General features: G+C 68.1%; 47 protein-coding genes, 1 tRNA gene and 1 pseudogene. 35 read left to right on the plus strand and 14 right to left on the minus strand.

The annotated features are described in order from the left end of the window. From PK606_RS07080 to PK606_RS07090, 3 genes and pseudogenes are all read right to left on the minus strand, one after another. Positions 1–696, minus strand: a pseudogene (locus PK606_RS07080) (hypothetical protein); the annotation flags it as partial. A 4-nt stretch (positions 697–700) separates the two neighbouring features. Next, on the minus strand, positions 701–1321 hold the full coding sequence (locus PK606_RS07085) for a GNAT family N-acetyltransferase (protein ID WP_324562172.1): 621 nt from the start codon (positions 1319–1321) through the stop codon (positions 701–703). A 32-nt stretch (positions 1322–1353) separates the two neighbouring features. Beyond that, positions 1354–2196 (minus strand): AAA family ATPase, encoded by an 843-nt coding sequence (locus tag PK606_RS07090; protein ID WP_324562174.1) that lies wholly within the window; start codon positions 2194–2196, stop codon positions 1354–1356. A 107-nt stretch (positions 2197–2303) separates the two neighbouring features. Between PK606_RS07090 and PK606_RS07095 the strand changes: the two genes are divergently transcribed. Then, positions 2304–2969, plus strand: a complete 666-nt coding sequence (locus tag PK606_RS07095) for a c-type cytochrome (RefSeq protein WP_324562175.1) — start codon at positions 2304–2306, stop codon at positions 2967–2969. Positions 2970–3044: 75 nt separating this feature from the next. Here the strand turns inward: PK606_RS07095 and PK606_RS07100 are convergent, their stop codons facing one another. Beyond that, complete coding sequence (locus tag PK606_RS07100) at positions 3045–3479, minus strand: DUF1841 family protein (protein ID WP_324562177.1); 435 nt, start codon at positions 3477–3479, stop codon at positions 3045–3047. Positions 3480–3541: 62 nt separating this feature from the next. Here PK606_RS07100 and PK606_RS07105 point away from each other — a divergent pair, with 62 nt between their 5' ends. Continuing rightward, entirely contained in the window at positions 3542–4483 is a 942-nt protein-coding gene (locus tag PK606_RS07105; protein WP_324562179.1) for a 3-hydroxyacyl-CoA dehydrogenase NAD-binding domain-containing protein, read from the plus strand. 51 nt (positions 4484–4534) lie between these two features. Here PK606_RS07105 and PK606_RS07110 read toward each other — a convergent pair whose 3' ends face one another. Continuing rightward, positions 4535–5338 carry an IclR family transcriptional regulator gene (locus PK606_RS07110; protein ID WP_324562182.1) on the minus strand — a complete coding sequence of 268 codons (804 nt, stop codon included), beginning with the start codon at positions 5336–5338 and terminating at the stop codon, positions 4535–4537. Positions 5339–5516: 178 nt separating this feature from the next. Between PK606_RS07110 and PK606_RS07115 the strand changes: the two genes are divergently transcribed. From PK606_RS07115 to PK606_RS07135, 5 genes are all read left to right on the plus strand, one after another. Then, the gene (locus PK606_RS07115) at positions 5517–6233 is read left to right on the plus strand and encodes a 3-oxoacid CoA-transferase subunit A (RefSeq protein WP_324562184.1); all 717 of its coding nucleotides are present in this window, start codon (positions 5517–5519) and stop codon (positions 6231–6233) included. Positions 6234–6258: 25 nt separating this feature from the next. Continuing rightward, on the plus strand, positions 6259–6903 hold the full coding sequence (locus PK606_RS07120) for a 3-oxoacid CoA-transferase subunit B (RefSeq protein ID WP_324562186.1): 645 nt from the start codon (positions 6259–6261) through the stop codon (positions 6901–6903). A gap of 49 nt (positions 6904–6952) precedes the next feature. Beyond that, positions 6953–8155: a 3-oxoadipyl-CoA thiolase gene (pcaF, locus tag PK606_RS07125; protein WP_324562188.1), complete on the plus strand. Its 1203-nt coding sequence runs from the start codon at positions 6953–6955 to the stop codon at positions 8153–8155. Beyond that, positions 8155–8868 (plus strand): SDR family oxidoreductase, encoded by a 714-nt coding sequence (locus PK606_RS07130; protein WP_324562189.1) that lies wholly within the window; start codon positions 8155–8157, stop codon positions 8866–8868. The genes pcaF and PK606_RS07130 overlap by 1 nt, the downstream gene beginning before the upstream one ends. An 88-nt stretch (positions 8869–8956) precedes the next feature. Next, positions 8957–9955, plus strand: coding sequence for a Bug family tripartite tricarboxylate transporter substrate binding protein (locus tag PK606_RS07135; protein ID WP_324562191.1), 999 nt, complete (start codon positions 8957–8959; stop codon positions 9953–9955). Between the two features lie 21 nt (positions 9956–9976). On the opposite strand, the gene PK606_RS07140 is transcribed toward PK606_RS07135, so the two are convergent. Then, positions 9977–10618 carry a trimeric intracellular cation channel family protein gene (locus PK606_RS07140; protein ID WP_324562193.1) on the minus strand — a complete coding sequence of 214 codons (642 nt, stop codon included), beginning with the start codon at positions 10616–10618 and terminating at the stop codon, positions 9977–9979. Between the two features lie 80 nt (positions 10619–10698). On the opposite strand from PK606_RS07140, the gene PK606_RS07145 reads away from it, so the two are divergent. From PK606_RS07145 to PK606_RS07160, 4 genes are all read left to right on the plus strand, one after another. After that, on the plus strand, positions 10699–11283 hold the full coding sequence (locus PK606_RS07145) for a malonic semialdehyde reductase (RefSeq protein WP_324562195.1): 585 nt from the start codon (positions 10699–10701) through the stop codon (positions 11281–11283). Between the two features lie 244 nt (positions 11284–11527). Beyond that, positions 11528–12283 (plus strand): sulfite exporter TauE/SafE family protein, encoded by a 756-nt coding sequence (locus tag PK606_RS07150; protein ID WP_324562197.1) that lies wholly within the window; start codon positions 11528–11530, stop codon positions 12281–12283. Positions 12284–12350: 67 nt separating this feature from the next. Next, a complete protein-coding gene (locus PK606_RS07155; protein WP_324562199.1) occupies positions 12351–12968 on the plus strand; it encodes a nucleotide-binding protein in 618 nt (205 codons plus the stop codon). Between the two features lie 94 nt (positions 12969–13062). After that, positions 13063–13515 carry a MaoC family dehydratase gene (locus tag PK606_RS07160; RefSeq protein ID WP_324562202.1) on the plus strand — a complete coding sequence of 151 codons (453 nt, stop codon included), beginning with the start codon at positions 13063–13065 and terminating at the stop codon, positions 13513–13515. 42 nt (positions 13516–13557) lie between these two features. Here PK606_RS07160 and PK606_RS07165 read toward each other — a convergent pair whose 3' ends face one another. Together PK606_RS07165 and PK606_RS07170 are read right to left on the minus strand one after the other, a co-directional pair. Then, positions 13558–14025, minus strand: a complete 468-nt coding sequence (locus PK606_RS07165) for a tRNA (cytidine(34)-2'-O)-methyltransferase (protein ID WP_324562204.1) — start codon at positions 14023–14025, stop codon at positions 13558–13560. A 20-nt stretch (positions 14026–14045) separates the two neighbouring features. After that, positions 14046–14738: a phosphoribosyltransferase family protein gene (locus tag PK606_RS07170; RefSeq protein ID WP_324562207.1), complete on the minus strand. Its 693-nt coding sequence runs from the start codon at positions 14736–14738 to the stop codon at positions 14046–14048. 72 nt (positions 14739–14810) lie between these two features. Here PK606_RS07170 and PK606_RS07175 point away from each other — a divergent pair, with 72 nt between their 5' ends. From PK606_RS07175 to PK606_RS07210, 8 genes are all read left to right on the plus strand, one after another. Continuing rightward, a complete protein-coding gene (locus PK606_RS07175; protein ID WP_324562209.1) occupies positions 14811–15722 on the plus strand; it encodes a biotin synthase in 912 nt (303 codons plus the stop codon). Between the two features lie 42 nt (positions 15723–15764). Next, positions 15765–16334 carry a DUF2244 domain-containing protein gene (locus PK606_RS07180; protein WP_324562211.1) on the plus strand — a complete coding sequence of 190 codons (570 nt, stop codon included), beginning with the start codon at positions 15765–15767 and terminating at the stop codon, positions 16332–16334. A gap of 13 nt (positions 16335–16347) precedes the next feature. Next, positions 16348–17991: a cytochrome c oxidase subunit II gene (gene coxB / locus PK606_RS07185; protein ID WP_324562214.1), complete on the plus strand. Its 1644-nt coding sequence runs from the start codon at positions 16348–16350 to the stop codon at positions 17989–17991. Positions 17992–18044: 53 nt separating this feature from the next. Continuing rightward, the gene (ctaD, locus tag PK606_RS07190) at positions 18045–19670 is read left to right on the plus strand and encodes a cytochrome c oxidase subunit I (RefSeq protein WP_324562216.1); all 1626 of its coding nucleotides are present in this window, start codon (positions 18045–18047) and stop codon (positions 19668–19670) included. A 31-nt stretch (positions 19671–19701) separates the two neighbouring features. Then, positions 19702–19815, plus strand: a complete 114-nt coding sequence (locus PK606_RS07195; protein WP_324562330.1) for a cytochrome oxidase small assembly protein — start codon at positions 19702–19704, stop codon at positions 19813–19815. After that, positions 19784–20446 (plus strand): cytochrome c oxidase assembly protein, encoded by a 663-nt coding sequence (locus PK606_RS07200; protein WP_502920798.1) that lies wholly within the window; start codon positions 19784–19786, stop codon positions 20444–20446. The genes PK606_RS07195 and PK606_RS07200 overlap by 32 nt, the downstream gene beginning before the upstream one ends. After that, a complete protein-coding gene (locus PK606_RS07205; RefSeq protein WP_324562221.1) occupies positions 20443–20652 on the plus strand; it encodes a DUF2970 domain-containing protein in 210 nt (69 codons plus the stop codon). The genes PK606_RS07200 and PK606_RS07205 overlap by 4 nt, the downstream gene beginning before the upstream one ends. Before the next feature lie 106 nt (positions 20653–20758). Further along, positions 20759–21640, plus strand: a complete 882-nt coding sequence (locus PK606_RS07210) for a cytochrome c oxidase subunit 3 (RefSeq protein WP_324562223.1) — start codon at positions 20759–20761, stop codon at positions 21638–21640. Positions 21641–21742: 102 nt separating this feature from the next. Here PK606_RS07210 and PK606_RS07215 read toward each other — a convergent pair whose 3' ends face one another. Continuing rightward, positions 21743–21973, minus strand: coding sequence for a twin transmembrane helix small protein (locus tag PK606_RS07215; protein WP_502920799.1), 231 nt, complete (start codon positions 21971–21973; stop codon positions 21743–21745). A gap of 51 nt (positions 21974–22024) precedes the next feature. Between PK606_RS07215 and PK606_RS07220 the strand changes: the two genes are divergently transcribed. The 5 genes from PK606_RS07220 to PK606_RS07240 are packed head-to-tail and all read left to right on the plus strand — an operon-like array spanning position 22025 to position 26202. Next, the gene (locus PK606_RS07220; RefSeq protein WP_324562227.1) at positions 22025–22729 is read left to right on the plus strand and encodes an SURF1 family protein; all 705 of its coding nucleotides are present in this window, start codon (positions 22025–22027) and stop codon (positions 22727–22729) included. 46 nt (positions 22730–22775) lie between these two features. Next, positions 22776–23420 (plus strand): redox-active disulfide-containing membrane protein, encoded by a 645-nt coding sequence (locus tag PK606_RS07225; RefSeq protein ID WP_324562230.1) that lies wholly within the window; start codon positions 22776–22778, stop codon positions 23418–23420. A gap of 22 nt (positions 23421–23442) precedes the next feature. Next, a complete protein-coding gene (locus PK606_RS07230; protein ID WP_502920800.1) occupies positions 23443–24636 on the plus strand; it encodes a COX15/CtaA family protein in 1194 nt (397 codons plus the stop codon). A gap of 49 nt (positions 24637–24685) precedes the next feature. Beyond that, a complete protein-coding gene (cyoE, locus tag PK606_RS07235; protein ID WP_324562333.1) occupies positions 24686–25585 on the plus strand; it encodes a heme o synthase in 900 nt (299 codons plus the stop codon). 5 nt (positions 25586–25590) lie between these two features. Continuing rightward, positions 25591–26202, plus strand: a complete 612-nt coding sequence (locus tag PK606_RS07240; RefSeq protein ID WP_324562235.1) for an SCO family protein — start codon at positions 25591–25593, stop codon at positions 26200–26202. A 46-nt stretch (positions 26203–26248) separates the two neighbouring features. Here PK606_RS07240 and PK606_RS07245 read toward each other — a convergent pair whose 3' ends face one another. Beyond that, entirely contained in the window at positions 26249–27178 is a 930-nt protein-coding gene (locus tag PK606_RS07245) for a Bug family tripartite tricarboxylate transporter substrate binding protein (RefSeq protein WP_324562335.1), read from the minus strand. A 238-nt stretch (positions 27179–27416) separates the two neighbouring features. Continuing rightward, positions 27417–28322 carry an RNA polymerase sigma factor RpoH gene (gene rpoH / locus PK606_RS07250; RefSeq protein ID WP_502920801.1) on the minus strand — a complete coding sequence of 302 codons (906 nt, stop codon included), beginning with the start codon at positions 28320–28322 and terminating at the stop codon, positions 27417–27419. Positions 28323–28640: 318 nt separating this feature from the next. Here rpoH and phaR point away from each other — a divergent pair, with 318 nt between their 5' ends. Continuing rightward, positions 28641–29207, plus strand: a complete 567-nt coding sequence (gene phaR, locus PK606_RS07255) for a polyhydroxyalkanoate synthesis repressor PhaR (RefSeq protein WP_324562238.1) — start codon at positions 28641–28643, stop codon at positions 29205–29207. 176 nt (positions 29208–29383) lie between these two features. Here the strand turns inward: phaR and PK606_RS07260 are convergent. Beyond that, positions 29384–29468: transfer RNA gene (locus PK606_RS07260), tRNA-Leu, on the minus strand. Positions 29469–29507: 39 nt separating this feature from the next. On the opposite strand from PK606_RS07260, the gene rnr reads away from it, so the two are divergent. After that, on the plus strand, positions 29508–31799 hold the full coding sequence (gene rnr / locus PK606_RS07265; protein ID WP_324562338.1) for a ribonuclease R: 2292 nt from the start codon (positions 29508–29510) through the stop codon (positions 31797–31799). Between the two features lie 29 nt (positions 31800–31828). Further along, on the plus strand, positions 31829–32587 hold the full coding sequence (locus PK606_RS07270; RefSeq protein WP_324562240.1) for an SDR family oxidoreductase: 759 nt from the start codon (positions 31829–31831) through the stop codon (positions 32585–32587). A 59-nt stretch (positions 32588–32646) separates the two neighbouring features. Here the strand turns inward: PK606_RS07270 and PK606_RS07275 are convergent, their stop codons facing one another. Next, the gene (locus PK606_RS07275) at positions 32647–34170 is read right to left on the minus strand and encodes an NAD(P)H-hydrate dehydratase (protein ID WP_324562242.1); all 1524 of its coding nucleotides are present in this window, start codon (positions 34168–34170) and stop codon (positions 32647–32649) included. A gap of 48 nt (positions 34171–34218) precedes the next feature. Beyond that, the gene (locus PK606_RS07280; RefSeq protein ID WP_324562244.1) at positions 34219–35469 is read right to left on the minus strand and encodes a D-amino acid dehydrogenase; all 1251 of its coding nucleotides are present in this window, start codon (positions 35467–35469) and stop codon (positions 34219–34221) included. Between the two features lie 335 nt (positions 35470–35804). Here PK606_RS07280 and rpsB point away from each other — a divergent pair, with 335 nt between their 5' ends. From rpsB to rseP, 8 genes are all read left to right on the plus strand, one after another. Then, positions 35805–36560: a 30S ribosomal protein S2 gene (gene rpsB / locus PK606_RS07285; protein ID WP_324562246.1), complete on the plus strand. Its 756-nt coding sequence runs from the start codon at positions 35805–35807 to the stop codon at positions 36558–36560. Between the two features lie 124 nt (positions 36561–36684). Next, positions 36685–37572 (plus strand): translation elongation factor Ts, encoded by an 888-nt coding sequence (tsf, locus tag PK606_RS07290; RefSeq protein ID WP_324562247.1) that lies wholly within the window; start codon positions 36685–36687, stop codon positions 37570–37572. 189 nt (positions 37573–37761) lie between these two features. Next, positions 37762–38484 carry a UMP kinase gene (pyrH, locus tag PK606_RS07295; RefSeq protein WP_324562249.1) on the plus strand — a complete coding sequence of 241 codons (723 nt, stop codon included), beginning with the start codon at positions 37762–37764 and terminating at the stop codon, positions 38482–38484. Between the two features lie 140 nt (positions 38485–38624). Then, positions 38625–39185: a ribosome recycling factor gene (gene frr, locus PK606_RS07300; protein WP_324562251.1), complete on the plus strand. Its 561-nt coding sequence runs from the start codon at positions 38625–38627 to the stop codon at positions 39183–39185. A 157-nt stretch (positions 39186–39342) separates the two neighbouring features. Continuing rightward, positions 39343–40071, plus strand: coding sequence for a polyprenyl diphosphate synthase (gene uppS, locus PK606_RS07305; protein ID WP_324562254.1), 729 nt, complete (start codon positions 39343–39345; stop codon positions 40069–40071). A 5-nt stretch (positions 40072–40076) separates the two neighbouring features. After that, entirely contained in the window at positions 40077–40940 is an 864-nt protein-coding gene (locus PK606_RS07310; protein ID WP_324562256.1) for a phosphatidate cytidylyltransferase, read from the plus strand. After that, positions 40937–42133 (plus strand): 1-deoxy-D-xylulose-5-phosphate reductoisomerase, encoded by a 1197-nt coding sequence (gene ispC / locus PK606_RS07315; protein WP_324562258.1) that lies wholly within the window; start codon positions 40937–40939, stop codon positions 42131–42133. The genes PK606_RS07310 and ispC overlap by 4 nt, the downstream gene beginning before the upstream one ends. A 49-nt stretch (positions 42134–42182) precedes the next feature. Then, positions 42183–43559 (plus strand): RIP metalloprotease RseP, encoded by a 1377-nt coding sequence (gene rseP, locus PK606_RS07320; protein WP_324562261.1) that lies wholly within the window; start codon positions 42183–42185, stop codon positions 43557–43559. Positions 43560–43561 lie beyond the last annotated feature (2 nt).

Genomic DNA, 43561 nt, shown 5'->3' on the forward strand with positions numbered 1-43561 from the left:
GTGGCGCTCGGGCACCATCTTGATGTCGAGCCAGCCGGCGTTGGCGGCGGTGCTCCTGATGGTGTCGGGCAGATCCAGCTCCAGCTCGTTGCCGGTGCGGGCGAACTTGCGCAGGCGGCGCAGCGCCACCTTGATGTTGCGCGTGCCGAGTTCCTGTGAATCGTCGTAGTCGCGGTAGGCGCGCTGGTCCCACACCTTCACCGCGCTCTTGTTGCCGCCCTTGCCACCGATGCGGATGCCCTGCGGGTTGTAGCCGCCGTGGCCGAACGGCGAGGTGCCGCCGGTGCCGATCCACTTGCTGCCGCCTTCGTGGCGCTCCTTCTGCTCCTCCAGGCGCTTCTTCAGCGTTTCCATCAGCTCGTCCCAGCCCATCTTCTCGATGGTGGCCTTCTCCTCCGGGCTCAGGGTCTTCTCGAGCACCTTGCGCAGCCAGTCGGCGGGAATCTCCTTGCGGAAGTCGGCGATCTGCTCGACGCCCTTGAAGTAGGCGGCAAAGGCGCGGTCGAACTTGTCGAAGTGCTTCTCGTCCTTGACCAGTGCGGTGCGCGCCAGGTAGTAGAAGTCGTCGATCGAGCAGGCGTCTGGCTGCTTCGGGCCGACCACGTTGGCTTCCAGCGCTTCCAGCAGGGTCAGGAATTCCTTTACCGACACGGGGAGCTTGGCGGCGCGCAGGGTGTAGAAGAAGTCGATCAGCATGGCTTCACCCCCGTGGCCTCGACAGCTGGTAATCCAGATGAGCGCGCACGCTCGGCCATTCGGCGGCCACGATGCTGTAGACGCAGGTGTCGCGCAGCGTGCCGGCGGCATCCGGGTGCGTGTTGACCACATGGCTGCGCAGCACGCCGTCCAGCTTGGCGCCCAGGCGCTCGATGCCGCGCCGGCTGGCCTGGTTGAACCAGTGGGTGCGGAACTCGACCGCGATGCAGCCCAGCGTCTCGAAGGCACGCGCCAGCAGCAGCCGCTTGCACTCGGTGTTGAGCGCGCTGCGCTGCACTGCCCGGCGGTACCAGGTCGAGCCGATCTCCAGGCGCCGGTTGAGCGCGTCGATGTTCATGTAGGTGGTCATGCCCACGGCCTTGCCGGCCAGCTCGCCGCGCTGCGCGATCACCGCGAAGGGCAGCATGCTGCCCGTGGCATGCAGGTCGCGCCGGCGTTCGATTTCGGCCGCCACGCCTTCGGGTGTGGGCACCGAGGTGTACCAGAGCTTCCACAACTCACCATCGCGCACGGCTTCGGCCAGGTCACCCTGGTGGCGCGGTTCGAGCAACTCAAGCCGGACGTGTGTTCCGGCCAGCGTCACCGGTTCGTGCAGCGCGGTCATGGTGTGTCCGGGCAGGGCTGGCGAAGTGCGTTTCAGCGGTTCCTCTGGTTCATGAACACCAGCTTCTCGAACAGCGTCACGTCCTGCTCGTTCTTCAGCAGCGCGCCCACCAGCGGCGGCACGCTGACCTTGTTGTCGGCGCTCTGCAGCGCTTCGAGCGGAATGTCCTCGGCCACCAGCAGCTTGAGCCAGTCGAGCAGCTCGCTGGTGGAGGGCTTCTTCTTCAGCCCCGGCAGGCCGCGCACGTCGTAGAACACCTTCATGGCGGCCGACAGCAGATCCTTCTTCAGATTCGGGAAGTGCACGTCGACGATCCGCTTCATGGTGTCGGGATCGGGGAACTTGATGTAGTGGAAGAAGCAGCGGCGCAGGAAGGCGTCGGGCAGTTCCTTCTCGTTGTTGGAGGTGATGAACACCAGCGGCCGGTGCCTGGCCCGGATGGTCTCGCGCGTCTCGTAGCAGTGGAACTCCATGCGGTCGAGCTCGCGCAGCAGGTCGTTGGGGAATTCGATGTCGGCCTTGTCGATCTCGTCGATCAAGAGCGCCACCGGCTCCTCGGCGGTGAAGGCCTGCCACAGCACGCCGCGCACGATGTAGTTCTGGATGTCCTTGACCCGGTCGTCGCCGAGCTGGCTGTCGCGCAAGCGGCTCACCGCGTCGTACTCGTACAGGCCCTGCTGCGCCTTGGTGGTGCTCTTGATGTGCCACTGCAGCAGCGGCAGCTTGAGCGCCTCGGCCACCTCCTCGGCCAGCATGGTCTTGCCGGTGCCCGGCTCGCCCTTGACCAGCAGCGGCCGCTTGAGCGTGATCGAGGCGTTCACCGCCAGCATCAGATCCTGCGTGGCGACGTAGTTTTCGGAACCTTGGAATTTCATGTTGGATGGGTGGCGGGCAAGGGGTTAATCAGGGGAACGAATGCTGCGCAAGCTTGTTTACAATGAGTCCTGACCTGGATCAAACAACTTTGGATTGTGCGCGCAAAATGAAAATGACCTTGTCTCCGATGTTCGCCGCGTTGGCGATCACGTTGGCAGCTTCGCTGCCTGTGCAGGCCCAGGTCACTGGCGATGCCAAGGCCGGTGAGGGCAAGGTGGCCATGTGCATTGGCTGCCACGGCATCATAGGCTACCAGTCGAGCTTCCCCGAGGTCTACAAGGTGCCCAAGATCTCGGGCCAGAGCGCCAAGTACATCGAGGTGGCGCTCGACAGCTACCGCAAGGGCGACCGCAAGCATCCCAGCATGCGCGGGATCGCCACCACGCTGACCGACCAGGACATCGCCGACGTCGCGGCCTACTACGCGCAGCACGGCAAGGCCGAGGCTGCCGCCGAACTGCCGGCGCCGCGCGAGGCCGCCGCCCAGGTCGCGCAGCTGCTGCAGAAGGGCGCCTGCGTGTCCTGCCACGGCGACAACTTCTCCAAGGGCATCGACCCGAGCTATCCGAAGCTGGCGGGCCAGTACGCCGACTACCTGTACGTGGCACTGCGCTCCTACCGCGACAACACGAACCACACCTGGGGTCGTGGCAACCCGGTCATGGCCGGCATGGCCAAGCAATTCTCCAACGCCGAGCTGAAGGCGATGGCGCAGTACATCGCCTCGCTGCCGGGCGAGCTGAAGACGCTGCCGCAGTCCCGGTTCCGTTGAGCGCACGCGCAGGATGAAGGCCCGCCCATCGCGGGCCTTCGTCATTCTGGTGGCCGCGCTCGAGGCGGCGTCCGTTCAGTCGCGGGTGGCGCGCCGCTGCACGCACTGGATGTAGGCCTCGCTATCCGGCGACCGGCCGCTGGCCTGCGCATCGGCCAGCATCTGGCCCAGGCAATCCATCACCTCGTGGTGCGCTGTATGCAGGTCGCCACGGCGTGCAGTCAGCAACTCAACCGCCTGGCGGATGCCGCGCGGCTGGTCGATGCTGCACTGCTCGCTGATCGACAAGTGCATCGACAGGTGCAGGAACGGGTTGGCACCCACGGCGCCGTCGCCGTAGTTGCGCGCCACGGCGGCTTCGGCATCGGCGAAGTCGGCGTGCCATTCGGGATGCTCGGCGATCCAGCCGGCGGCCAGCTGCTCGATGGCATCCATTGGCTGGCCGGCCTGCTGCTTGGCCCAGGCGCTACAGAAAAAACGGCGGACTTGTTCCTGCGAGGGGGCGAACATGAGGCCAAGCGTATCATCCGGCGGCATCGCCGCGCGTGGCGCCGCAGTCCGCCGATGACGCCATGAACAGCATCCAGACCCCGACTTCCGCCCGCATCGCCATCGTCGGCGCCGGTGCCATGGGCAGCGGGCTGGCGGCGCTGTTCGCGCGCCGGGGCTTCGGCGTCGTGCTGATCGATCCGGTCGATGGTGCGCTGGCGCGTGCCGATGCCGCGATCGAGCGCCATCTGACTGCGGCCGGCGTCGCCGACGCGGCGCTGGCGCGGGCGCGCATCGCATCCGCGACCAGCCTGGACGCCGCGGCCGCCGTCGACCTGGTGATCGAGGCCGTGCCAGAGCGGCTCGAACTCAAGCAGCGCCTGTTCGCCGAACTGGACGCGTTGTGCCCGCCGCGCACGGTGCTGGCCAGCAACACCTCGGGACTGTCGATCAACGCCATTGCCTCGGCGCTGGCCCGACCGGAGCGTTTTGTCGGCACGCACTTCTTCACCCCGGCCGACGTCATCCCGCTGGTCGAAGTGGTGCGTGGCGATGCAACGACAGATGCCACCGTCGATTTCGTCCTGCGCGTGCTGCGCAGCGCCGGCAAGCGACCGGTGCTGGTGCGGCGCGACATTCCCGGCTTCATCGCCAACCGTATCCAGCACGCGCTGGCGCGCGAGGCGATCGCGCTGCTGGAGCAGGGCGTGGCCAGCGCCGCCGACATCGACGAAGTGGTGCGCTGGAGCCTGGGGCTGCGGCTGGCGTTGACCGGCCCGCTCGAGCAGCGCGACCTGAACGGCATCGACGTGCACCACGCGATTGCCAGCTACCTGTACGCCGAGCTGGAAAACCGCAGCACGCCAGCGCCGCTGCTGACGGCCATGGTCGGACGCGGCGAGCTTGGCGCCAAGTCGGGCAAGGGCTTCTACGACTGGCCGGCCGAGCGGCGCGAGCGCGTGCAGGCCGCCAAGGCGCGCGACCTGGCCGAACTGGCGGCCTGGCTGCAGGCGCGCGAGCGCTGAAGTCGGCCGTGCGCGGCTCGGATCGGCGAGTAGTGGATTCCGGCGCGACCGCTAGCGCCCCGACAGCAGCGCCGAGATCCGCCGAGCCGCCTGCAGCAGGGGCGGCAGCAACTCGCCCTGCATCACCCGGGCGCTGGTGCGGTTGGCCTGGCCCGACACGTTGAGCGCAGCGATCACGCGCCCCTGGCGGTCGACGATGGGCGCGGCAACCGAGATCAGGCCTTCTTCCAGTTCCTGGTCGACCAGCGCCCAGCCCTGCGTGCGCGCCTTGCGCACGCGCGCCATTAGCGTGTCCAGGTCGGTGACGGTGTGGCGCGTGTGGGCGGTGCGCGGGCTGGCCTCGAGCCGGGCGTGCGCCTCGGCCTCGGGCAGCTCCGCCAGCAGCACCCGGCCCATCGAGGTGCAGTAGGCCGGCAGGCGCGAGCCGGCGCCCAGGCTGATGCTCATGATCTTGTGCGTGGCCACCCGCAGCACGTAGACGATGTCGGTGCCGTCGAGCACGGCGGCGGAGCACGATTCCTGCACCTGCTCGGCCAGCTGCTCCATCACCGGTTCGGCCAAGTTCCAGATCGGCATCGAGGACAGGTAGGCGAAGCCCAGGTCCAGGATGCGCGGTGTCAGCCGGAACAGCTTGCCGTCGCTGTCCACGTAGCCGAGCGTCTGCAGCGTCAGCAGGATGCGCCGCGCGCCGGCGCGCGTGAGACCGGTGCGTGCTGCCACCTCGGACAGCGTCTGCTGCGGCGCCGCAGCGCTGAAGGAACGGATCACCTCCAGCCCGCGCGCGAAGGACTGCACGTAGCTGTCACCCGGGCGCGGCGCGCCATCGGTGGGCTTTTGGCTGCTGGATGCTGGCATGGCGGTTGATGGGTGGCTTCACAAACGGGCTGCGAGGCCCTATAATTTATTCATTATACGAACAAATGTTCTATATGAGAACTTCTTGGTAGCCGAGTCGCTGCTCTCACCTGTGTGATGACCCTGGTTTCAAGCCAGGGCTGGCTTGGCCGGTTGACGTGCTATTGGAGACACACCCATGATCGACAAGATCGCCGCTTCGGCGGCCGAGGCGCTGGCCGGCGTCAAGGACGGCGCCACCGTGCTGATCGGCGGCTTCGGCACCGCCGGCATCCCGAACGAACTGATCGACGGCCTGATCGCGCAGGGCGCGCGCGAGTTGACGGTGGTCAACAACAACGCCGGCAACGGCGACACCGGGCTGGCTGCGCTGCTGGCGACCGGCCGCGTGCGCAAGATCATCTGCAGCTTCCCGCGCCAGGCCGATAGCCACGTGTTCGATGCCCTCTACCGCAGCCGGAAGATCGAGCTCGAACTGGTGCCGCAGGGCAACCTGGCTGAGCGCCTGCGCGCTGCCGGCGCTGGCATCGGCGCCTTCTTCACGCCCACGGGCTTCGGCACCGAACTGGCGCGCCATGCCGACGGCAGCCCGAAGGAAACGCGCCGCATCGACGGCCGCGACTACGTGTTGGAGTACCCGATTCATGGCGACGTGGCGCTGATCAAGGCTGAGCGCGGCGACCGCTGGGGCAACCTGAGCTACCGCATGGCGGCGCGCAACTTCGGCCCGGTGATGGCGACCGCCGCCAGGCACACCGTGGCGACCGTGCACGAGATCGTGCCGCTGGGCGCGCTCGATCCGGAAGCCATCGTCACGCCCGGCATCTTCGTCAGCAAGCTGCTGCGCGTGGAGCGCGTGGCGACGCAGGCCGGCGGTTTCAAGGCCGTGGCCTGACCCCGCCGCCGCAAGGAGAGCGACTGTGAGCAGCTACCAAAGAAGAAGCAAGGACGAACTGGCCCGGCGCGTGGCGCAGGACATCCCGGACGGCTCGTACGTGAACCTCGGCATCGGCCAGCCGACGCTGGTGGCCAACCACATCCCCGAAGGGCGCGAAATCATCCTGCACAGCGAGAACGGCATCCTCGGCATGGGCCCGGCGCCGGCGGCGGGCAACGAGGACTACGACCTCATCAATGCCGGCAAGCAGCCGGTCACGCTGCTGCCGGGAGGAGCGTTCTTCCACCATGCAGACAGCTTCGCCATGATGCGCGGCGGCCATCTCGACGTCTGCGTGCTGGGCGCGTTCCAGATCTCCACCACCGGCGACCTGGCCAACTGGAGTACCGGCGAGCCTGGCGCCATCCCGGCCGTCGGCGGGGCCATGGACCTGGCGGTCGGCGCTCGGCAGACCTGGGTGATGATGGATTTGCTCACCAAGCAGGGCGTCAGCAAGATCGTCGCTGAATGCAGCTACCCGCTGACGGCGATCGGCTGCGTCAAGCGCATCTACACCGACCTGGCGACCTTCGAATGCACGCCACAGGGGCTGCGTCTGGTCGATCTGGTCGATGGGCTGGCATTTGACGAACTGCAACGCCTGGTAGGCCAGCCCATCGCACAATGAGCAGATCCCCAGGTTCGCCCGATTCCCACTTTCTTTCCAGGAGACCCGCATGAAACAAGCCTTCATCGTCGACGCCATTCGCACGCCCTTCGGCCGTTACGGCGGCGCGCTGAGCAGCGTGCGCACCGACGACCTGGGTGCCATTCCCTTGAAGGCGCTGATGGCGCGCAATCCGAAGGTGGACTGGGCCGCGGTCACCGACGTGCTCTACGGCTGCGCCAACCAGGCCGGTGAGGACAACCGCAACGTCGCCCACATGGCCAGCCTGCTGGCCGGCCTGCCGCCGGAGGTACCGGGTGCCACCATCAACCGTCTGTGCGGCTCGGGCCTGGATGCGGTCGGCAGCGCGGCGCGCGCCATCAAGGCCGAGGAAGCGACGCTGATGATCGCCGGCGGCGTCGAGAGCATGAGCCGCGCGCCCTTCGTCATGCCCAAGGCGGAAAGCGCCTTCAGCCGCGCCAACGCCGTGTACGACACCACCATCGGCTGGCGCTTCGTCAACAAGCTGATGAAGGCGCAGTACGGCGTCGATTCCATGCCGGAGACAGCCGAGAACGTGGCCGTCGATTACAAGATCGAGCGTGAGGCGCAGGACCGGATGGCGCTGGCCAGCCAGCTCAAGGCGGTCGCGGCGCAGAAGGCCGGCCACCTGGCGCGCGAGATCACGCCGGTGACGATTCCGCAGCGCAAGGGCGACCCGGTCGTGGTCGATACCGACGAGCATCCGCGCGAAACCAGCCTGGAAAAGCTCGGCCAGCTCAAGGGCGTGGTCAAGCCCGACGGTAGCGTCACCGCCGGCAACGCCAGCGGCGTGAACGACGGCTCGTGCGCGCTGCTGCTGGCGGACGAAGCGACCGCCGGCAAGTACGGCCTGACGCCGAAGGCGCGCGTGGTCGGCATGGCGGTGGCTGGCGTGCCGCCGCGCGTGATGGGCATCGGCCCGGCGCCGGCAAGCGAGAAGGTGCTTCAGCTCACCGGCCTGAAGCTCGACCAGATCGACGTCATCGAGCTCAACGAGGCCTTCGCCGCGCAGGGCCTTGCCGTGCTGCGCCTGCTCGGCTTGAAGGACGACGACGAGCGCGTCAACGCCTGGGGCGGCGCCATCGCGCTGGGCCACCCGCTGGGCGCCAGCGGCGCGCGCCTGGCGACCACGGCGGTGAACCGCCTGCATGCCACCGGTGGCAGGTACGCGCTGTGCACCATGTGCATCGGCGTCGGCCAGGGCATCGCCCTGATCCTGGAAAGGGTCTGATGCCGGCTGAGCGCGTCTTGATCACCGGTGGTGCCAGCGGCATTGGTGCCGCCACCGCCGAACGCTGCCACGCCGAGGGCTGGGAACCCGTGGTGATCGACCGCGTGCAGACGGCCCGTGGCGGCGGTATCGTCGCCGACCTGTCCAGCGTCGATCAAACCGCGGGTGCGCTGCAGCAGGCGCTGGCCGGCGGCCCGATCACACGCCTTGTCAACAACGTCGGCGTGGTGGTCCCCAATGACGCCGAGCACCAGAGCTTGCCTGAGTTCGAGCTGGCCCTGTCGCTCAACCTGCGCTGTGCCTTCCAGTGCATGCAGGCGCTGCTGCCGGGCATGAAGGCGGCGGGCTTCGGGCGCATCGTCAACATGTCCTCGCGCGCCGCACTGGGCAAGCAATTGCGCACTGCCTACAGCGCCACCAAGGCGGGGCTGATCGGCATGACGCGTGTGTGGGCACTGGAGTTGGGCGCGCACGGTATCACCGCCAACGCGATCGGCCCCGGCCCGATCCGCACCGAGCTGTTCGACCGGGCCAACCCGCCCGGTGCGCCGCGCACGCAGGCCATCATCGATGCGGTGCCGGTCAAGCGCGTGGGCACGCCGGACGACGTGGCCCACGCGGTGGCCTTCCTGCTCGACGCGCGCAGCGGCTTTGTCACCGGGCAGGTGCTGTACGTGTGTGGCGGCATGACCGTCGGCGTGGCCGGCGTCTGATATTTCCTACGTTCGCCGGCCGTGCAGCGAACCGGCGTTTTTCCATTACGCCGCAGCAGCGGCGTGACACTTTCTTATTGAGACCGACATGAATCAGTTTTCCGCTTCCTTCCCGCGCCGCCGCCTGATCGCAGGCGCCGGTGCGCTGGCCCTGGCCGCAGTACTGCCCGGCGCCGCACTGGCGCAGGCCTACCCCTCCAAGCCCATCACCATGGTCGTACCGTTCTCGGCTGGCGGCACCACTGACATCCTGGCGCGCATCGTCGGCAAGGCGCTCGAGGGTGAACTGGGCCAGCCGGTGGTGATCGACAACAAGGCCGGTGCCGGCGGCAACATCGGTGCGCAGCACGCTGCCCGCGCCAAGGCCGATGGCTACACGCTGTTCATGGGCACGGTGGGCACGCATGCCATCAACGAGGCGCTGTACAAGAAGCTGCCCTACAAGCCGCTGGATGATTTCCAGCCGATCACGCGCGTGGCCATGGTGCCCAACCTGTTGGTGGCGCATCCGTCGCGGCCGTACAAGACGGTGAAAGAACTGATCGAGTTCGCGCAGAAGAATCCGGGCAAGATCAACTTCGCCTCGTCGGGCAGTGGTTCCTCGATCCACCTGTCGGGTGAGCTGTTTAAGGCCCTGGCCAAGGTGGACATGGTGCACGTGCCCTACAAGGGTAGCGCGCCGGCCGTTGCCGACCTGCTGGGTGGCCAGACCGACATCATGTTCGACAACATGCCCTCGGCCTTCCAGCACGTCAAGGCCGGCAAGCTGCGCGCGCTCGCGGTCACTACCGACAAGCGCTATCCCGAGCTGCCGGATGTGCCGACCATCGCCGAAGCCGGTGTGCCCGGCTACAACGCCACCTCGTGGTTCGGCCTGTTCACCAACCGGGGCGTGCCCGCCGACGTGCTGACCAAGCTGAGCGCGGCCGTGGTGAAGATTCTGGCCAAGCCGGAGGTCGTCAAGCAGAAGGCCGAGCAGGGCGCCGTGGCCCATCCCGAGAAGCCGGCCGAGTTCGAGGACTTCATCAAGGCCGAGGCTGCCAAGTGGGGCCCGGTGGTCAAGCAGTCGGGCGCCACGGTCGACTGATCCGACGCGGTGCCACCCGGCTCAGCCGTTGCGCCAGTCCGGCAGGCGCCAGTCGAACTTGAGCGCCAGCAGGCGTGAGCCGGTGGTGCTGGCGATGCTGAACAGCGCCACCAACCAGCCGGCCCAACCGAGCCAGTCGCCCAGGATGTAGGCCCAGCCGCCCAGGATGCCGCAGACGGCGTAGGGGCGGTGGTCGGCGAAGGCGGTGGGCATCTCGTTGCAGGCAATGTCGCGCATCACGCCGCCGAACACGCCAGTGACCACGCCCATCATCACCGCCACCACCACCGGCAGCTGCGCCACCAGCGCGGCCTGCACGCCGCTGGCGACGAACAGGCCCAGACCGAGCGCGTCGGCCCACTGGATCGCCTTGTCGCCCACGTGCAGCCGGCCCAGCCGCAGCAGCACCAGCGCCAGCACGCACAGACCGATCACCAGCCACAGCATTTCGACCTCAGCAACCCAGAAGAACGGGCGCCGGTCCAGCAGCACGTCGCGCAGGGTGCCGCCGCCGAACGCGGCCAGAAAGCCGAGCACCGAGATGCCGAAGATGTCCATGTGATTGCGCGCGCCGGCCAGGATGCCCGACAGCGCGAAGGCCAGCGTGCCGATCACCTCCACCACGTAGCGCAGTGTCGGCCCCCAGGTCGAGAAGTCGTACATGCGGCGGATTATCGAGCCCGAGTCCGTTGCGCCCAGCCAGCTAAAGTGCCGACTTTCGAAATTTCACCCAGCCACCCACCATGACCCTCGGCAGCCAGGCCATCGACCAGGTCTTCCGCGACGCCCGCACCGCCAACGGCTTCACCGACCAGCCCGTCTCCGATGAACTGCTGTGGCAGGTGTACGAACTGGCCGCCTTCGGCCCGACCTCGATGAACAGCCAGCCGGCGCGCTACGTGTTCGTGCGCTCGCCCGAGGGCAGGGCGCGCCTGCGCGAATGCCTGTTGCCCGGCAACGTCGACAAGACCCAGACCGCCCCGGTGACCGCCATCGTCGCCGTGGACACGCAGTTCCACGAGCACATGCCGCAGGTCTGGCACGGCGAGGGCGCGCGCGAGATGTTCGCCGGCAACGCCGCGCTGGCGCAGGCCACCGCGCAGCGCAACGGCACGCTCGGCGGCGCCTGGCTGATCATTGCGGCGCGCGCGCTGGGCCTCGACTGCGGGCCGATGAGCGGCTTCGACATGGCCAGGCTGAACGCCGCCTTCTTCCCCGACGGGCGCTGGCAGGCCAACTTCCTGCTCAACCTGGGCCACGGCGACGATGCCAAGCTGTTCCCGCGCAACCCGCGCCTAGCGTTCGAGCAGGCCTGCACGCTGGCATGAGCCTAGAAGCGGCAGTTGACCGCTTGCCATCTTCGGCTAACCCGCATGGGCACTGACTTTCACTGCTTCGATCACGCTCACCGGTTAGGTGAGCGCGCTATGCACCCGATCGCACCGCGCTGGCCACGCCATGCGGCGTTGCTTGTCCTCGCAGGCACGAGCCTGCGTCGTCTGCGCGCCTTGCCTGACGCGCCCATCACGGCACGCTCGGGCGCATCCAACTACCGTTTCTAGGCTGAATCCCTTGACCCTGCCGTTCATCACCGACTGGGCTTTCTACGCCGTCGCCGTGCCGGCGGTGCTGCTGCTTGGCATCAGCAAGAGCGGTTTCGGCGCCGGCTTCGGCTCGCTGGCGGTACCGATGATGGCGATGGCGGTGACGGTGCCGCAGGCGGCGGCGATCCTGATGCCGGTGCTGCTGGTGATGGATCTGCTCGGCATCGCGGCGTTCCGCAGGGACTTCGATCGCGCGCTGCTGCGCTTCATGCTGCCCTGGGGGCTGCTGGGCATCGTCATCGGCACGCTGTCGTTCCGGCTGCTGGAGGCGCGCTGGGTCGCCGGCATCGTCGGCGTGTTCACGCTGCTGTTCCTGGCGCAGCGGCTGCTGTTTCCGCCGCGTGTCGATGGTGCTTCGGCGCCCCGCTGGGTCGGTGCGCTGCTGACCGCCACCTCGGGCTTCACCAGCTTCGTCGCCCATGCGGGCGGGCCGCCGATCAATGCCTACGTGATCCCGCTCCGGCTCACGCCGGTCGTGTTCACCGGCACCATGGCGTTCTTCTTCTTCGTCATCAACCTGGCCAAGTGGCTGCCCTATGCCTGGCTGGGCCTGCTCGACTGGCGCAACCTGGCGACTTCGCTGGTGCTGTTGCCGCTGGCGCCGCTGGGCGTGTGGATCGGCGTGCGCATCGCGCGGCGCATCGACCAGCAGCTGTTCTATCGCTTCGTCTACCTGGGCATGCTGCTGACCGGTGTCAAGCTGCTGTGGGATGCCGTGGCCTGACAGCGAGGCCGGTCATGCGCAGCCGCTAACATAGTCTGCTCCAACAGCACGCGAAGAGGACGACGTCATGCCGGTGGTGGTGATCGCGAATCCCAAGGGCGGGGTCGGCAAGTCGACGCTGGCCACCAACGTGGCCGGCTACTGGGCCAGCCAGGGGCGGGCGGTCATGCTGGGCGACGTCGACCGGCAGCAGTCCTCGCGCCTGTGGCTCAGCCTGCGGCCACCGGCCGTGTCACCGATCGCCAGCTGGGACGTGCAGCGCGACGCCATCGTGCGGCCACCCAAGGGCACCACCCACGTGGTGCTGGACACGCCGGCCGGCCTGCATGGCGGGCGCTTCAAGAACGTGATCCGGCTGGCCGACAAGGTGCTGGTGCCGGTGCAGCCGAGCATCTTCGACATCTACGCCACGCGCGAATTCATCGACCAGTTGGTCGAGACCAAGGGCGCCGGCAAGCGCGATATCGGCATTGTCGGCATGCGGGTCGACGAGCGCACCATTGCCGCCGACCAGCTGCAGCAGTTCGTGGGCGGTCTCGGCCTGCCGGTGCTGGGCATGCTGCGGCCGACGCAGAACTACGTGCACCTGGCGGCGCGCGGACTGACCGTGTTCGACGTCGCGCCCGGCCGCGTGGCGCGCGACCTCGAGCAGTGGCAGGGCATCTGCCGCTGGCTCGGCCATTGAAGAGGTTCAGCGTTCGGCGCCCGGCGTCGAGCGTGAAATTCCCAACCCCGATGTTCCCAACCCGCTCAACGCTCAACCTCTTAGCAACGCTTCCATGAGAACCTTCGACACCCTCGCCGATCTGGCGGCCTGCGCCGGCCAGGAAATCACCGTCACCGACTGGCACCAGGTGACGCAGCAGCACATCGACCAGTTCGCCGAGGCCACCGGCGACCACCAGTGGATCCACGTCGATGCCGAGCGCGCCAAGGCGGGCCCGTTCGGCAGCACCATCGCGCACGGCTACCTCACGCTGTCCCTGCTGGCGGGCTTCTTCAGCCGCTCGATCAAGGTCAAGGAGGTGCGCATGGGCGTCAACTATGGCTCCAACAAGGTGCGCTTCATGTCGCCGGTGCCGGAGGGCAGCCGTCTGCGCGTGCGCGTCGAACTGCTGGACACGACGCCGATCGAGGGTGGCATGCAGGTGGCCTGGCGCGCCACCATCGAGCGCGAGGGTTCGGACAAGCCGGTCTGCGTGGCCGAGCCGCTGTCGCGCTATTACGTCTGAACCCGGCGCCGGCTCCAGGCTGCACAGGGCTCGGGTTCAGGCTCAGGCGCCGGCGAAGCCGATCTGCCGCCAGGCCTCGAACACCGTCACGGCCACCGCGTTCGACAGGTTCAGGCTGCGCTGACCGGCACGCATCGGCAGGCGCAGTTGCTGCGCCGCCGGGATGCGCGCGCGCAATTCGGCGGACAGGCCGCGCGTCTCGGCGCCGAACACCAGCCAGTCGCCGGGCTGGAACCGCAACTCGTGAACCAGGCGCGTGGCGCGCGTGGTGAGCGCGAACAGGCGCTCAGCGTCGGGCGCGCAGCAGCGTAGGAAGTCATCCCAGCCAGCATGGCGCCGCACCTCGGCGTACTCGTGGTAGTCCAGTCCGGCACGGCGCATGTGCTTGTCGTCCATCGAGAAGCCGAGCGGCTCGATCAGGTGCAGCGCGCAGCCGCTGTTGGCGGCCAGCCGAATCACGTTGCCGGTATTGGGTGGAATCTCGGGTTCGACCAGGACGATGTGGAACATGGCGGCGATTGGGCGAGTGGTCAGGCGGGATCGGTGCGCGCGAAGGCCACGGCGGTGATGTGCGCGGCGCCGGCAGCGCGCAGGGCTCGCGCGGCTTCGCCCAGGCTGGCGCCGGTGGTCATCACGTCGTCGACCAGCAGCACGCGGCGCTCCTGCAGCGCCGACGCGCGGGCGGCATCGACCGCGAAGGCGCCGCGCACGTTGCGCAGCCGTTCGACACGCGGAAGATCGCGTTGCGGCGCACTGTGGCGCACGCGCCGCAGCAGATCGTGGCGGATGCGGTCCGGGGCCAGCCGCTCGGCCAGCAGCTGCGCCGGGTTGTAGCCGCGCTCGTGCAGGCGCTGGGCCGACAGGGGCAGGGGCAACACCAGGTCCGCCTGCGCCAGCGCGTCAGCCACGCCGGGCGCGGCGGCCAGCAGTTCAGCCAGCGCTGCCGCCAGGCCCGGATCCTGCTGGAACTTGAACTGCGCCAGGCAGCGCGTCCACGGCCACGCGTAGGCCACCGCCACCAGGCAATGATCGAAAGCGGGCGGTTCACGCAGGCAGGCGCCGCAGCGCGTCACGCCGGCGGGCACCGGCAGCGCGCAACTCTCGCAGCGCGGGCGCGCCTGCACGAACCGTCCCACGCAGCGCGGGCACAGGCTGCGTGCCGGCCACGCATGGCAGATCAGGCACTGGCTCGGCCAGGCACGGAGCGGCTGCAGTCGCAACATCGGGGCAGGTCGGCAATCCCGCAACACGCGTGCGGACGATGTGTCTCAATATACTGCCGGTGCCTCAAGCCCATGTCGACACCACCCTGCTCCACCATCGATCCCATCGCCGCACACCGCTGGGCGGAACGTGCGCCGGCGGCCACACCCTGGCTGCACGAGGAGGTGGCGCGCCGTATGGCTGAACGCCTGGCGGTGATCCGGCTGCCGGTCAACCGCTGGGCCCACTGGGAGCCGCCGCGCAGCGGCTGGCAGGGTCATGCGCTGGTGGTGGAGCGTTATCCGCAGGCCGAGGCGCTGCAGGTCATGCGGCACCCGGTGCCGGAGCGCGATGCGGCGCCGGCGCGGGCCGGCTGGTGGCAGCGCGTCGGTCGCAAGCGCGCCGCATCGGCCCAGGTGGTCAGCGCGCCGCCGGACGGCACGATGCAGCTGGTGTGGGCCAACATGCTGGCGCACCAGGGCGCCGATCCGGAACAGCTGCTGGCCCGCTGGCACCGCGCGCTGGCGGTCGATGGCTTCCTGATGTTTTCCTGCCTTGGGCCGGACACGCTGCAGGAGTTGCGCGCGCTCTACGCACGGCTTGGCTGGCCGCCGCCGGCGCAGGAGTTCACCGACATGCACGACTGGGGCGACCAGCTGCTGGAGGCCGGCTTTGCCGACCCGGTGATGGACATGGAGCACATCACGCTCAGCTTCGAAACGCCGGCACGCCTGCTGGCGGAGCTGCGCGAGCTCGGACGCAACCAGCATGTGGCGCGCTTCGGTGCCCTGCGCACGCCGGCCTGGCGCCGGCAACTCGAAAGGGCGCTCGATGAGCACCTGCGCCCGGCCAGCAACGAGCCGCTGTCGCTGAGCTTCGAGATCGTCTACGGGCATGCCGTCAAGCCCGAGCCGCGCCACACCGTGGCCGCGCGAACCGAGATTTCGCTCGAGCATATGAAGGCATCCTTGCGCCAGCGCAATAGGAATTTGCCCGCCCTTTGAGAAAGGTCAAACCCTTTCTTGAGTGGAGTACACTCGTGCGACATGCAGGCAGCAGCTGCCTGCATGGTGTATTTCGGAGGTGTTGTCGCCTTGCTCGAGTCGTCGACCTATCGCTTTGCACGCATGGATAATCAGGCGCTGGCCTGGCATCTGCGGCGCAACTGCAGTGTCACGCCGCGGCAGTTGGGCGCCCTGTATGCATCGCTGTGCCTCGTGACCGTGGTGATCAGCTTGTGGTTCTGGGCGATCGGCGCGAAGATGGTGTTGGGATTTGCCGGGCTGGAGTTGCTGCTGGTCGGGGTGGCGTTCCTGGTTTACGCACGGCATGCGGTCGATGGCGAGACGGTGTCCTTGCAGGACGGCAGCCTGATCGTCGAGCGCGAATCCGGTGGTGGACGGGAGCGACTGGAATTTCGTGGCGCGCATGTGCGCATCGACGTGCCGGCCGATCGGCGGGCGCTGATCGAGGTTCGTGCGCATGGGCGGAAGGTGGAGATCGGGCGTCATGTGCGGCCGGAGTGGCGGCCGGCACTGGCGGGGGAGATTCGCAGGGCGTTGCAGACCTCGGGGTACGCGACGGCGGGCGGATCGGGAAGTTTGAGCAGTTACTGAAGACGTGAACACGATGAAGAGCATTGCAAACAAGCTGGCCGGTCTGCCGCGCCACGCAGCCGTTTGGACGGCAGCCTGGGCCACCACCGCTGTTCATGCGCAGAAGGTCAATGACCTGCCGGGTGGCCCGGCGGTCAACCAGCTGAACCTGCACCCGCCGGTGACCAAGATCGCCGAGGAGCAGTTCGCGCTGCACTGGTACCTGCTGATCGTCTGCACGGTCATCTTCGTGTTGGTGTTCGCCGTCATGTTCTATTCGATGCTCAAGCACCGCAAGTCGCAGGGTGCGAAGGCGGCGAGCTTCCATGAATCGGTGGTGGTCGAGGTCACCTGGACGGTGATCCCGTTCCTGATCATCATCGGCATGGCACTGCCGGCGACCAAGCTGGTGGTGGCGCAGAAGGACACCACCAACGCCGACCTCACCATCAAGGCCACCGGCTACCAGTGGAAGTGGGGCTACGACTACCTGAACGGCGAGGGCGAGGGCATTTCCTTCCTGTCGACGCTGGATCCGTCGCACCGGGCCATGTCCAACGCCGGCAAGCCGGAGGGCGACAACTACCTGCTGAAGGTCGACAACCCGCTGGTGGTGCCGGTCGGCAAGAAGGTGCGCGTCATCACCACCGCCAACGACGTGGTGCACTCCTGGATGGTGCCGTCCTTCGGCGTCAAGCAGGACGCGATTCCGGGCTTCGTGCGCGACACCTGGTTCCGTGCCGAGCAGACCGGCGACTTCTACGGCCAGTGCGCCGAGCTCTGCGGCAAGGAGCACGCCTACATGCCGATCCACGTGAAGGTGCTGGCGCAGAACGAATACACCGCCTGGGTCGACAGCGAGAAGAAGCGCCTGGCGGCGCTGGCCGATGACCCGAACAAGGAATGGACGCTGGCCGAACTGGTCGAGCGCGGCGCTAAGGTGTATGCCGCCAACTGCGCCGCCTGCCACCAGGAAAACGGCAAGGGCGGCGGTGCCATCAAGCCGCTGGACGGCAGTCAGGTCGTGCTGAACCAGCCGGCCGAGCAGATGAAGGTGCTGCTAGAGGGCCGCCTCAATGGCGCCATGCCGTCGTGGAAACAGTTGTCCGATGTCGAACTGGCGGCGGTGGCCACCTACAGCAAGAACCATTGGAGCAACAAGACCGGCAAGCTGATCCAGCCGGCCGACTTCAAGGCGGCGCGCGCCGGCAAGTTCCCGACCGATGGCGCCGCGCCCGCCAAGGCGGCGGCACCGGCAGCGGCGCCTGCCGCGGCGGCTCCCGCCGCTGCCGCGCCGGCCACCACCGTTGCGAGCGCGGCCCCGGCTGCCGCGCCGACGACCGCTGCGCCCGCGGCCAGCGGCCTGCCGTACCAGGTGTTCTTCGCCACCGGTGAGTTCAGTCTCGACGGCGAGGCGCAGCAGACCGTCAAGGCTGCGGCCGAATTCCTGAAGAGCCATCCGGACGCCAAGATCGCGCTGTCGGGCTTCGTCGATTCCACCGGCACCGCCGCCGTCAACGAGGAGCTTGCCAAGAAGCGCGCGCAGGCCGTGCGCGACGCCTTGCAGGCCGATGGCGTGACCGCGGACCGGATCGATCTGCGCAAGCCGCAGGCCATCACCGCAGGACAAGGCAGCGACAGCCAGGCGCGCCGTGTGGACATCGTGTCCGCAAGCTGATGGCTGCCTTCGCAGATTTTTATTGAGCGCATCGTATTTGTTGGAGTGAAACCATGAGCGCCGTACTTCCCAGTTCCCACGCCGGCGACCACGCGCACGACGATCACCACCACGCGCCGACCGGCTGGCGGCGCTGGGTGTTCGCCACCAACCACAAGGACATCGGCACGCTGTACCTGCTGTTCTCGTTCTCGATGCTGATGGTGGGCGGCATCCTGGCGCTGCTGCTGCGCGCGGAGCTGTTCCAACCCGGACTGCAGCTGGCCAACCCCGAGCTGTTCAACCAGTTCACCACCATGCACGGGCTGATCATGGTGTTCGGCGCCATCATGCCGGCCTTCGTCGGCTTCGCGAACTGGATGGTGCCACTGCAAATCGGCGCCTCCGACATGGCCTTCGCGCGCATGAACAACCTCAGCTTCTGGCTGCTGGTGCCGGCCGGCCTGGTGCTGGGCACCTCGTTCTTCTGGTCGGGCGGCGCGCCTGCCAGCGGCTGGACGCTGTATGCGCCGCTGTCGCTGCAGATGAGCGCCTCGCTGGATGCGGCGATCTTCTCGCTGCACATCATGGGTGCGTCGTCGATCATGGGCGCCATCAACATCATCGTCACCATCCTGAACATGCGCGCGCCCGGCATGACGCTGATGAAGATGCCGATGTTCTGCTGGGGCTGGCTGATCACCGCCTACCTGCTGGTGGCCGTGATGCCGGTGTTCGCCGGCGCCATCACCATGACGCTGACCGACCGCCATTTCGGCACCAGCTTCTTCAACCCCGCCGGCGGTGGCGACCCGGTGATGTACCAGCACATCTTCTGGTTCTTCGGCCACCCCGAGGTCTACATCATGATCCTGCCGGCCTTCGGCATCATCAGCCAGGTGGTACCGGCGTTCTCGCGCAAGAAGCTGTTCGGCTACTCGTCGATGGTCTACGCGATCGCGGCGATCGCCATCCTGTCGATGATCGTGTGGGCGCACCACATGTTCACCGTCGGCATGCCGGTGACGGGCCAGCTGTTCTTCATGTACGCGACCATGCTGATCTCGATCCCGACCGCGGTGAAGATCTTCAACTGGGTCGCCACCATGTGGCGCGGCTCGATGACCTTCGAGACCCCGATGCTGTGGGCGGTCGGCTTCATCTTCGTGTTCGCCATCGGCGGCTTCACCGGCCTGATTCCGGCGGTGGCGCCGATCGACACCCAGATACAGGACACCTACTACATCGTGGCGCACTTCCACTACGTGCTGGTGGCCGGTTCGCTGTTCGCGATGTTCGCCGGCTTCTACTACTGGATCCCGAAGTGGAGCGGCGTGATGTACAACGAGACGCGCGGCAAGATCCACTTCTGGTGGTCGATGATCGCGTTCAACGTGACCTTCTTCCCGATGCACTTCCTGGGCCTGGCCGGCATGCCGCGTCGCTACGCCGACTACCCGATGCAGTTCGCCGACTTCAACATGTGGGCCTCGATCGGTGCCTTCTTCTTCGGCTTCGCCCAGGTCTACTTCTTCCTGTTCGTGGTGCTGCCGTGCATGCGCGGCCAGGGCGAGAAAGCGCCGCAGCGCCCCTGGGACGGCGCCGAAGGCCTGGAGTGGGAAGTGCCGTCGCCGGCGCCCTTCCACACCTTCGAGAACCCGCCCAAGCTGGACGCGACCGCGACCCGCGTGATCGGCTGATCGACGAGAAACCGAAGTGGCAGTGAGCGAGATGGCAACCGACGAGCAACGCAGACGCAATATCCGGCTGGGACTGATCCTGGGCTCGGTGGCGCTGGCGTTCCTGATCGGCTATGTCATCCGCATGGTGCTGTTCGGTGGTTGAGGATCGAATCGTGGCGCCGCGCATTGAAAACCTGAAGATGGTCGGCAAGCTGGCCGTCATCGTGGCCGGCATGTTTGCGTTCGGCTACGCGCTGGTGCCGGTGTACAAGGCGATCTGCGACGTCACCGGCATCAACATTCTGTCGCTGACCGAGCGCCAGGTGCCCGGCAATGGCGTGGCCGGCGAGCGAGCGCGCACCATGGCGGGCAATACCCAGGTCGATCGCAGCCGCGTCATCACGGTGGAGTTCGATGCCAATGTGCGCGGTCCCTGGCATTTCAAGCCGGCGCAGCGCACCGTGCAGGTGCATCCAGGCGAACTGGCTACGGTGATGTACGAGTTCCAGAACGTGCAGGACCGGCGCATGGCGGCGCAGGCGATTCCCAGCTACGCGCCGCGCCAGGCGGCGCCGCACTTCACCAAGCTGGAGTGCTTCTGCTTCAACCAGTACACGCTGGAGCCGGGCGAGAAGAAGGAATGGCCGGTCGCTTTCGTGATCGACCCGCGTATCTCCAAGGACGTCACCACCATCACGCTGTCCTACACCTTCTTCGAGGTCGGCGGAAAGACGCCCGCGGCGCCGGTCGCCACCGTCGCGCCTGATGCGGTCCGGAACGGAGCAGGGGCATGAGCGAGCCGGTGAAGCCCTCGTTCTGGCGCTCGATGCGCATGGTGGCCTGGGGCATGCTGGGCATCCGCAAGAACAGCGCCTACCAGCAGGATCTGGCGCAGACCAACCCCTTGTACCTGGCCGTGGCCATCATCATCAGCGCCTTGCTGTTCGTGCTGGTGCTGCTGGGCATCGTCAACTGGGTCGTCGCCGGTGCGGCGGGCTAGCGCTGGCGCGGATCAAGGCCATGGACAGACATAGACAACAAGGATTGCCGGTGCATCAGGAGCGCGCCGGCAGCCATGAATCTGAGAGTACAGGAGTGAAGTGAACATGAGCAGCACCACCCACGGTCAGGCGCCGTACTACTTCGTGCCGTCCCCATCGCGTCACCCGGTGCTGACGGCGCTCGGGTTCTTCGCCATGGTCGTCGGCGCCAGCCAGTGGATCAACGGCGTGACCTGGGGCAAGTGGCTGCTGCTGGCCGGCTTCGTCTGGTGGCTGTTCGTGCTTTTCCAGTGGTTCAGCGACTCGATCCGCGAGAGCGAAGGGGGCCTGTACAGCCGCAAGGTCGACATCGGCTACCGCTGGAGCATGAGCTGGTTCATCTTCTCGGAAGTGATGTTCTTCGGCGCCTTCTTCACCGCGCTCTGGTGGGGGCGGGCGCATTCGCTGCCGGAACTCGCCAGCCTGGACAACGCGCTGCTGTGGCCCGACTTCAAGGCGGTCTGGCCCAGCACGGCCGCCGGCGCCACCGGCTCGCCGGCAGGCACCGTCGAACCGTTCCAGACCATGGGTCCGTTCTGGCTGCCGACCATCAACACCGCGCTGCTGCTGACCTCGGGCGTGACCCTGACCATCGCGCACCACGCGCTGCTGGCGGGCAACCGCGCACGCTGCATCGCCTTCATGTGGTTCACCGTGCTGCTGGGCGTGACCTTCCTGTTCGTGCAGGGCTACGAGTACATCCACGCCTACCGCGACCTGAACCTGAAGCTCAGCTCCGGCATCTACGGCACGACCTTCTTCATGCTGACGGGCTTCCACGGCATCCACGTGTTCATCGGCATGCTGATGCTGCTGTTCATCACGCTGCGGCTGATGCGCGGGCACTTCACGCCCAAGCAGCATTTCGGCCTCGAGGGCGCGGCCTGGTACTGGCACTTCGTCGACGTGGTGTGGCTGGGCCTGTACATCCTGGTGTACTGGATGTGATCGCCGCACGGGCCTGCCCCGACCAGAAGAGCGCCGGCTGGCGCTCTTTTCGTTTCAACGGCCGCACCGGCCGCTGCGCCGCAGCGCGGCGCGCGCTCGAAGCTACACCGGAACGCCGGACGGCTTGATGTAGCCGAGCTTCCAGGCAATCAGCACGCAGATGAACAGCAGGATCGACAGCCCCACCCGCAGCGCCAGCGCCTTGACCATGCGGCCGGCGCGCAGCGGGTCGTCGGCCTCTCCGGGCTTGGTCGGTTTCATCATCAGCACCAGGGCCGAGGCCAGGCTGCCGATGATGCCGATGAACGCGAGGCCGATGAGCAATTGCTTCATGGAGCGCATTATCCCGTGAGCGGGCGAACCCACGTCTGGCGCCGCTGGCTGGTGATCGTGCTGGCGCTGGCGGGCATGGCAAGCACGTTTTCGCTCGGACGCTGGCAGTTGTCGCGCGCCGACGAGAAGCGGGCGCTGCAGGCCCTGGTGGCCGAACGGCAGCAGCAGCCGTTGCTCGATGGCGCATCGCTGGTGGGGGCGCTGTCGGCGACGCAGCTGGAGGCCTTGCGACACCGCGCGATCAGCCTGCAGGGCAAGTGGCTGCCGGAGCGCACGGTCTATCTGGACAACCGCAGCATGGACCAGCGCGCCGGCTTCTACGTGCTGACGCCGCTGCACCTGCTCGGCCATGAGACGGTGGTGCTGGTGCAGCGCGGCTGGGCACCACGCGATTTCGCCGATCGGCTGGCGCTGCCCGAGGTGGCGACACCAGCCGGCACGGTGCGGATCAGCGGCCGCATCGCCGAGCGCGCATCGCGGGTCTATGCCCTTGGCGAGGAAGGGCGAGAGCTGATCCGGCAGAATCTCGACCTGGACGCTTTCAGGGTCGAAACCGGCCTGCCGCTGGCGCCCGTCGTCGTGTGGCAGACTGGAGCGCCTTCGGACGGCCTGCTGCGCCAGTGGCCGGAGCCGAGTAGTGGCCTGGTCACGCACCAGGGCTATGCGTTCCAGTGGTTTGGGCTGTGCGCGTTGATCGGCCTGCTTTTCGTGTGGTTTCAAGTTGTCAGACCTGTCTTCCGTTCCCCCGGCCGCTGAGCCGCATGTCCGCCCCGGCGAACCGCTGGGTCTCACGGTGCATGCCATGCCGGCGCCGGAAGATGCGCTGGCGCAGGACGCGCGCCGCACCCGCACCGGTCGCTGGCAGATGCTGGCGCTGGCGCTGGTCTGCGCGGCGCCGGTGATCGCCTCGTACTACAGCTACTACGTGGTGCGGCCCGACGCCCGGCGCAGCTTCGGTGAACTGATCGAGCCGCAGCGGGAGTTGCCGGCGGCGATGGCGACCGAGCTGAGCGGCGAGCCGTTCGACCTGGGCCAGCTCAAGGGCCAGTGGCTGCTGGTCAGCGTGGCCGGTGGTGCCTGCGACGAGCTGTGCCAGAGCAATCTGTACCTGCAACGCCAGATGCGCGAGGGCCTGGGCAAGGACAAGGACCGCATCGACTGGGTCTGGCTGGTCGATGATGGTGCGGCGGTCCCTGATGCGCTGCAGCCCGCGCTCGAGCAGGCCAGGGTGCTGCGCGTGCCGGCGGACGAACTGGCGCGCTGGCTGGCGCCCGCGACCGGGCATCGGCTGAACGAGCACCTGTACGTGGTTGATCCGATGGGGCACTGGATGATGCGTTTCCCGGCCCGGCTCGACAAGACCAACGCCGGCAAGGCGCGCAGCGACCTGGGGCGGCTGATGCGCGCCTCGTCCAGCTGGGACCGCGCCGGGCGCGGCGATGGCTGAGGGATAAACTGAGCAGACGCGAATGGTCATGGATAGCTTGCCCCTGTACAACCTGAGCCCAGCCCTGCGCCTGATGGGCATGGGCCTGGTGGTCGCGCTGGGTCCGCTGGCCTGGGTGTGGCTGCGCAGCCGCGACGCTTCGCCGGCGCGCCGGCTGCAGGCACTGACGCTGCTGACGCTGTTCCTGACCTTCGATCTGGTGATGTTCGGCGCCTTCACGCGCCTCACCGATTCCGGCCTCGGCTGCCCCGACTGGCCGGGCTGCTATGGCAAGGCCAGTCCGGTTGGCGCCCACGCCGACATCGCGGTGGCGCAGGAGGCTATGCCGACCGGCCCGGTCACGCACGGCAAGGCCTGGATCGAGATGATCCACCGCTACCTCGCCACCGGGGTCGGCGTGCTGATCATCGTGCTGGCACTGACCACCTGGCTGCAGTGGCGGCGCAGCCGGCGTGCCGAGCCGGGTTCGGCGGTGCAGACTGTGGTGCATCCGTGGTGGCCGCTCGCCACCCTGGTCTGGGTCATCGCACAAGGCGCTTTCGGTGCGCTCACCGTGACCATGAAGCTGTTTCCCGCCATCGTCACCCTGCATCTGCTGGGCGGTGTCGGCCTGCTGGTGCTGCTGGCGGTGCAGGCCGAGCACTACCGGCAGGATGCCGGCGCGCCAGTGGAGGAACTGACGCGCGGGCTGCGCGCACTGCTGTGGCTGAGCGCGGCGATGGTGGCGCTGCAGATCGCGCTGGGCGGCTGGGTCAGCACCAATTACGCCGTGCTGGCCTGCAATACCTTCCCGATGTGCCAGGGCAGCTGGTGGCCGGTGATGGATTTCACCCAGGGCTTCGAGCTGTGGCGGCCGCTGGGCGCTTCTGGCGATGGCTCGCGGCTGGAGTTCCACGCGCTGACGGCGATTCACTACACCCACCGGCTGTTCGCCTACCTGCTGTTCGTGGTCGTCGGCGTATTGGTGTGGCGCCTGCACCGGGCCGGACACCTGGCGGCGCAGCGGCGCTGGGTGCTGATCCTGACCGTGCTGCAGCTGGTCACCGGCCTGTCGAACGTGATCCTGGACTGGCCGGTGCTGGCCGCGGTGCTGCACACCGGCGGTGCGGCCGCCATGATGACCGTACTGGCCTGGGCGTTGTGCGCCAGCCGCGCGCGGTCCGCCGACAGCGTCGCAACCCGGGCTGCGGCCAACCCGCGTGGGGTGGCCGCATGAGCGCCAGGAGGAATCTCAAGTGAGCGTGCAGACCCAGGTGCCGCCCACCGTGCAGGCGCAAGCGGCCGGCTTGCCGACACTGCCGGTCTGGCGCCAGTACTACGCCTTGTCCAAGCCGCGCGTGGTGCAGCTGATCGTGTTCTGCGCCTTCATCGGCATGGTGCTGGCCGTGCCTGGCCTGCCGGGCTGGGCAGCGGTGCAGCGCATGCTGATCGCCAGTTTCGGCATCTGGCTGGTGGCCGGCGCGGCGGCGGCCTTCAACTGCCTGGTCGAGAAGACCATCGATGCCCAGATGCGGCGCACCGCCTGGCGGCCGACGGCGCGCGGCCAGCTGTCGGATCGGCAGGCGCTGGGGTTCTCGATCGCGCTGTGCGCGATCGGCTCGGCGATGCTGTACATCTGGATCAATCCGCTGACCATGTGGCTGACGTTCGCCACCTTCATCGGCTACGCCGTCATCTACACCGTGATTCTGAAGCCGGCGACGCCGCAGAACATCGTCATCGGTGGCGCCTCGGGCGCGATGCCGCCGGTGCTGGGTTGGGCGGCGATGACCAACCACGTGGGGCCGGAGGCGTTGATCCTGTTCCTGATCATCTTCATCTGGACGCCGCCGCACTTCTGGGCGCTGGCGCTGTACCGGGTCGAGGACTACCGCAAGAGCGGGCTGCCGATGCTGCCGGTCACGCACGGCAACGAGTTCACGCGGCTTCAGATCCTGCTCTACACCTTCATCCTGCTGGCGGCCTGCCTGCTGCCCTTCATTTACCGCATGAGCGGCTGGATCTACCTGGTGGCGGCGCTGCTGCTGAACGGCGGCTTCATCTGGTACGCCTACAAGCTGTGGCGTAACTATTCGGACCAGTTGGCGCGCAAGATCTTCCGTTTTTCCCTGATCCACCTGTCGGTGCTGTTCGCGGCGCTGCTGCTGGATCACTACCTGATTTGATAGAGATGAACCGACGAACCGTCCTCCATACCATCGCCGCCAGCGCCGTCTGGCTCGGCGCTGGCGGCCTGCTCGCCGCCTGTTCGCCATCCAAGCCGCAGTTCCGTGGCGTCGACATCACCGGCGCCGACTACGCCAAGGATTTCCAGCTGACCGACTTCAATGGCCAGGCGCGCACCATGCAGGATTTCAAGGGCAAGGTGGTGGTGATGTTCTTCGGCTACACCCAGTGCCCGGACGTCTGCCCGACCACGATGACCACCATGGCGCAGGTCAAGCAGAAGCTGGGTGCCGACGGCGACAAGCTGCAGGTGCTGTTCGTCAGCGTCGACCCCGAGCGCGACACGCCCGCGGTGCTGAAGGAATACATGGCCAGCTTCGACCCCGGCTTCCTGGCGCTGTACGCCGAGTCGCCCGAGAAGCTGGCGGCGCTGGCGATGGACTACAAGGTGTACTTCAAGAAGGCCGACGGCAAGACGCCGACCAGCTACACCGTGGACCACAGCGCGCAGAGCTACATCTACGATCCGCAGGGCCGCCTGCGCCTGTTCGCCCGCTACGGTATGCCGGTCGATGAAGTGACCGAGGACGTCAAGCTGCTGCTCAAGGGCGCCTGAGCCGCTGCGCCCGTCGGTACCTTCCGTTGCGGCGGCACCGACGGCCTTACTCTGCCTTGATCTGTTGCGCGCGGATGATGCCGCCCAGCACGCGCGTGTCGGCCTGGATGCGGTTGGCCAGCGCCTCCGGCGACGAGCCCACCGCCTGCCAGCCCTGCTGGAACAGGCGCTGGCGCATCTCCGGCGCGCGCACGATGGCGCTGACGGCGGCGGCCAGCTTGTCGGCGTGCGCGCGCGGCATGCTCGCCGGCGCGGCGACGGCGTTCCAGATCTCCAGGTTGAAGTTCTTCACGCCGGCTTCGGCCAGGCTGGGCAGCTCCGGCGCCAGGGTGCTGCGCCCGCTGGAGGTGACCGCGATGCCGCGCAGCTTGCCGGCACGGATCTGGGCGCCCGCCAGCGCCGGCGGCAGCATCGACAGTTGCAGGTCGCCCGCCATCATGGCGTTGAACACCTGTGGGTAGCCGGGGTAGGGCACGTGCACCGGCGCGATGCCGGCGCGGTTCTTGAGCAGCTCCATGCCGATGTGGCCGACGGTGCCGACACCGGGCGAGCCGTAGCTCCAGCGGTCGCCGGCGGCGCGTGCGGCGTCGAAGAAGGCCTTGGCGTCAGCGCCGGGTGTACTCGCTGGCGCGGTCAACACCAGAGGCGCCACCCCGACCAGGCTGACCGGCGCCAGGTCGCGCAGCGGGTCGTAGCGCACCGCCGGGTTCAGCAGTCGGGCGATGGTCAGGTTGCCGTTGATCATCAGGCCGATGGTGTGGCCGTCGGTGGCCTTGGCGACCGCGTCGGCACCGATGTTGCCGCCGGCGCCGACGCGGTTCTCGACCACCACCGACTGGCCCAGCGCCTTTTCCAGCGGCTCGGCCAGCGCGCGTGCCGTCAGGTCGGGCGACGAGCCGGCCGGAAAGCCCACCACGATGCGCAGCGGCTTGGACGGCCAGTTGTCGGCGCCTTGCGCCTGGACGATGAAGGGCATGCCAGCGGCGGCCAGGGCGAGTAGGAAACGGCGGCGGAACAGGGAGGTCATGGCGTGGGCAGACTGGGCTGTGAGCTGAGTGATGTGGACGGCGGAATGCGCCAACCGACGCACCGGCAACAAAGGAGTCTGGATTATCCGCGGCGCTGCGTCGGCGTCCAGAAACGCGAACCGCCTGCTGCGCAAGCGCGGCAGGCGGTGGTCCGTGGTGGATGGTGAACGTGAAACCGCTGTGGGTTCAGGCGTACTCGGCCAATGCCGCACGCATCTTCTTCATCGCGGCGACCTCGATCTGGCGGATCCGCTCGGCACTGACGCCGTACTCGGCCGCCAGTTCGTGCAGGGTCATGCCGCCCGAGCCATCGTCGTTGACGTTCAGCCAGCGCTCGGTGACGATGCGGCGGCTGCGCTCGTCCAGGCTCTTGAGCGCTGTAGCGATGCCTTCGGTGGCGAGCACGTCGCGCTGTGCCGATTCGATCATCGCGGTCGGCTCGTAGTTGGCGTCCGACAGGTAGGCGATCGGGCCGAAGGCCTGCTCGCCATCGTCGTGCGGTGCCGGATCCAGCAGTACCTCGCTACCGGCCAGGCGCTTTTCCATTTCGCGCACTTCTTCCGGCTTGACCTTGAGTTCGCGCGCCACCACGTCGATCTGCGCCTCGGTCAGCGCGTCGCGGTGCGTGATGTCGGCTTCCGCATCCTCGACCTTGAAGCCCTGCTTCATCGAGCGCAGGTTGAAGAACAGCTTGCGCTGCGCCTTGGTGGTGGCAACCTTGACCAGGCGCCAGTTCTTCAGGATGTACTCGTGGATCTCGGCCTTGATCCAGTGCAGCGCGTAGCTGACCAGGCGCACGCCCTGGTCGGGGTCGAACCGCTTCACGGCCTTCATCAGGCCGACGTTGCCTTCCTGGATCAGGTCGGCGTGCGGCAGGCCGTAGCCCAGGTACTGGCGGGAAGTGGACACCACCAAGCGCAGATGCGACAGCACCAGCTTACCGGCTGCTTCCAAGCTGCCGGTGTCGCGCAGTTCACGGGCAAAGCGCTGTTCTTCCTCGTGCGTGAGCAGCGGCAGGCGGTTGACCGCGGTGATGTAGGCGTCCAGGTTGCCGAGCGGCGGCACGACCGCCCACGGGTTCGCCGGAACCATCGCATGGGTGCTGGAGCCAGAAACCGAAGCAGTCATCCGTTAATATCCTCTTTTCATAGTCAGGTATTTTAGCACTCTGTTGGATTGAGTGCTAAACGCAAAGTTCACTGCGTTTCTCTGATCTTTCAAGTGTCAGCGCAACCGGGTGACACCGCACCGATTGTCCGGGAGCCGCGCGCTGCCGTCTGTAGGCAGACAGCCCGCCTGGACCGACCTCGGCAGCGTGCCCGCTCGGACTCGGGGAACCCCGACTCCGGCCATTGGCGTCCGCACTTTAGAATCTGTTGCAATGCAGCAGTCGTACAGGCAATCAGACGCATGAATGGCACCCGTGGTTCCGCGCCGGCCGGAAAACAACCGACTGCCGCCCGCGCCGGTGAGCCGGCGCCACGGGTGATCAAGAAGTACCCCAACCGGCGGCTGTACGACACCGCCAGTTCCAGCTACATCACGCTGGCGCAGGTGCGGCAGTTGGTGATGGACCGGGCGAACTTCGTGGTGCGCGATGCCAAGACCGGCGAGGACCTGACGCGCAGCATCCTGCTGCAGATCATCCTGGAGGCCGAGGCGGGCGGCGCGCCGATGTTCACCGAGGAGATGCTGGCCAACGTCATCCGCTTCTATGGCCACGCCATGCAGGGCTTCATGGGCTCCTACCTGGAGAAGAACATCCAGGCCTTCATGGAGATGCAGGCGACGCTGGCCGAGCAGTCCAAGGGCCTGTCGCCCGAGATGTGGTCGCAGTTCATGCGCCTGCAGTCGCCGATGATGCAGGGCCTGATGGGCAACTACGTCGAGCAGAGCAAGCACATGTTCCTGCAGATGCAGGAGCAGATTGCCAAGCAGGCCGAGCAGATGCTCGGTGCGTTCGGGATCAAGCGCTAGCGCGTCGGCCGGTGCCGCTGTTTGCCGAGACGATGCTTGTCATTCGTCGACCTGCCCGCAAGTCATCCGTCGTGACGGCTGCGAAGCAGATCGGTGCAGGGAAAAAGAAAGCCACTCGAAAGTGGCTTTTTCCAGGGCTCTCGCGTAGTTGGCGAGAGCGTGTCAACGAAAGTCTGTGGTGCCCAGGAGAGGACTCGAACCTCCACGGAGTTACCCGCTAGTACCTGAAACTAGTGCGTCTACCAATTCCGCCACCTGGGCATTTCAGGAAACGAGGGATTCTATATCAAGAATTTGGATATTTCCAGCGGCCTGCTGGATGAAATTGAAGGCACGGTGCAAGGCCACCGCGACGGCCATGGTTTCGTGGCGCGCGACGACGGCGAACCGGACATCTATCTGTCACCCAATGAGATGCGCGCGGTGCTGCACCGCGACCGCGTCAAGGTGCGCATCGTGCGCCAGGATCGGCGCGGCCGGCCCGAGGGCCGCGTGCTCGAGATCGTGGAGCGCCCGCCGCACCCGATCATCGGCCGGCTGCTGCAAGAAGGCGGCATCTGGCTGGTGGCGCCGGAGGACAAGCGCTACGGCCAGGACGTACTGATCCCCAAGGCCGCCATCGGCGCCGCGCGCACCGGGCAGGTGGTGGTGGTCGAGTTGACCGAGCCGCCGGCGCTCTACGGCCAGCCGGTCGGACGCGTGAAGGAGGTGCTGGGCGAGATCGACGACCCCGGCATGGAGATCGAGATCGCGGTGCGCAAGTACGGCGTGCCGCACGAGTTCTCCGACGCCGCCATCGGCGAGGCGCGTGCCTTGCCCGACACCGTGCGGCCGGCCGACCGGAAGGGCCGTATCGACCTGACGGACTTGCCGCTGTGCACCATCGACGGCGAGGATGCGCGCGACTTCGACGACGCGGTGTACTGCGAGCCGGCGGTGGTCAGCGGCCGCGGCAAGAAGCCCAACGGCTGGCGCCTGCTGGTGGCGATTGCCGACGTCAGCCACTACGTGCAGACCGGTGCGCCGCTCGACGTCGACGCTTACGACCGCGCCACCAGCGTGTACTTTCCGCGCCGCGTGATTCCCATGCTGCCGGAAAAGCTCAGCAACGGCCTGTGCTCGCTGAACCCCGACGTCGAGCGCCTGTGCATGGTGTGCGACATGGTGGTGAACGCCAAGGGCGAAGTCGTGGCCTACCAATTCTACCCGGCGGTGATGCTCAGCCATGCGCGCTTCACCTACGACGAGGTGGCGGCGATCTTGTCGAACACGCGCGGACCCGAGGCGGCGCGGCGCCAGGAGCGCGTGCCCGATCTGCTGAACCTGCACGACGTGTTCCGCGCCCTGCTGAAAGGGCGCCAGGCACGCGGCGCGGTGGACTTCGACACCGTCGAAACGCAGATCGTCTGCGACGAGGCCGGCCGCATCGAGAAGATCGTGCCGCAGGTGCGCAACGATGCCCACCGCCTGATCGAGGAGTGCATGCTGGCAGCCAACACCTGCAGTGCCGACTTCATCCAGCAGGGCAAGCAGCCCGGCCTGTACCGCGTGCACGAAGGCCCGACGCCGGAGAAGCAGGAGATCCTGCGCGCCTATCTGAGGGCGCTGGGCCTGGGCCTGTCGATCAGCGACGATCCGCACCCGAGCGAATTCCAGCATATCGCCGAGGCCACCAAGGACCGCCCCGACGCCGAGCAGATCCAGATGTTGCTGCTGCGCTCGATGAGCCAGGCCATCTACACGCCCGTCAACAGCGGCCATTTCGGGCTCGCGTACGACGCCTACACCCACTTCACCAGCCCGATCCGGCGCTACCCCGACCTGCTGGTGCACCGGGTGATCAAGGCGATTCTGGACAAGCGCAAGTACCGCCTGCCCGAGCTGCCCACGCCCGGCGAGGCGCACGAGAAGCTGCGCGCGCGCCTGCAGAGGAACAGCGGATCGCGCAAGGTGGCCGAGACCCCGCAGCTCAAGCGGCAGTCGCCCGAGATGCTGGCCTGGGAGGCGGCCGGCCTGCACTGCAGCGCCAACGAGCGCCGTGCCGACGAGGCCAGCCGCGATGTCGAGGCCTGGCTCAAGTGCAAGTACATGCGCGAGCACCTGGGCGAGGAATACGGCGGCACCGTCAGCGCCGCCACCAGCTTCGGCCTGTTCGTCACGCTGGACGAGCTGTACGTCGAGGGCCTGGTGCACATCACCGAGCTGGGCGGCGAGTATTTCCGTTTCGACGAGATCAAGCAGGAGCTGCGCGGCGAGCGCACCGGCATCCGCTACAGCCTGGGCACCCGGGTGCGGGTGCAGGTCAGCCGGGTCGACCTGGACGCGCGCAAGATCGACTTTCGCCTGGTGCATGAAAGCGATGGCCTGCTGTCGCGCGCGATGCGCGACAAGGGCGTGGCGCCAGCCGGCGAGCGCGGCCAGCCGGCCAAGTCCTCGGCCAAGCGGGCCGCGCGCAACAAGCGCGAGGCCGAGCGTGCCCAGCAGGGGGGTGCGCGATCCGCGCCCTCACCCATGCAGGCGCTGAAGTCCGCGGTCAAGAAGGCCTCGGCCAAGGTCCAGAAGAATGGCAAGCCGCGCAGCGGGCGGCGTTGAAGGTCGTATATGAGAACGGGAGCTTGGTCATGAATGCTTCACCATCACGGGTTGCCGTGGTCACCGGCGCCGGCACGGGCATTGGCAAGGCGGCCGCGCTGGCCCTGCTCGGCGATGGCTGGCGCGCGGTGCTGGCCGGCCGTCGAGCAGAGCCGCTGGAGCAGCTGGCGCAGGAGAGCGGCGCGGCGGAGCGTGCGTTGGCGGTGCCCACCGACGTGACCGACCCGCAGGCCGTCAATGCCCTGTTCGACCGCGCGGTGCAGGCCTTCGGCCGGGTCGATCTGCTGTTCAACAACGCCGGCATGGGTGCGCCGGCGGTACCGTTGGAGACGCTCACGCCCGAGCAGTGGCGCGTCGTCGTCGATGTCAACCTGAACGGCATGTTCTGGTGCATCCAGGCCGCGTTCCGCGTCATGAAGGCGCAGTCGCCGCGTGGTGGTCGCATCATCAACAACGGCTCGATCTCGGCCCATGCGCCGCGCCCGCACTCGATCGCCTACACGGCCACCAAGCACGCCGTCACTGGCCTGACCAGGGCCGCCTCGCTGGACGGCCGCGCGCACGACATCGCGGTCGGCCAGATCGACATCGGCAATGCCGCCACCGACATGACCGAGCGCATGGCCGCCGGCATCCTGCAGGCCAACGGCCAGCTGATGGAAGAGCCACGCATGGACGTGGCCGTGGTCGGGCAGTCGGTGCTGTACATGGCGAACCTGCCGCTGTCGGCCAACGTGCTGTTCCACACCGTGATGGCGACCACGATGCCGTTCGTGGGGCGCGGCTGAGCGCGCAGGGGCGATTGCCGCCGGCCGGGGTCGCCGGCACCGGCAGCCGGAGCTGGTCCTCAGGGCCGCAGGGCGCGCGCCAGCCGGCTCGCCGTCAGCGCCCGGTCGGCCGGCCAGGCATCGGCCACCGTGCCGTGCTGGTAGACCGCCTGGCACGCGGCCTCGAAAGCCGGGCCGTGGCTGGCCAGGCGCGCGCCGACCAGGCCGGCCAGCACGTCGCCGGTGCCGGCCGTGGCCAGGCGCGCGTTGCCGCTCGGGTTGATGCGCGGCGTGCGGCCGGGCGCTGCGATGACGGTGCCCGAGCCCTTGAGTACCACCGTGCACTGAAAGCGCTCGGCGAGCAGGCCGGCGGCGCACAAGCGGTCGTGCTGTACCTCGATCGATGAGCTGCCCAGCAGCCGTGCCGCTTCCAGCGGGTGTGGTGTCAGCACCGTGGCCTGGCCAGTTGCCGCGCGGCTGCGCAAGGCCGTTTGCAGCGCCGGGTCGGCAGCGATGGCGTTGAGCGCATCGGCGTCCAGCACCAGGCGCGGCGCCCGCGCCAGCACGGCGGGCAGCACGGCGCGCACCGCCTCGCCGCCGCCGCAACCGCACACCACGGTCAGCGCATGCAGCTCCAGCGCATCGAAGCGCCGCAGCATCAGTTCCGGCTGGCTCGTGTCCTGGGCCAGCGCGCCGTCGTCCAGCAGATTCACCAGCACCCGGCCCGCACCGCCGTGCAGCGCGGCGCTGGCCGCCAGCAGCGCGGCGCCGCCCATGCCCAGGCCGCGCGCCGCCAGTCCTTCGCCGCCGATCACTGCGACGTCGCCGTAACTGCCCTTGTGGCTGGCGTGCGGGCGCGTGCTGGCGTGCGGCGCGCCGTTGAGCCAGGCTGTCGGCTCGGCTTCGTGCGCGTCGGAGGCGACGCCGAGGTCGTCGAACCACAGCGTGCCGCAGGCGTCACGGCCCTGAGCCGTGAACAGGCCGGGCTTGAGCGTGAGCAGGCTGAGCGTGTGGCGCGCCGAACCGGGTCCAGAGGTTGTGGCTTGGCGGTGGGCGCCGGCCGGCTGCAGGTCCGGCTCCTGCAGGCATCCTGTATCGGCGTCCAGGCCGGTCGGCAGGTCGATCGCCAGCAGCGCCGCCGGGCTGGCGCGCAAGTGTGCGAGCCATTCGGCCATGCGGCCGCCCGGCGCGCGTGCCGCGCCGATGCCGAGCAAGGCGTCGATGCACAGGTCCTGTGAGTCGAGTTCGGTCGGTGGCTTGTTGGTGAAGCGCACGCCGGCATCGCTCGCCCGTTGCCACGAGGCGCGCGCACCGGGCGGCGCCGTGTCGGGCTTGCCCAGCCAGCTGACGACTGGCTGGACGCCCCAGCGGTGCAGGTGCAGCGCCGCTTCCAACCCGTCGCCGCCGTTGTTGCCTGGCCCGCAGGCGATCCAGACCGTGCGCGCGTGCGGCCGCAGCGCCAGCGCCAGCCGCGCCGCCGCGAGGCCGGCGCGCTGCATCAGGCTGTGCGGCGGCAGCGCGGCCGCGGCCGCCGCTTCGATGCGGCGCGTGGCGGCGACATCGTGAAGCGGGGTGGTGCGCTGCAGGGACACCCGGGTCGGCATGGTGCAGTCATTGTGCCTCCGCCGCTGCGTGCGACGCCTGCCGGGCACTCAGCCGTAGCGCGCCAGGCCCAGCCCCTCGGTGTCGATGGCGGGCGCCTGGCCGGCGATCTGGTCGGCTAGCACGCGCGCCGAGCCGCAGGCCAGCGCCCAGCCGCTGGAGCCGTGCCCCAGGTTGAGCCACAGGCCGGGGATGCCGCTGGCGCCGATGCTGGGCGGGCCATCGGGCAGCATCGGGCGTGCGCCCTTCCAGACCTGCACGCCGGCGGACAGGCGGGCGGCGGCCGGGTACCAGTCGTGCAGCACCTTGTACAGGGTGCGGACCGCGCCCGGGTTGATGGCCTCGGCGCGGCCGCCGAGCTCGGCCGAGCCGGCTACGCGCACGCGCTGGCCGATGCGCGTGATGGCGACCTTGTGGCGCTCGTCCATCACGCCGCTGCGCGGTGCGTGCAGCGGCTCCGGGATCGGTGCGCTGATCGAGTAGCCGTACACCGGGCGCAGCGGCAGCCGGATGCCCAGCGGCCGCAGCAGCGCGGCCGACTGCACGCCGGCGCACAGCACGATGGCGTCGAAGCCTTGTGGCGCCGGTTCGCCGGCCAGCTCCAGCGTGGCTGGTGCGGCAGGATCGAGGCGTGCGACGGGCGTATTGAAGCAGAATCGCGCGCCCAGCGCTTGGGCGGCGTCGCGAAGGATGACGGCGAACTGGCGGCAGTTGCCGACCTCGTCCTGCGGCAGGTGGATGGCTGCGGCCAGCGGTGTGTCCGGGTGCAGCGCCGGCTCGATCTGGCGCGCCTCGTCGCCGCTGATTTCGTGAAACGCCAGGCCCAGTTCACGCAGCAAGGCCAGGCCGGGCTGCACCAGACGGCGCTCCTGCTCGCCGCGCAGCAGTACCAGGTAGCCATCGCTGCGTTCGAAGTCGCAGGCCAGATCGGCGCTGACCTGGTGCAGTTGCTGGCGGCTGTAGAGGGCCAGACGTTGCAGGCGGGTGCGGTTGGCGGCGTAGGCGCCGGGCTCGCAGGCGCGCAGCCAGCGACGCATCCAGCCCAGGTCGGTGGCGGCCAGCGGACGCAGGAGTCGAACCGGCGCGTGGCGTGCCAGCAGGTGCCTTATCACCTTGCCCGGCATGCCGGGCGCGGCCCAGGGCGTGACGTAGCCGGGCGCCACCACGCCGGCGTTGGCGAAGCTGGCCGCTTCGGCCACCATCGCGTGGCGCTCGAACACCGTGACCTGGTGGCTGTCGATGGCCAGCTCGTAGGCGGTGCTCACGCCGACGATGCCGGCCCCCAGAACGGCGATGCGCATGCTCAGCGCGCGCGTGGCTGACCGGGCCTTGCAGCGGCGGCTCGCTCGCGCGACGCGTGCGTGCGATGCGGGCAGGCGCAAGGTGGTGCCACGCGCGGTTGGCCATGCGAAGCGGTCATGTGGTTCTCGGCGGCGCAGGCGGCTGGCAGCGCGCAGGCTATAATCCTAAAGTTTTGCTGCCGGCAGGTGCCTTGCGCGCCGCGCCCATAGTGTACGCCGAGTGCGGCAAGACAAATAGCAAACCAGTCCCCACGAGGTGTCGCCGCTGCCTTTCACAAGGCGTTCGCGGCGATGAGCGGCTGGATTTTAGACCCAACCTTGAGAAGGTAATTTCAATGTCCGTGACCATGCGTCAAATGCTGGAAGCCGGTGTCCACTTCGGTCACCAGACGCGCTTCTGGAACCCCAAGATGGCCCCGTATATCTTCGGCCATCGCAACAAGATCCACATCATCAACCTGGAAAAATCGCTGCCGATGTTCCAGGAGGCGCAGAAGTTCGCCAAGCAGCTGGCGGCCAACCGCGGCACCATCCTGTTCGTCGGCACCAAGCGCCAGGCGCGCGACACGGTGGCCGAGGAAGCACGCCGCTGCGGCATGCCGTTTGTCGAGCAGCGCTGGCTGGGCGGCATGCTGACCAACTTCAAGACCGTCAAGATCTCGCTCAAGCGCCTGAAGGACATGAAGGCCCAGCTCGAGGCCGGCCTTGACAGCATGAGCAAGAAGGAGCAGCTGATGTTCAACCGCGAGCTGGCCAAGCTCGAGAAGGACATCGGCGGCATCGAGGACATGGGCGCGCTGCCCGACGCGATCTTCGTGATCGATGTCGGCTTCCATAAGATCGCGGTTGCCGAGGCGCAGAAGCTGGGCATTCCGCTGATCGGCGTGGTCGACTCGAACCACAACCCGGACGGCATCGACTACGTGATTCCCGGCAACGATGACTCGGCCAAGGCGGTGACGCTGTACGCGCGCGGCCTGGCCGATGCGGTGCTGGTCGGCAAGGCCGACGCCGTCAGCGACGTCGTCAAGGCGGTGCAGGCCGAAGGCGACGACGAGTTCGTCGAGGTCGAGGACGAGAACGCCGCCTGATGCCACGCACGGCCGTTCGCGGCTGCACGCGAAGGGGCGTCACAGCCCCTTTTTTTTAATGTCTTGAACTGTTGATCGGGCCCGGCTGGCCCGGCACACGAATCACCCCACGGAGTAAGCACAAATGGCAGCAATCACCGCAAGCATGGTCGCCGAACTGCGCGCCAAGACCGACGCCCCCATGATGGAATGCAAGAAAGCCCTGGTCGAGGCCGATGGCGACATGGCTAAGGCCGAGGAGCTGCTGCGCGTCAAGCTCGGCACCAAGGCCGGCAAGGCCGCCAGCCGCGTGACGGCCGAGGGCGTTGTTGCCGCCCACGTCGACGGCGACACCGGCGCCATGATCGAAGTCAACTGCGAGACCGATTTCGTGACCAAGAACGAGGCCTTCATCAACATGGCCGCCGCCGCCGCCCGCCTGGTGGCCGAACAGAACCCGGCCGACATCGCCGCCCTGGGCGCGCTGGCCTACGAGCAGGACGGCTATGGCCCGACGCTGGAGGACGTGCGCGTCGGCCTGGTCGGCAAGATCGGCGAGAACATGAGCTTCCGCCGCTTCGTGCGCAAGTCGGGCAGCCCGCTGGCCAGCTACGTGCACGGCACCCGCATCGGCGTGCTCGTCGAGTACCAGGGCGACGCCGCGGCGGCCAAGGACGTGGCCATGCACGTGGCGGCCATGAAGCCGGTGGCGCTGGCCGCGAGCGACGTGCCGGCCGAGATGATCGAGCGCGAGCGCAGCGTCGCCGCCGCCAAGGCGGCCGAGTCGGGCAAGCCGGCCGATATCGCCGCCAAGATGGTCGAGGGCTCGGTGCAGAAGTACCTGAAGGAAGTCTCGCTGTTCAACCAGCCGTTCGTGAAGAACGACAAGCAGTCGGTCGAGCAGATGCTGAAGGAAAAGGCCACCACGGTGACCGGCTTCACGCTGTACGTGGTGGGCGAGGGCATCGAGAAGCGCGCCGACGACTTCGCCGCCGAGGTGGCGGCGCAGGTGGCTGCAGCAAAAGGCGCGTGACGCCCCCCGAGAGGCTGATGCCGCTTCCCCCTCTTGTTGCGTGAGGGGGCGACGCCGATGCCCGGCGCGGGTCCGGGCATGGCGTCCGCTGGTTCGGCTTGCTTCCCGGCCATCCGACGAACCCGCTGCCAGCAGAAGACGAATCACCCACTGTAGACTCTTGCCCGCCGCAACCCCCGGAGCCCGCCGATGACCAAAGCCAAACCTGCCCACAAGCGCATCCTGCTCAAGCTCTCCGGCGAGGCCCTGATGGGCGACGATGCCTTCGGCATCAACCGCGCCACCATCGAGCGGATCGTGGGCGAGATTGCCGAGGTGACGCGCATGGGCGTCGAGGTGGCGGTGGTGATCGGTGGTGGCAACATCTTCCGCGGCGTGGCCGGTGGCTCCGAGGGCATGGACCGCGCCACGGCCGACTACATGGGCATGCTGGCGACGGTGATGAATGCGCTGGCGCTGGCCGACGCCATGAACCAGCAGGGCCTGACGGCGCGCGTGATGAGCGCCATCGGCATCGAGCAGGTGGTCGAGCCCTACGTGCGACCCAAGGCGCTGCAGTACCTGGAGGAAGGCAAGGTGGTGGTGTTCGCCGCCGGCACCGGCAACCCCTTCTTCACCACCGACACCGCGGCGGCGCTGCGTGGCGCCGAGATCGGCGCCGAACTGGTGCTGAAGGCGACCAAGGTCGATGGCGTCTACACCGCCGACCCGAACAAGGACCCCAAGGCCACGCGCTACACGCACCTGAGCTTCGACGAGGCCATGATCAAGAACCTGGGCATCATGGATGCCACGGCGTTCGCGCTGTGCCGGGACCAGAAGCTGCCGATCAAGGTGTTCTCGATCTTCAAGCCGGGCGCGTTGAGGAACGTGATGCTGGGTGGCGACGAAGGCACGCTGGTGCACGTTTGATTTTCCGGGCGCGCGGGGCGCGCATCGATTCGAGGGGCGGCGACGGTGATGGGGGCGGGTTCGACCGCCCGACGCTCGATCCCGTGCTGCCGGGGCGGCGCCTTGTCTGCCGCAATAATGCATGGCTGGAGAATGCTGACATGACGATTGCCGACATCAAGACCAACGCGCAGGGCAAGATGGACCAGTCCATCGCCGCCTTCAAGAACAACCTGACCAAGATCCGCACCGGCCGCGCCAACCCGGCCCTGCTCGACACCATCCACGTCGAGTACTACGGCAACCATGTGCCGCTGTCGCAGGTGGCCAACGTGTCGCTGCTGGACGCGCGCACCATCAGCGTGCAGCCGTGGGAAAAGGGCATGGGCGCGAAGATCGAGAAGGCCATCCGCGAGAGCGACCTGGGCCTGAACCCCGCCAGCATGGGTGACCTGATCCGGGTGCCGATGCCGCCGATGAGCGAGGAGCGCCGCAAGGAGATGACCAAGATCGTGCGACACGAGGGCGAGCAGGCCAAGATCGCCATCCGCAACCTGCGCCGCGATGCCAACGACGCCATCAAGAAACTGGTCAAGGACAAGGAAGCCACCGAGGACGAGCAGAAGCGCAGCGAAGCCGAGATCCAGAAGGTGACCGACAAGCATGTGGCCGAGATCGACGAACTGGTGGCGTCGAAGGAAAAGGACATCATGGAGGTTTGACGCTCCCCCCTGAGTCGCCTGCGGCGCCTTCCCCCCCCCCCAGGGGGACAACGCTGGGGGCCGGGGGGACCCCGGCCACGGCGTTCCGGCTTGGCCTGCTCCGCGGCCTCTGGATCGGGCTTGCTGCGCAGCCCTTTGATAACAACTGCACGCGCTGATGGCAAACGCTTCATCCTTCAACGGCGTACCGCACCACATCGCCATCGTGATGGATGGCAACGGGCGCTGGGCCAAGCGCCGCCTGATGCCGCGCATCGCGGGGCATCGGCAGGGCGTGGAATCGCTGCGTCGCTGCATCCGCGCCTGCGTCAAGCGCGGCGTGCGGGTGCTGACGGTGTTCGCCTTCTCGTCGGAGAACTGGAACCGGCCGCCCGACGAGGTCAGCGGGCTGATGGAACTGCTGGCCAAGGCGCTGGCGCGCGAGGTGCCGGAACTGAGGAAGGGCGGCATCCAGCTGCATTTCGTCGGTGACCGGGGGAGCCTGTCGGAAGGCCTGCGCCAGGGTCTGGCACGCGCGGAGGCAGAGACCGCCGACAATGGCCGCATGGTCCTGAACGTCTGCTTCAACTACGGTGGCCGCTGGGACATTGCGCAGGCGGCAGCGCGCCTGGCCGAGCGCGGCGAGCCGATCACGGAAGGCGCGCTGGACCGGGCCATGGCCTTGTCGCACGTGCCCGATCCCGACCTGCTGATCCGCACCGGCGGCGAGCAGCGCATCAGCAATTTCCTGCTCTGGCAATGCGCCTACAGCGAGTTGCACTTCACTGAACGGCTGTGGCCGGATTTCGACGAGGCCGCGCTGGACGAGGCGCTGGCCGCCTACGCCGCGCGCGAGCGGCGTTTCGGCCAGACCTCCGAACAGTTGGTGCGGCAAGCCGCGGGCTGAGCAAAGTGCTGCTGCAACGCGTCATTACCGCCCTGGTGCTGCTGGCGATCCTGCTGCCGGCGCTGTTCGCGTCCTCGGCCACGCCCTTCATCGCGCTGACGCTGGCGTTCATCGCCGCTGCCGCCTGGGAATGGGCGCGCCTGAACGGCATCGCTGGTGCGGGCGCGTCGCTGACCGGGTTGCTGTGCGCTGTGGCCTGCGCAGTGCTGTGGTGGAGCGGCGCGGTCGAGCGCCCGCTGCCGCTGCTATGGGCCGTGGCCGGCGCCCTGTGGGTACTGGGCGGCGTCTGGCTACTCAAGCGCGGCGTGGGCGGCTGGTCGGCACTGCCGCGGGGGCCGCGCTGGCTGATCGGCGTGGTGATGCTGTGCCTGGCCTGGCTGGCGATCGCGCAGGCACGGCGCGTCGGCATCAACTTCCTGCTGTCGGTGCTGGTGCTGGTGTGGGCGGCCGATATCTTCGCCTACTTTGCCGGCCGGGCGCTGGGCGGCAGGCTGACCGGCGGGCGCAAGCTGGCGCCGGCCATCAGCCCCGGCAAGAGCTGGGAAGGCGTGTGGGGCGGCATGCTGGGCGTGCTGGCGGTGGCGGCGGTCTGGATCTGGGCGGACCGCACCAGTGCGCCCGACAGCGCCAGCCTGTACACGCAGCTGCATGCCGCTGGTCTGCTGCCGCTGCTGCTGGGCGCGCTGTTCCTGGCGGCCATGAGCGTGATTGGTGACCTGATCGAATCGCTGGTCAAGCGCAGCGCCGGCATGAAGGATTCGAGCCAGTTGCTGCCTGGCCACGGCGGCGTGCTGGACCGCATCGATGCGCTGCTGCCGACGCTGCCGCTGGCGCTGATGCTGGTGTCGCAGCTGCGGGGCGCGGCATGAGCGCCAGGCAACGCCTGGCGGTGCTCGGCTCCACCGGCTCGATCGGTACCAGCACGCTGGACGTGGTGGCGCGTCATCCGGAGCGCTTCGAGGTGGTGGGGCTGAGCGCGGCGACCCAGGTCGAGCTGCTGTTGGCGCAGTGTGAGCGATTCCGGCCCCGGGTGGCGGTGATGAGCAGCGAAACGCATGCGGCCGAGCTGGCGCGCCGGTTGCAGGCGCGCGGTCTGTCGACCCAGGTCGAGCACGGCGCGCCGGCGATCGCGCAGCTGGCCGCCGACCCGGCGGTGGACACGGTGATGGCCGCCATCGTCGGCGCCGCCGGCCTGGCGCCCTGCCTGGCGGCGGCGCGCACCGGCAAGCGCCTGCTGCTGGCCAACAAGGAGGCGCTGGTGGTCGGCGGCGAGGTGTTCCTGCGCGCGGTGCGCGAGGGCGGCGCCACGCTGCTGCCCATCGACAGCGAGCATTCGGCGATCTTCCAGTCGCTGCCTGAAGATCCGGCGACCTGGGGCGAGCGCATCGACAAGATCATCCTCACCGCCTCGGGCGGGCCGTTCCGCACCCGCGCGGCGGCCAGCTTGCGCGAGGTGACGCCGGAGCAGGCCTGCGCGCACCCGAACTGGGTGATGGGGCGCAAGATCTCGGTCGATTCGGCCACCATGATGAACAAGGCGCTGGAGGTGATCGAGGCGCGCTACCTGTTCGGCGTCACGCCCGAGCAGCTCGAGGTGGTGATCCACCCACAGAGCGTGATTCACTCGATGGTGCAGTACAAGGACACCTCGGTGGTGGCGCAGCTTGGCACGCCCGACATGCGGGTGCCGATCGCCTATGGCCTGGCCTGGCCGGAGCGCATCGGCTCCGGCGCGGTGGCGCTGGATTTCCGCGCCCTGCAGGACCTGACTTTCGAGCCGATCGACGGCGACGGCCACCGAGAGCGCTTTCCCGGACTCGCGCTGGCCTGGGAGTCGCTGCGCGCGGCGCCCGGCAGTTGCGCCGTGCTGAATGCCGCCAATGAGGTCGCGGTGGCGGCCTTCCTGGAGCGTCGGATCCGCTTCGACCAGATCCACCAGGTCAACCGCGCCACGCTGGACCGCGTGCAGCCCGACGCGCCCGACGGGCTGGACGCGCTGCTGGCGCTCGATGCGCGTTCGCGCGGGTCCGCGCAGGAGCTGGTGCGCGTTCTGGCGGCCTGAAGCCGCGCGCCACGCCTGAACTTTCGGCCCCGGACAGGGACAATACGGCATGCTGATGACCCTGATCGCCTTCGTCGTCGCGCTCGGCCTGCTGATCGCCGTGCACGAGTGGGGCCACTACCGCATGGCGGTGGCGCGCGGGGTGCGGGTGGAGCGCTTCTCGGTCGGTTTCGGCCGGCCCCTCATGCGCTTCAAGCCGCGCTGCCAGCATCCAGGCCAGGACACCGAATTCGTGCTTGCCGCCATCCCGTTCGGCGGCTACGTCAAGATGCTGGACGAGCGTGAGGCGCCGGTGTCCGAGGCCGAGCGGCACCTGGCCTTCAACACCCAACCGCTGATCTCGCGCACGCTGATCGTGGCGGCCGGCCCAGTCGCCAACCTGCTGCTGGCGGTGCTGCTCTACGCCATGGTCAACTGGATCGGCGTCGAGGAGCCGCGCGCCATCCTGTCGCCGCCGGCGGCCGGTTCGCTGGCCGCGCAGGCCGGCCTGCACGGCGGTGAGCTGGTGCGCAGTGCGGCGTTGGCCGGTGACGACCTGGAGCCGGTGGCCTCGTTCGAGAGTCTGCGCTGGACGCTGACGCGTGGCGCCCTGAATGGCGTGGATGTGGTGCTCGATGTCGCGCGCACCGACGGCAGCCGCGCGCGTGCGCTGACGCTGCCCTTATCGACGCTGGCGCAGCGCGAGCCGGACGCGAAACTGTTTCGTGCCATCGGCATCGTGGCGCCGCTGAGCCAGCCGGTGCTGGGCGAGTTGATGGCCGGCGGTGCGGCCGAGCGCGCCGGCCTGCGCGAGGGCGATCTGGTGCGCCGCATCGGCAGCACACAGGTGCTGGACGGACAGCAGCTGCGCGAGCTGATCCGTGCCTCGGGCCGGAACGGCCCGCCGGTGGCGTCGGAGTGGCTGATCGAGCGCGAAGGCCGCAGCCTGACGATCGAGGTGCGGCCCGATGCGCACCAGGAGAACGGCCAGCCGATCGGCCGCCTCGGCGCCTACGTCGGCGGCGCGCCGGAGCGGGTGCTGGTGCGCCAGGGCCCGCTCGATGGTCTGTGGTCGGGTGTCGAGCGGGTCTGGCAGGTGTCGGCGCTGTCCATCCGGCTGCTCGGCCGCATGGTGATCGGCGACATGTCGCTGAAGAACCTGAGCGGGCCGATCGCTATCGCCGACTACGCCGGCAAGTCGGCGGCGCTGGGGCTGACCTACTACCTGGGCTTTCTAGCCTTCATCAGCGTCAGCCTGGGCGTGCTCAATCTGTTGCCGCTGCCGGTCCTCGATGGCGGGCACCTGATGTATTATCTTTGGGAGGCGGTGACGGGCAGGCCCGTCACCGATGTCTGGCTGGATCGGCTGCAGCGCGTGGGCATGTTCCTGCTACTGTCCGTGATGGCCATCGCGGTATACAACGACATCGCGACCCGGCTTGGCTGACC

It is taken from the genome of Ottowia sp. (assembly GCF_035444425.1).
GTDB lineage: Bacteria > Pseudomonadota > Gammaproteobacteria > Burkholderiales > Burkholderiaceae_C > Ottowia.

Excerpts from the sequence above, each read along its gene's own strand:
- PK606_RS07085 (WP_324562172.1), bottom strand. The coding sequence starts at position 1,321 with ATGACCGCGCTGCACGAACCGGTGACGCTGGCCGGAACACACGTCCGG.
- PK606_RS07090 (WP_324562174.1), bottom strand. The coding sequence starts at position 2,196 with ATGAAATTCCAAGGTTCCGAAAACTACGTCGCCACGCAGGATCTGATG.
- PK606_RS07095 (WP_324562175.1), top strand. The coding sequence starts at position 2,304 with ATGAAAATGACCTTGTCTCCGATGTTCGCCGCGTTGGCGATCACGTTG.
- PK606_RS07100 (WP_324562177.1), bottom strand. The coding sequence starts at position 3,479 with ATGTTCGCCCCCTCGCAGGAACAAGTCCGCCGTTTTTTCTGTAGCGCC.
- PK606_RS07105 (WP_324562179.1), top strand. The coding sequence starts at position 3,542 with ATGAACAGCATCCAGACCCCGACTTCCGCCCGCATCGCCATCGTCGGC.
- PK606_RS07110 (WP_324562182.1), bottom strand. The coding sequence starts at position 5,338 with ATGCCAGCATCCAGCAGCCAAAAGCCCACCGATGGCGCGCCGCGCCCG.
- PK606_RS07115 (WP_324562184.1), top strand. The coding sequence starts at position 5,517 with ATGATCGACAAGATCGCCGCTTCGGCGGCCGAGGCGCTGGCCGGCGTC.
- pcaF (WP_324562188.1), top strand. The coding sequence starts at position 6,953 with ATGAAACAAGCCTTCATCGTCGACGCCATTCGCACGCCCTTCGGCCGT.
- PK606_RS07130 (WP_324562189.1), top strand. The coding sequence starts at position 8,155 with ATGCCGGCTGAGCGCGTCTTGATCACCGGTGGTGCCAGCGGCATTGGT.
- PK606_RS07135 (WP_324562191.1), top strand. The coding sequence starts at position 8,957 with ATGAATCAGTTTTCCGCTTCCTTCCCGCGCCGCCGCCTGATCGCAGGC.
- PK606_RS07140 (WP_324562193.1), bottom strand. The coding sequence starts at position 10,618 with ATGTACGACTTCTCGACCTGGGGGCCGACACTGCGCTACGTGGTGGAG.
- PK606_RS07145 (WP_324562195.1), top strand. The coding sequence starts at position 10,699 with ATGACCCTCGGCAGCCAGGCCATCGACCAGGTCTTCCGCGACGCCCGC.
- PK606_RS07155 (WP_324562199.1), top strand. The coding sequence starts at position 12,351 with ATGCCGGTGGTGGTGATCGCGAATCCCAAGGGCGGGGTCGGCAAGTCG.
- PK606_RS07160 (WP_324562202.1), top strand. The coding sequence starts at position 13,063 with ATGAGAACCTTCGACACCCTCGCCGATCTGGCGGCCTGCGCCGGCCAG.
- PK606_RS07165 (WP_324562204.1), bottom strand. The coding sequence starts at position 14,025 with ATGTTCCACATCGTCCTGGTCGAACCCGAGATTCCACCCAATACCGGC.
- PK606_RS07170 (WP_324562207.1), bottom strand. The coding sequence starts at position 14,738 with ATGTTGCGACTGCAGCCGCTCCGTGCCTGGCCGAGCCAGTGCCTGATC.
- PK606_RS07175 (WP_324562209.1), top strand. The coding sequence starts at position 14,811 with ATGTCGACACCACCCTGCTCCACCATCGATCCCATCGCCGCACACCGC.
- PK606_RS07180 (WP_324562211.1), top strand. The coding sequence starts at position 15,765 with ATGCAGGCAGCAGCTGCCTGCATGGTGTATTTCGGAGGTGTTGTCGCC.
- coxB (WP_324562214.1), top strand. The coding sequence starts at position 16,348 with ATGAAGAGCATTGCAAACAAGCTGGCCGGTCTGCCGCGCCACGCAGCC.
- ctaD (WP_324562216.1), top strand. The coding sequence starts at position 18,045 with ATGAGCGCCGTACTTCCCAGTTCCCACGCCGGCGACCACGCGCACGAC.
- PK606_RS07195 (WP_324562330.1), top strand. The coding sequence starts at position 19,702 with ATGGCAACCGACGAGCAACGCAGACGCAATATCCGGCTGGGACTGATC.
- PK606_RS07200 (WP_502920798.1), top strand. The coding sequence starts at position 19,784 with ATGTCATCCGCATGGTGCTGTTCGGTGGTTGAGGATCGAATCGTGGCG.
- PK606_RS07205 (WP_324562221.1), top strand. The coding sequence starts at position 20,443 with ATGAGCGAGCCGGTGAAGCCCTCGTTCTGGCGCTCGATGCGCATGGTG.
- PK606_RS07210 (WP_324562223.1), top strand. The coding sequence starts at position 20,759 with ATGAGCAGCACCACCCACGGTCAGGCGCCGTACTACTTCGTGCCGTCC.
- PK606_RS07215 (WP_502920799.1), bottom strand. The coding sequence starts at position 21,973 with ATGAAGCAATTGCTCATCGGCCTCGCGTTCATCGGCATCATCGGCAGC.
- PK606_RS07225 (WP_324562230.1), top strand. The coding sequence starts at position 22,776 with ATGCCGGCGCCGGAAGATGCGCTGGCGCAGGACGCGCGCCGCACCCGC.
- PK606_RS07230 (WP_502920800.1), top strand. The coding sequence starts at position 23,443 with ATGGTCATGGATAGCTTGCCCCTGTACAACCTGAGCCCAGCCCTGCGC.
- PK606_RS07240 (WP_324562235.1), top strand. The coding sequence starts at position 25,591 with ATGAACCGACGAACCGTCCTCCATACCATCGCCGCCAGCGCCGTCTGG.
- PK606_RS07245 (WP_324562335.1), bottom strand. The coding sequence starts at position 27,178 with ATGCCCTTCATCGTCCAGGCGCAAGGCGCCGACAACTGGCCGTCCAAG.
- rpoH (WP_502920801.1), bottom strand. The coding sequence starts at position 28,322 with ATGGTTCCGGCGAACCCGTGGGCGGTCGTGCCGCCGCTCGGCAACCTG.
- phaR (WP_324562238.1), top strand. The coding sequence starts at position 28,641 with ATGAATGGCACCCGTGGTTCCGCGCCGGCCGGAAAACAACCGACTGCC.
- PK606_RS07270 (WP_324562240.1), top strand. The coding sequence starts at position 31,829 with ATGAATGCTTCACCATCACGGGTTGCCGTGGTCACCGGCGCCGGCACG.
- PK606_RS07275 (WP_324562242.1), bottom strand. The coding sequence starts at position 34,170 with ATGCCGACCCGGGTGTCCCTGCAGCGCACCACCCCGCTTCACGATGTC.
- PK606_RS07280 (WP_324562244.1), bottom strand. The coding sequence starts at position 35,469 with ATGCGCATCGCCGTTCTGGGGGCCGGCATCGTCGGCGTGAGCACCGCC.
- rpsB (WP_324562246.1), top strand. The coding sequence starts at position 35,805 with ATGTCCGTGACCATGCGTCAAATGCTGGAAGCCGGTGTCCACTTCGGT.
- tsf (WP_324562247.1), top strand. The coding sequence starts at position 36,685 with ATGGCAGCAATCACCGCAAGCATGGTCGCCGAACTGCGCGCCAAGACC.
- pyrH (WP_324562249.1), top strand. The coding sequence starts at position 37,762 with ATGACCAAAGCCAAACCTGCCCACAAGCGCATCCTGCTCAAGCTCTCC.
- frr (WP_324562251.1), top strand. The coding sequence starts at position 38,625 with ATGACGATTGCCGACATCAAGACCAACGCGCAGGGCAAGATGGACCAG.
- uppS (WP_324562254.1), top strand. The coding sequence starts at position 39,343 with ATGGCAAACGCTTCATCCTTCAACGGCGTACCGCACCACATCGCCATC.
- ispC (WP_324562258.1), top strand. The coding sequence starts at position 40,937 with ATGAGCGCCAGGCAACGCCTGGCGGTGCTCGGCTCCACCGGCTCGATC.
- rseP (WP_324562261.1), top strand. The coding sequence starts at position 42,183 with ATGCTGATGACCCTGATCGCCTTCGTCGTCGCGCTCGGCCTGCTGATC.